Genomic DNA, 57671 nt, shown 5'->3' with positions numbered 1-57671 from the left:
AGCCCTTCCTTTTCTAGCTATGGCTATGGCTTCTGGCTGGGTAGTAAAGCGCTTTGCAAAACTCAAACCTTATATGGGAACGCTTAAGAAAATCGGCGGAGCACTCATCATTCTCATGGGAATTTTGCTAATGCTTGGAAATCTAAACGTTTTAGCATCATTATTTGGATAAAAATTATATAATTAAAGGAGACACATCATGAAAAAAATCACTACACTTACAATCGCTGCACTTAGTATCTTTGTCCTAGCTGCCTGCTCTAATCAAAAATCAGATTCTGATATGAAGAAGACGGATGACAGCAGTATGATGAAGAAAGACGATATGAAAAAAGACGACATGAAGAAGGAGGATATGAAAGACTCCAGCATGTCTGATGATAAAATGAAAAAGGATGATATGAAGGATTCTTCTATGATGTCTGACAATAAGTCTGATATGAAAGATGATATGAAATCAAGCGATTCAAGCATGAAGGATGACATGAAAGATTCATCCGAAATGTCATCTGACAAATAAGAATTCCACCATAGGAAAGAAAGTCGTCAGTTTTGTCGGCTTTCTCCTTATTTTGAAAGGAAAGAAAACGATGAAGAAGTTATCAATATTGACTATCAGTCTGCTTTGTGTCGGCTTTTTGGGAGCCTGTTCAAATCAGAAGATGAACTCGGAACTTTCTAAAAGTGATAAAAGCAATATGCAAACAAAAGCTGATTCTGGGAAATCTACCAAGATGGCTAAGGACTTTAGTCTGCAAGGAGTGGACGGCAAGACCTACAAGCTGTCTGATTTCAAAGGCAAGAAAGTATACCTAAAGTTTTGGGCTTCTTGGTGCTCTATATGTCTATCCACTCTTGGTGATACTAATGATTTGGCTAAGGAGCAGTCAGGAAAAGATTATGTTGTCCTGTCGGTGGTGTCTCCGACTTTTAATGGAGAAAAGTCTGCTGATGATTTCAAGGAATGGTACAAGTCTTTGGATTACAAAGACTTCCCAGTTCTCATGGACACCAAGGGAGAATTGCTGAAAGAATATGGTATTCGATCCTATCCATCTGCTCTTTTCGTAGGCAGTGATGGTTCTCTTGCCAAGACGCATATTGGCTACATGAGCAAGGAAGATATTGAGAAAACATTGAAAGAAATCAAGTAAAAAGGAGCAATAAACATGGAAGGAAAATGGAAGATTCTTCTGGTTCTGCTTGGCTTGCTTGTCTGCTTTGGACTGGTCTATGTGATTGTGGGTAATGGTAAGCAATCTTCTCCTGAGCAGATCAAGAAAGCCTCTATGAGCAAGACAGAAGCTGTATCCCAACAAAAGCAAGAAGATGTCAAGGAAGAAGATAAGCGGGAGATTTATCTGGCAGGCGGCTGTTTCTGGGGAGTAGAAGAGTACTTTTCTCGCGTGCCGGGTGTCATTGATGCTGAGTCCGGCTATGCAAATGGTAAGGGCGACACGACCAAGTATGAATTGGTCTCTCAAACTGGTCACGCTGAGACTGTTCACATTACTTACAATGCCAAAAAAATCTCTCTCAAAGAAATTCTGCTGCATTATTTCCGCATCATTGATCCAACTTCTAAAAACAAGCAGGGAAATGATCAGGGTACTCAGTACCGGACAGGTGTTTATTATAAGGATGAAGCTGATCTTGAGACTATTAACCAGGTCTTTGATGAGGTTGCTAAGAAATATGATAAGCCTTTGGCCGTCGAAAAAGAAGCTCTAAAAAACTTTATCAAGGCAGAAGATTATCATCAGGATTACCTAAAAAAGAATCCTAATGGATATTGCCATATCGATGTCAATCAAGCTGCCTACCCTGTTATTGAAGCTAGTCGCTATCCTAAGCCTAGCGATGAAGAGATTAAGGCTAAGCTCTCTCCTGAAGAATACGCAGTCACACAAAAGAATGACACAGAGCGGGCCTTTTCTAACCGCTACTGGGATAAGTTCGATGCTGGTATCTATGTGGATGTGGTGACAGGAGAGCCACTCTTTTCATCAAAGGATAAGTTTGACTCAGGCTGCGGTTGGCCGAGTTTCACACGTCCTATCAGTCCAGATGTTGCGACTTACAAAGAAGATAAGAGCTTCAATATGACTCGAACAGAAGTTCGCAGTCGGGTTGGAAATTCACATCTGGGCCATGTTTTCACAGACGGTCCTAAGGACAAGGGCGGCTTACGCTATTGTATTAATAGTTTGTCAATCAAGTTCATTCCCAAAGCTGAAATGGAGGAGAAGGGCTACGGTTATCTTTTGGATTATGTTTAAGAGCATTTTGATTGAAAATTTGCTATAATAAATCCAGTAAAAATAAGGAGTTGAATCTGGTGTATTCAATTATGATTGTAGAGGATGAGTATCTGGTAAGACAGGGGATTGCGTCCTTGGTAGACTATGAACAGTTTGGCATGCAAGTCATTGCCCAGGCTGAAAATGGAAGAGAAGCTTGGCAGAAATTTCAGGAAAATCCTGCTGATATCCTGCTGACCGACATCAACATGCCACAGATGAACGGCCTCGAACTGGCCAAGCTAGTCAGGGACCAGGCTCCTAAGTGCCATATCGTTTTTCTGACGGGCTATGATGATTTTGACTATGCTCGGACCGCCATTAAACTAGGCGCAGATGACTATCTTCTCAAGCCATTTTCCAAAGATAATGTTGAGGAAATGTTGGCCAAGGTGCAGACCAAGCTTGATAAAGAACGCAAAAAAGCCCAGATTCAAAACTTGGTCGATCAGGGGCAGCGCTCTGAGTTGGAAGAGGCGATTCATGCGCGTCTAGCTGATTCAGAATTAAGCCTGAAAAGTTTGGCTTTCCAATTAGGGTTTAGTCCGTCCTACCTAAGTGTTCTTATCAAAAAAGAACTAGGCTTGCCCTTTCAAGATTATCTGATCCAAGAGCGGATGAAAAAAGCAAAACTCTTACTCCTGACTACAGATTTGAAGATTTATGAAATAGCAGAGCAGGTAGGTTTTGAAGATATGAACTATTTTTCTCAGCGCTTCAAGCAGGTGGTTGGGCTGACACCTCGGCAGTTTAAAAAAGGAGAGGGGAAATGAAACGATATCCGCTTCTTATCCAGTTGATTGTCTATATTTTTCTGCTGGTTCTTTTACTCTTGGGATTTGTTGGGAGTCTTTACTATCAGACTAGCTCGGGGACTATTCGGCAGCTGACAGAGCGGACGACGCGCAATAGTATGGAGCAAAGCGGGCAGTTCATTGCTTCTTATTTGCAAAAATTAAAACAAACCACCTCCACACTGAGCAAGGAAGAAACGATTCGGAAGTTTGCTCAGAATCAAGAAAGCAGCGAAACGTCAGTACAGGCTTTGATGAAAACCATTATTGAGACAGATCCGGATTTGGTGTCGGCAGTATTGGTTACCAAGGACGGGCGCGTGGTCTCGACAGATTCTCAAATCAGTATGCAGACTTCCTCTGATATGATGAATGAAAAATGGTATCAGGAAGCTGTTCATACCAAAGCCATGCCTGTCTTGACCCCTGCTCGCAAGGAATCTCTATCATCAGAGAAGGAGAAGTGGGTTATTTCAGTCACTCAGGAAGTAGTGGATGAAGCAGGGCAGAATCTCGGTGTTTTACGTTTGGATATTGGCTACAATAGTCTCAAAGCCTATTTGGATCGGCTTCAGCTAGGAAAGAAGGGCTTTAGTTTTATTGTCAATAGCCAGCATGAATTTGTCTATCATCCTAAGAAAAGTGTTTACTCCTCCAGTCAGGAAATGAAAGCTATGCAGTCCTATATCTCGGTCAAGGATGGTTACGCAGACCAGAAGCAGGCATTTGTCTATCAGATTGACATTCCAGATAGTGATTGGACTTTAATTGGCGTCGCCTCATTAGAGCAATTACAGATGCTTCAGTCACAGATGCTTTATTCTTTTGTGGGAATGGGTGTTTTAGCACTTCTGCTGTGCTTGACTGGTATTTGGTTTGTTCTGCGTTTGTGGATTAAGCCTCTTCAGAATCTGCAGGCTGTCATTCTGAAGATTGGGGCAGGTGACTCAAATCTGCGAGCAGAAGCTAAAGGTTCTCCAGAGTTGGTTGACTTGGCTCAGCAGTTCAATAAAATGCTGGATCAAATCGAACAGCTAATGGAAGCTGTTAAGACTGAAGAACAAAATGTCCGCCGCTATGAGCTCCGAGCTCTCTCAGCTCAAATCAACCCCCATTTCCTTTATAATACCTTGGATACGATTGTCTGGATGGCTGAGTTTAATGACAGCAAACGTGTTGTTGAGGTAACAAAATCACTCGCTCAATATTTCCGCTTGGCACTCAATCAAGGGCATGAACAGATTTCTCTCAAAGATGAGATTGACCACGTTCGTCAGTATCTTTTTATCCAGAAGCAGCGCTATGGTGACAAGCTCCAATATGAGATTGAAGAGGATGAATCTCTAGCTGATTATAAACTACCCAAGCTGGTACTTCAGCCTTTGGTTGAAAATGCCATCTACCATGGAATCAAGGAAATTAACAGACAGGGCATGATTCGTGTTACTGCGGCAGCAAAAGAGGAGCAGCTGATATTGTCTATCCATGATAACGGCCGTGGTTTTGAACTCCGCGACTCTACGGATATGACTCTCCCTCGCTTAGGTGGTGTCGGTCTGAAAAATGTTGATCAACGCTTAAGATTGCAGTTCGGAGACGACTACCATATGGAAATCGATTCTGAACCAGATAAATTCACTCGGATTAGTCTTTATTTACCGCTAGTTACAGATGATTAGGTCTATTAAGTTTTAAAATATTCAAGCCGGTAGAATTTTCTCCAGCTTTTTACTGTTTGAAAAAAATGCACTAGTTTTGCTGTTCATCAAGCGAATTTTTCTATTTTCCTAGTCACATTATGTTTACCAGAAAATTACCGTAGCGGATTTGTGAAAAATCCATAAGATTCATTTATAATGATAAATGAATGAATATCCTAGGTAAGGAGTTAGAGGAGAGTAAATGGAGTCACCTTTATTTTTTGTTTCAGTTTTTTTAGCGGGTATTTTGTCCTTCTTTTCCCCTTGTATTTTTCCCTTATTGCCGGTTTATATTGGCATTTTATTGGATGACAAGGAGGTCAAGACCCTGAAAGTATTCGGCCGAGAGCTTGCTTGGCAGGGAATGGTTAGAACACTCTTTTTCATTGCGGGTATCTCAACAGTCTTTTTTTTGCTAGGTTTTGGGGCTGGATTTTTAGGAACTATTATTTACAGTTCGACCTTTCGTTATGTGATGGGCGGCCTCATCATTTTGCTGGGTCTGCATCAAATGGAGCTTATTAACATTCGCCAATTACAGATTCAAAAGAGTTTGACTTTCAAAAAGAACGGTCAGAAGCATCATTTTTGGTCTGCTTTCTTACTAGGGATTACCTTTAGTTTTGGTTGGACTCCTTGCATCGGTCCGATTCTCAGCTCAGTTTTAGCCTTAGCAGCTTCGGGTGGGAATGGTGCATTTCAGGGAGCAATTTTGACCTTGATTTACACCTTAGGAATGGCCCTACCTTTCCTAATCTTAGCTTTGGCGTCTAGCTTTGTTATGCAGTATTTTAATAAAATCAAGCCTTATATGGGCCTGATGAAGAAAATCGGTGGAGCCCTGATTATTCTGATGGGAATTCTGCTGATGCTAGGACAGCTCAACGCCCTGTCTGGACTTTTTGGATAAAAGGAGAAAGAAATATGAAAAAATTCGTTACGTTATTAGCAACTGTGTCAGCTGTAGCCTTTTTGGCGGCCTGCTCGGAGCAGGAGGATAAGCCTATGACTATGCCCACAACCAGCAGCTCGTCTAGTGAGGCTGTTCAGACAAGTACAGTCACCCAAGCAGCTGTCGGTCAAAAGGCTCCCGACTTTACTTTGCAGTCTATGGATGGAAAAACTGTCAAACTTTCTGACTATAAAGGCAAGAAGGTTTATCTAAAATTCTGGGCTTCTTGGTGCGGACCTTGTAAGAAGAGTATGCCAGAATTGGTCGAGTTAGCTGGTAAAACGGACCGTGATTTCGAAATCTTGACAGTTGTAGCACCAGGTCTCCAAGGAGAGAAATCTGCCGAGGAATTCCCAAAATGGTTTCAAGAACAAGGTTATAAAGATGTACCAGTTCTATTTGACACTTCGGGAGAAATTTTCCAAGCCTATCAGATTCGTAGCATCCCAACTGAAATCCTCATTGACAGTCAAGGGAAAATCGGTAAAATCCAGTTTGGCGCTATCAGTAATGCTGATGCAGAAGCAGCTTTCAAAGAAATGAAATAAAGCAAAAAAGAATGGACTTATCATCCATTCTTTTTAGTTTGAAAGGTAATTAAGCGCTAGCACCTGATGTCGCATCGGCTCCTCCGTCTCCATGACCTCCATCGCCTCCAGCATCAGAAGCACCAGAAGTAGCGTCTGCGTCTCCATGACCTCCGGCAGGAGCAAATTGTCCGCTGCCTCCAACCAAACGTTGACCAGTTTCTTTTAAGTACCAGTCAAGCCATGGTTGGAAATTAAAGACGATTTCATTGATTCCTGCGTATGATCCGTCAGGATAGTACATAGCTTGGTAGTTGTGGGTATTGATAACGCCTGCAGGTGAACCTGGGACGATTGTACGTACGTATTCTTGGTTTCCGTTGCGAAGTGTTCCGATAACCCACTCTACATTCTTCATCCGAGCTGGTGGAAGAGAGCCGTGAACAGTTGACATGCGGCTACCTGATTGAGGTGGCACACGTTTGGCAAACATGGTGTCTGGGTCTTGGTGGGCGTTGTTGTAGTAAAGGAATTGGTTGTTATCGTCAGCGTATGTCAATTCAAACGGCATAGCCTTCAAGAACATGTCAATCTGGTTAACTGTCAAGATACCATGGTCAAGTTTGACATAAGTATCGCCTGAAACAGCGCCAGTGATTTCAGCGACCTTTTCTACCCATTCTGGATCATCTGGATCAACTTCTGTAATTGTCGTAGCGATTGGTTTTCCGCAGTCTAAATCTTCAGGTTCAATTGGTTTTGGTTTTTTCAATTTTGAAACGACCTCTACATATTTGATAAAGTTATCTAAGCATGTTTCAAGGAAATTCACAGTTCCTTCGTTGGTGATATTGCCATCATTGTCAAAAGCTTCCTTGGCTTTGCCCAGCAAGAACTCGTTGCCTGGAAGGGTGTAAGCATTGACACCAGGAGCGTCTAGGATTTTACGCAGGTGAACTTGAGCACGAGAAGTTCCTTGATCGTAGTATGATGCACCGACAATCATGACAGGCTTGTTTTCGAAAGGATGAACCTCATAAGAGAGCCATTCTAAGACACTCTTCAAAGGAGCACTGATAGTATGATTGTGCTCAGGGGTTGCGATAATGACACCGTCTGCACGTGTGATTTTGTTATACAAATAACGCAATTGGAAGCTTTCATCCCATTTTTCATCTTGGTTAAACATTGGGACTTCATCGATTTCTAAGACTTCCAATTCAAATTTAATTTTGAATTGACGGCGGATGAATTCCAATAATTTTCGGTTGTATGACTGTTCGTAGTTTGATCCTACAATTCCAACAAATTTCATTCTTTCGGTCTCCTATCTTACAATTTTTCCCAGTTAAATTCTTCAGCATCTTTGCGAAGCAATTCTTGTGCGTTGCGCAATTTTTCAGTGATTTTGACAAAGATACGGAAGTCATCAAAGATAGCATCTAACTTTTTGACAACGTCAAGATCTACCAAGTCTCCGCTTTGGTCAAAAGCTTGAAGAGAATGCGAAAGCAAGAACTCATCTGGAAGAACAGTTGCCTTGATTTCTGGAGCGTTCAAAATTTGACGGAGCTGCAACTGGGCACGAGAGGAGCCAAGTGTACCATAAGAAGCACCAGTGATCATGACTGGCTTGTTCAGCAGTGGATAAATACCATAAGAAAGCCAAGCTAGGGCGTTCATGAGCACAGCCGGGATTGAGTGGTCGTACTCAGGTGTTCCAATGAGTACTCCGTCTGCTGCATCGATTTTTTGGGCAATTTCTGATACCAACTCAGGCACGTTTCTGTCAGCAGGTTTATTAAACATTGGGATATCTTTAATCTCTACCAGCTCGATTTCAGCCTTATCAGCAAAGTGCTTAGACATATATTGAAGAAGTTGCCGGTTTGTAGAACGTTTAGAATTTGTTCCAACAATTGCAATAAGTTTTAACATAAAATTTCCTTTCTGAAATTAAGATACAGAGCCCTCATGTGTACATTTATTTTTCTTGAGGCAGGTAAAAACCAGAAGAAAGAGAGGGCGTTTTTAAATGGGCATTAGTTATAAAAGCTAGAGCGACAGAGTTACCGCATAGTGAGGTAGCAAATAATTAAGAAGCAGGAATTATCTGCTCTAAAAGTCCTGAGCTACAGAAGATCTGATCGTCTTGGGTGATAATCAATGCTTCGATCCCTGTCTGCTGTTCAATCTGGGACAGAATTGATGTCGGACTTTCACCAAATAGGCGAGTTGTCCAAATTTCGCCATCTACCGACTTGTCTGAAACAATGGTCAGACTAGCCAATTGATTTTCGATAGGATAACCTGTTTTGCGATCCAGAATGTGATGGTAGTTCTGCCCTTCAACTGTAAGGGTTCGCTCGTAGATTCCTGATGTGACCACTGACTGATTGGTGACCGCTAGTATAGCTGAGTGATTGCCGCGAGGCTGCTTGGGATTTTGGATACCAATTCGCCAGGCACGCTGGCTGACTGCATTATGCCCAATTGTCAGGACATTGCCACCAAGATTGATAAGAGCAGAGGTCACTCCCTGACTCAGCAAATAGTCTTTAATCTTATCAGCGATATAGCCTTTAGCCAAGGCACCTAAATCCAGCTTCATGCCTTTCTTAGTCAAAAAGACACTACAATCTTCTGGATTCAACTCAAGCAAGTTTGGGTCGGTCAGACTTAGAGCTTGCTGAATCTCCTCCCTACTTGGGAGACGGGCGTCTGAAAATCCTATCCGCCAGGTCTGGACGAGAGGGCCAATCGTGATATTTAAGTGGCTGCCTTCTGCTTGGCTGTGATATTTCCCCAGCTCAATCAGCTCAAAAAGCTCTGGATGAACTGAGATGCTTTCAATTCCTGCCAGATGATTGATACTCATAAGTTCAGAGTCTTCATCATTGGCACTGAAGCGATTTTTATAGACATGAAGCAGTTGGACAGCCTCATCTAAGAGTATTTCCGCTCGCTCATGATAGAGAGAGAGACAAATTGTACTTCCCATCAAATGAAGCGAGCGAGAAGCAAAGTCCACATTATCACAACCTTTCTAAAATTAACCTCTCTGACCTTATTATATCAAAAAGATACCGGTTTCACAATCTTAAAATTGTTATATTTTCAGAAAATTAACTTTCACACAAAGCTGTATTTTCGAAGCGATGAGACAGCGGTAGTATAGCTTTTTAGGCAGGATAAGAATTTTTGAAAATATCGAGCAAATTTCTTGTAAACGCTCACAGGAGATGATATACTGGTCTAGTAAATTATAAATTAAGGTAGGACTATTCTTATGAGTAAAATCGTTGTAGTTGGTGCAAACCACGCAGGTACAGCGTGTATTAATACAATGTTGGACAATTATGGTGCAGAAAACGAAGTAGTTATTTTTGACCAAAACTCAAACATTTCATTCTTGGCATGCGGAATGGCCCTTTGGATTGGACAGCAAATCAGCAAGCCAGATGGACTTTTTTATGCAGATAAAGAAACTTTTGAAGCAAAAGGCGCAAAAGTTTATATGAATTCACCAGTTGAGTCAATTGATTATGATGCGAAAAAAGTTACAGCTATTGTTGATGGCAAAGAGCATGTAGAGTCTTATGACAAATTAATTTTAGCAACAGGTTCTCAGCCAATTCTGCCTCCGATTAAAGGTGCTGAGCTGGATCCTAACAGCCGCGAATTTAAGTCAACCTTGGAAAATCTGCAGTTCGTAAAATTGTATCAAAATGCTGCAGATGTTATCGAGAAATTGCAAGACAAGAGCAAACATATCGAACGTGTGGCAGTAGTAGGTGCTGGTTACATTGGGGTTGAGTTGGCAGAAGCCTTCAAACGCCTTGGTAAAGAAGTGATTCTGATTGACGTTGTGGATACTTGCTTGGCTGGTTATTATGACCACGACTTGTCTGATATGATGCGTCAAAACCTTGAAGATAATGGTGTTCAATTAGCCTTCGGTCAAACTGTTCAGGCTATTGAGGGTGAAAGCAAGGTAGAACGCATTGTAACAGATAAGGCTAGCTATGATGTAGATATGGTTGTCTTAGCAGTTGGCTTCCGTCCAAACACTGGTCTTGGTGCCGGCAAGCTGGAAACATTCCGCAATGGTGCTTTCTTGGTAGATAAGAAGCAAGAAACTAGCATCAAAGATGTTTATGCAATTGGTGATTGTGCGACTGTTTACGATAACTCTATCAATGATATAAATTACATTGCTTTGGCTTCTAACGCCCTGCGCTCTGGTATCGTAGCAGCTCATAATGCTTGCGGTCATGAATTGGAGTCTAACGGTGTTCAAGGTTCTAACGGTATCGAAATCTTTGGTCTGAAGATGGTTTCAACTGGTCTGACAGAAGAAAAAGCTAAACGCTTTGGTTACAGCCCAGCTGTAGTTGAGTTTAAAGATACTCAAAAACCAACCTTCCTTGAAAAGGTTGAGCATCATGATGTAACAATTAAGATTGTCTATGATAAGGATACACGTGTAGTTCTTGGAGCTCAGATGGTTTCTAGAGAAGATATGTCTATGGGTATTCACATGTTCTCATTGGCCATTCAGGAAAAGGTTACAATTGATAAATTAGCCTTGCTGGATCTCTTCTTCCTGCCACACTTCAACAAACCGTACAACTACATCACTCAAGCAGCTTTGCGCGCTAAATAAGAAAATAAGTAAGTCTGGGACAATTCCTAGACTTTTTTGTATAGAGCCTTAAAAAAGAAAACTGAAAGAAGAAATTTATTTTTCGTCTGTTTATCAGGTCTGCTTTGTGCTAGAATAGTGGTAAAGTAAATATTTAGAGGAGATTGGGAATGGCAAAAGAAGCTAGCTCACATGAGGACGACATCAAGAGAGAATTTAATTTCGCAACTCATTCGATTATTTCCCAGGTTTTACGAGGTGTTTTAGTTGGGATTTTTGCTGGACTGGTAGTGGGCGTTTTTCGCTTTCTGATTGAAAAAATCTTTCACTTAGTGCAGGATGTCTACCATAGGAGTCAGCAGTCTATGCTTTGGTTACTGGCCGTGGTGTTAATTTATGCTTTCATCGTCTTGCTCAATGACCGCTTGGTAAAGTTGGAGAAGAATATCAAGGGGTCAGGTATTCCGCAGGTTGAAGCAGAACTGAAAGGCCTGATGTCGCTTTCTTGGTGGAGTGTTCTCTGGAAGAAGTTTGTTTTAGGGATTTTAGCCATTGCCAGCGGTCTGATGTTGGGGCGAGAAGGGCCAAGTATTCAGCTAGGCGCCATGAGTGGCAAAGGCGTCTCTAAATTTCTGAATTTGAGTTCTGCTGAGGAGAGAGCGCTCATTGCTAGTGGTGCGGCGGCAGGCTTAGCAGCAGCTTTTAATGCACCAATCGCAGGTTTGCTATTCGTAGTAGAAGAAGTTTACCGTCATTTTTCACGCTTTTTCTGGGTCTCTACGCTGGCGGCCAGTCTAGTTGCTAACTTTGTCTCACTCTCCATGTTTGGACTGACACCAGTGCTGGACATGCCGGATAATATCCAGGTCATGAGGCTGGAGCAGTATTGGATCTACCTAGTCATGGGCTTGCTGCTGGGCTTGTCAGGCTTTATTTATGAGAAAGTTATTTTGAATATTCAGCTAGTCTATCAGTTTTTGGGTCGGTTGTTTAGGATTTCAGAAGCTTACTATCCTATTCTGGCCTTTGTCTTGATTCTTCCAATTGGTTATTTCTTGCCTCACTTGCTGGGCGGGGGCAATCAGTTGATTTTATCTTTGACCGCTAGTCATTATACTGTGGGAACCTTGCTCTTGTTTTTTGCTCTGCGTTTTGTCTGGAGTATGATGAGTTATGGCAGTGGCTTACCAGGTGGTATTTTCCTGCCTATCCTAGCTCTGGGTTCACTCCTTGGTGGAGCAATGGGGGCGGTCTGTCTGCAGCTTGGTTTGATTTCTCAGGAACAATTTCCGATTTTCATTATTCTGGGCATGAGTGGTTATTTTGGCGCCATTTCCAAGGCACCACTGACAGCCATGATTCTGGTCACAGAGATGGTCGGGGATATTAGCAATCTCATGCCACTGGGACTGGTCACTCTGACAGCTTACATCATCATGGATCTGCTAAAAGGAGCGCCGGTCTATGAAGCCATGCTGGAAAAAATGTTGCCAGACAGTATCGAGGACAAAGGAGATACGACTTTAATTGAAATCCCTGTTTCTGAAAAGATTGCTGGTCGGCAGGTACATGAGCTAAACTTGCCTGATGGGGTCCTGATTACCATGAATGTCCACAAGGGGAAGACTCAAACGGTCAATGGCAGCACGTGCCTCTATCTGGGGGATACGATTTACTTGGTGCTGAAAAAGACGGAGATTGGGAAAGTCAAAGAAGAGCTGCTTTAATAGTTAAAATATATAGTTTTTGATTAAATTGTCAGACAATTTCTTGAAATATGAGAAAAAAACTGGTATAATTTACAGGAAATAATCTCTATCTAGGAGAGAAAACAAAGGAGTCACCATGAAAAAACTTGGCATCGTCCTATTTTCAACGGCAATTTTACTGACTGGCTGTGCAGCCAACAACTCTTCAAACAAGACTGGCTCAAGCAGTCAAGCATCCAGCAGCCAAACAGCTGTCAATCAGAAAGAATTGGACAAGGCGACAGCGGATTATAAAAAGTTTGTCCAAGGACAAATCGATCAGCTCCTGACAGATACGGAGAAGTTTCGTGATACCCTTAAAGAAGGCAAGCTTGATGAGGCTAAAAAGCAATATCCGCTTATCCGTATGGCCTACGAGCGCTCGGAGCCGATTGCTGAGAGCTTTGGTGAATCAGATGTTAAAATTGACTTCCGCTTGGTCGACTATGTGGACGAAAACAAGACCGAAGAAGGTTGGTCTGGTTTCCACCGTATTGAAAAAATCATATGGGAGCAAAACACAACCAAGGGAACTGAAAGCTATGCTGATCAGCTGGTCAATGATATAAAGGAGCTAAAAGCTAAAATCGCAACGGTTGAAGTGACACCGGATATGATGCTGACAGGTGCTGTTGACTTGCTCAATGAAGTAGCGACCAGCAAGATTACAGGTGAAGAAGAAGTATTCTCCCATACAGATCTCTATGATTTCCGTGCGAATATTGAAGGAGCAGAAAAGATTTTTGAGCTCTTTAAGCCATTGATTAAGGATAAGGACGAGAAACTTGTCAAGACCCTGGAACTTGAGTTTAAAAACGTCAATGGTCTTTTAGACAAGCACATGACTGACTCGGAAAACTACAAGCTCTATACAGAATTGACAAAGGAAGACACCAAAGAGTTGGCAGAAGCAGTGACCAAACTGGGTGAGCCTCTTTCACAAATGGGAGTCATTCTAAACGGGGAGTAATCATATGACAAACGACGAAAAATGGTTTAATAAAAAGATGGATCGTCGTGAATTTCTTAAAAAAGCAGGGATTGGAGGCGCTGGTCTTGCACTGGGTGTCTCTGGTGCATCTGCTTTTTTCGCTAATCAGGCCAAGGAAGATAAGAAATTCGCTGACGGTGAGGAAGAAATCAGCTTTTACGGGGAGCATCAGGCGGGGATCACAACTCCAATGCAGAAGAATATCTACTTTGTTGTGTTGGATTTGCATACGACAGATAGGGAAGCCATTATCCAGCTCTTTAAGGACTGGACAGCCTATAGCGAGAAGTTGGTAGATGGAGAATTGGTCAAAAAAGATAATTCCAATGCTCTTTTGCCGCCAACGGATACTGGAGAAACTGTCGGTCTCAACCCTTATCGACTGACCTTGACCTTCGGTGTCTCAGCCTCTTTTCTGAAAAAAATGAGCTTGTCAGACAAACGACCTAAGGCTTTTCGGGATTTGCCGCCATTTCCAAAGGAGCAGCTCAAAGAAAAATATACTGGTGGCGATATTGTCATTCAAGCCTGTGCAGATGATGAGCAGGTGGCCTTTCATGCGGTCCGCAATCTGGTCCGCAAGGGCAGAAATGCCATCACTATGAAGTGGAGTCAATCAGGCTTTGCAGCTATCGGAGACCGGATGTCAACGCCTCGTAATCTCTTTGGATTTAAGGACGGCACGGCCAATGTGACCAAGGAAAAAGATTTTGACAAGGTCATTTGGTGCGACAGCAAGGACTGGATGCAGGGCGGCTCTTACATGGCTGTCCGCCGAATACAGATGTTCCTTGAGACCTGGGACCGGACCAATCTGCAGGAGCAGGAAAACACTTTTGGCCGCTATAAGGAAAGCGGAGCGCCTTTTGGCAAGAAAGACGAGTTTGACGAGGTTGACTTAGACTTGCTGCCAGAGGATTCACATGTCCGTTTGGCCAAGGAGGTTGATAAGCCTATATATCGCCGGTCTTATTCTTATTCAGATGGGATTGATGAAAGTACTGGTCAATTTGACACAGGCTTACTCTTTCTTTCCTTCCAGAAAGATCCAGACAGCTTTGTCAAAGTTCTAACTAATCTAGGCGCTCAAGATAAGATGAATGAATACGTCACGCATATCGGTAGTGGTTTGTTTGCTTGCTTTGGTGGAGTGAAAAAAGGAGAGTACCTTGGTCAAAAATTATTTGAATAAAAGTCTGTTGATATTGGGTCTCTTGCTAGTTGTTTTAGCTAAGCCGGTTTTAGCGGACGAGAGCTACAGCAGTTTATTCGTCAAAATCACTGATGCCAGCACTGCGGTCAAGCAGAAGGACCAGGAAAAAGCCAAGCAGTTAGTCAGAGAAATCAAGACTGAGTTTGATAGGGTGGCTAATCACGACTCTGCAGCGGGACAAGAGGTAAGCAAGGTACTAGACTTATCGGGTCAGGTGACGGAGGAGAAGCTGACACAGATCTCTTCGGCCCTCTTGAAATTTGAGAAAGAGCAGAATCCAGTCGACTTAGAGGCCGAGAAAAAGAAGCTTCTCAGTAAGCTAGAGCCAAAATTTGAAAATCTACAAAAGGCCATTAGCGCTAAGGATTTAGAAGAGACACGAGAAGCATACAAGAAGATGAATAGCACCTGGACTACCAATGAAAGCGTGGTGCGAGACAACAGCACAGCCCATTACGGCAAGGTGGAAACAGCCATTTCATTCCTGCGCAGCGCCATCGAGACGGAGCCTACTGACTTTGATATGATTCAGTCTTCTTTTGATGATTTGAAAACCGCCATTGATCATTTTGTCAAAGGCGAGAAAGTCCAAGAAGCTGCTGGCAATCTGACGCTGAAAGATGGGATTAAGCTGCTAGAGGAGGCTTTGAGTCTCTTCCAAAGCGGAGATGATAAAAAGGCCGCTGCTAAGATGAAAGAGTTCATCACCATTTGGCCAACGATAGAAGGAGATGTCAGTGTCAATAATCCTTCGCTTTATACCAAGGTAGAGAGTCAGACGCCTGTTATTATGGTCAAGGGTAGCGAAGAGAAGTATCAAAAGCAGCTAGAATCCTTGATTAGTGAGCTGTCACAGATTGACACAACAGCTTCTTATCATTTTTTTGATGCTATGCTGATTTTGCTACGTGAGGGTGTAGAAGCGCTCTTGATTGTCATGGCTTTGATAACGACTCTGAAAGCTTCAAAGATGAAAAAAGGACTCAAATGGGTTTATGCCGGCGCAGCAAGCGGAGTTCTAGCCAGTGCTGTGATTGCAGCTTTGCTGCAGTTTCTTTTCCCGGCAGTTGCTTCCGGATCCAATCGTGAAATTATCGAAGGTGCAGTGGGAATTTTCGCTGTCGCTATGATGATATTGGTTGGTATCTGGCTGCACAGCAAGGCATCTATCAAAAAATGGAATGACTTTATGGAAAACCAAATGAAGGCTGTAACAGCCACAGGCAGTTTTATTTCCATGTTTGCTCTTAGCTTTCTGGCTGTTTTCCGTGAAGGGGCTGAGACCATCCTCTTTTATGCGGGAATTCTACCGCGCATCACAATGACTGATTTCCTTTTGGGAATCGGCTTGGCTGTTCTAGTCTTGGTCTTGCTGGCCTTTATCATGAGCAAGGCGTCTGGTCTTCTCAAACCACACAGCATTTTCTTCTGGCTGACCTGGCTAATCTATGTCTTGGCCTTTAAAATGCTGGGCGTCAGCATCCATGCCCTTCAGCTGACTAATATCCTACCGACTCACTTAATCAATGGTTTTGTGACAGTAGACTGGATGGGGATTTATCCAAGCATAGAAGTGGTAGTTAGTCAGGCGCTCTTTATCCTGCTGGTGGTCTATGTTAGCTTTAAAAATCAGAGAAGTGAGCAGTAGCATGGATAAGAAAGAACAGACTATTATTGAGCATTTGACAGAGTTCAGACGGCGTTTTCTAGCGGTATTGGCTTGTTTTTTCGTGGTTTTTCTGGTTAGCTTGCTCTTTTCGGCTGATATTTATCGATGGCTGACTAGTAATTTTGAGAATAAGCTGCTGGTGCTGGGGCCGGATGATATCCTTTGGATTTATATCAGTCTGGCTAGTCTGGTCGCTTTTTCCCTGACCTTGCCATTTCTTGTTTATCAAGTCTGGGAGTTTGTCCGACCGGCTTTGCGAGCCAATGAAGCTCGGGCTGTTTTCGCTTATATCCCGGCTACCTTTCTCTGTTTTGTTCTGGGGCTGGCTTTCGGCTTTTACTTTGTGACTCCGGCTATTTTGCAGGTTTTGCTGTCGCTGGGTGAGGGCCTCTTTGAGACTCGATTGACAGCGCAGAATTATCTTAGTTTCGTCTTTCATACCACTATTCCGATTGCCTGTCTTTTTGAGTTGCCAGTTCTGGTGTCCTTTCTGACTTCTATCGGTTTGCTCAATCCAAAATTTTTGGTAAAATATAGACGATACGCTTACTTCATTTTGCTGGTTTTAGCTGTTGTCCTGACACCGGCCGACTTTATCAGCGACTTGTCTATGACAGTGCCTTTGATTTTGCTCTATGAAGCCAGCATCCTGCTTAGTCGCATCATTTATCAAAGAAAATCAACGAGGAGAAATTAATGGGACTTTTAAAAGACATCGGAGTACCTGGGGTAATCATTATTGTTCTGGGCGCCCTGCTTATTTTCGGACCAAAACGCCTGCCCGAACTGGGGCAATCTATCGGTAAAATGTTTTCAGAATTCAAAAAAGCAGTCAATCATGCTGGAGAAGAAGAAAAGACCGAGAATAAAAATGAAAAAGAGTAAAGGAAAAGCACGGATAGCCGTGTTTTTCTGCTAGAATCAAGATGGATTTTGGAAAGGAAGGAGGACGAATGAAAAAATTAGAAGAACGGATTCTTAGAGATGGACAAGTGTTAGGTGAAAATATCTTGAAAGTTGACTCTTTCCTGACTCATCAGGTTGATTTTTCATTGATGAAAGAGATTGGCCAGGTCTTTGCGGAGGCGGTAAAGGACGCAGGAATTACCAAGGTAGTGACCATTGAGGCCTCTGGCATTGCTCCGGCGGTCTTCGTAGCGGATGCACTGGGTCTACCAATGATTTTCGCTAAGAAGGCCAAAAACATCACGATGACAGAAGGAATTTTGACGGCTGAAGTTTATTCTTTTACCAAGCAAGTGACTTCGACTGTTTCGATTGCTGGGAAATTTCTCAACTCTGACGATAAGGTGCTGATTATTGACGATTTTTTAGCTAATGGTCAGGCCGCCAAGGGATTGATTACCATTATTGAGCAAGCAGGAGCCCAGGTTGAGGCAGTTGGTATTGTCATTGAAAAATCGTTTCAGGATGGCCGTCAACTTTTGGAAACTGCTGGCTATCGTGTCCTTTCTTTGGCGCGAATAGCAGGGTTTGAGAAGGGGCAAGTTGTATTTGCTGAAGCAGATATATGATTTCCTTTTCCTTTTGACTATCTGTCTGGCTTATAGTATAGTAAAGATAGTTGATATTTTAAAAATTTAAGCTCGTTGATTTTACTTGGGTAGAAAAAGTTTTTGAGGGATTTCTATGCACCAAACTCATAATTTACAGCAGCGGATGCGGCTCTTTATTTCTATTTTTTTGCCGATTTTGATCTACCAACTGGCCAATTTTTCAGCTTCATTTGTTGATACGACCATGACTGGTCAGTATGACACCTTGCATCTGGCTGGTGTTTCCATGGCAACTAGTCTTTGGATTCCATTTTTCGACCTGCTGATAGGGATTGTTTCGGCCTTAGTACCCATAATCGGGCATCATTTAGGACAGGGCAAAAAAGAAAAAATTGCTGCTGATTTCTATCAGTTTATTTATCTTTCTTTAGGGTTATCGCTAATTTTATTTGCCTTGGTATTTGTGGGTGCTCCTCTGGTTTTGTCTCACCTTGGACTAGAGCCTTTAGTAGAAGAAGTAGCTAAGAACTATCTTTGGTATCTGGCGCTTGGTATTATTCCTCTTTTGCTCTTTAGCACCATCCGTTCTCTGTTTGATGCTCTAGGGTTGACTAAGCTTTCCATGTATCTCATGCTCTTACTCTTGCCCTTGAATGGCTCTTTCAATTATGCCCTAATATACGGAGCATTTGGATTTCCAGAAATGGGTGGAGCCGGAGCTGGACTTGGGACTTCTTTGGCTTATTGGGTTTTGCTCCTCATATCCTTGTTAGTAGCAGTCAAACATCCAAAAGTCCAATCCTATGAGCTATTGAAGATTCGACCGTTAGAGAAAAAGGGCTTAATCGAAGGCATTCGACTTGGACTGCCTATCGGAGGAACGGTTTTTGCTGAAGTCGTGATTTTCTCGGTTGTTGGCCTGGTCATGGCTAAATTTTCATCTTTAATCATTGCCAGCCATCAGGCGGCCATGAATTTTTCAAACTTAATGTATGCCTTTCCTATGAGCATTTCAACCTCAATGTCCATCATTGTTTCTTATGAAATTGGAGCCAATCGTCCTGACGATGTTAAGAAATTCTGTAAACTTGGGCGGCTGACGGCTTTGGGAATTGCTGGATTTACCTTTCTCTTTCTCTATATCTTACGAGACCGAGTGGCTGCACTCTATGGTTCGGATACCGAGTTTATACGTATGACATCTGTTTTTCTGACCTACAGCCTCTTTTTCCAGTTGGCAGATACTTTTGCGGCTCCTTTGCAGGGCATTCTTCGGGGCTATAAGGATACTCAGGTGCCGTTTTACTTGGGTCTGATTGCTTATTGGGGAGTTTCGCTTCCCCTGGGACTCTTCTTAGATTACTATACTAGTTTAGGCCCTTATGGATATTGGATCGGCCTCATTGCCAGCTTGGTGATGAGCGGCATTCTTTTTCAGTGGCGGCTTAATCGTTTGGCTAAAAATATCATAACTTAAAGATCGCTGGCTTGTTCTTTTAGGATAAGTCAGTGTTATTTTTTTCACAAAGTTTTATTAAAATTAGATTAAAGCGGTAAAACGCTTACATATTTTCTAGTATATTGATTGTGAAAATGATATAATAGACATAAGATTATCGAGTTAAGTTTTTGTTTAAATAGGTTAAATTTTAAAATATTGTTTGCAGTTGTCTTTGGTTTTCAGTAGAAAAGCGAGGGAACTATATGACTGAACACTATACCCATCTTTTGCAAGAAGTACTAAATGCTGCAAAGGAATTAGCTATTCAAAAACACAATTATCAAGTGGACATTCCGCATGTTTGGACAGTGCTGACCCAGCCTCAAGCTTTTGCCTTGGAATTCTATACCGGTTTGGACCTTGATATTAATGAATTTATCAGCGTCATCAATCAGGAACTAGATAAAATTCCTGTGTTTTCGCATACGGACGCAAATCGCTTTGGCCGTCAGTATAGTCAGCGTCTCAAGAATCTTTTAGATGATGCGGAGGCTGAGAGGGCGGAACTGAGAGATGAGGTGGTAACAGTAGAACACCTGATTCTCAGTCTATTTCATCAGCAAAGGAATCCGATAACTGTTTTTTTAAAGCAGACTGGGATTGATAAGGAACTGGTTGCGAAAAAGTTGAATAAGGTTCGTCAAGGCAAACGAGCAGTCTCTTCCAGTCAGGAGAGTCGCTATCAAGCCCTGAGCAAATATGCAACTAACTTTAATCAGTGGTTGGCAGACCAGTCCGGTAGGAAGGTGATAGGCTGCCAAGAGGAAATCAATGATATTATCCGTGTCCTTTCCAGAAAAGACAAGAGCAATGCCATTCTCATAGGCTTTCCAGGTGTTGGAAAATCCAAAGTAATGGAGGGGTTTGTTGGTAGACTGCTTGCTGATGATGTTCCAGAATATTTACTGGGCAAGGAAGTTTTTAAGTTAAATCTAGGCGGACTGATTGCCGGGACTAAATATAGAGGAGAGTTTGAAGAGCGCTTCAAGGCTGTTTTGGATGAGGTGCTGGCTGCTAAGAGGAAGATTATTCTTTATATTGAGGATATCCACCAAATCGTGACAGCAGGTCGGACAGAGGGCTCTCTTGATGCAGGTAATCTTTTAAAGCCGCTCTTGGCTCAGGGACAGATTAATATCATCGGCACAACGACTTTTGCTGCCTATCGAGAAAGCTTCGAGCTAGATCAAGCTTTGGAGGGGCGCTTCCAGCGCATTCGCATTGAGGAGCCTGATCAAGATAAGGCATTGACAATTCTGCAAGGACTGCGAGAGAATTATCAGGACTTTCACGGAGTTAGGCTGACGGACGAAGCTCTGCAGGCAGCGATTAGTCTTTCAATTCGTTATCTGTCAGATCGTTATTTGCCTGATAAGGCACTGGACTTGATTGATGAGGCTTGTGCTGTCAAGAAAATCCAGCTAGCTCAATCGGGAACTAATCAGCCAGACGTCAGTCGTGAGGATATAGCCAGTATCGTAGAGCGCATAACGGGAATCAAAGTGCAGGGAATCATGGACAATGAGCGCGAACACCTGCTAAATCTAGACAAGCTCCTGCGCCAGAGAATTGTAGGACAAGACCAAGCTGTTCAAAAGGTTTCGGAGGCCATTTTACGCTCGAGAGCTGGAATTCAAAATCCAAAGCGTCCTATTGGTTCATTCATCTTTCTGGGGCCTACTGGAGTCGGGAAGACTGCTCTGGCAAAAGCCCTTGCTGAGCGACTGTTTGGCAATGAGTTGGAAATGGTCCGACTGGATATGTCTGAATACATGGAAAAACATGCCGTGGCTCGTTTAGTTGGTCCGCCACCAGGCTACGTAGGATTTGAAGAGGGAGGACAGCTGACAGAAGCTGTTCGTAGAAGGCTTTATTCGATTGTCTTGCTGGATGAGATTGAGAAAGCCCATCCGGATGTATTTAACACCCTGCTGCAAGTCTTGGACGAGGGACGCTTGACAGATTCGAAAGGGCGTACTATTGACTTTAAAAATACTATTTTGATTATGACAAGCAATATTGGCTCCCAGCAGATTTTGGAAAGTCTCAAAAATGAACAGGGACTGACTGCTGAAACGCAGGAAGAAGTTCTGTCCCTGTTGCAGCATAGTTTTCGACCAGAATTTTTAAATCGGATTGATGAGACAGTTATTTTCAATCCGCTGACGGCAGAAGATATGATCAATATCGTAAAAATTATGGTTCATCAACTTCAGGAAAGGTTGAAACATCAGAAGATTCAGCTTCATCTGAGCGAAGAAGTTTACGCTTTTTTAGCCCAGAATGGCTACCAGCCGGAGTTTGGTGCTCGTCCTATTCAAAGAAGCATTATGCGCTATCTAGAAACGCCTTTGGCTCGTTATTTGGTTGAAAATAAGGAAACAACTGAACTGACAGTTCAAGTCAGTTTGAAGGATAGGCAACTGGATTTTAATTATTTGGTATAAGTTCCCTCTAAAAAGTAAGCGCTTACTATGTGTAGACGAAGAAAATGAAGAAAGGAGGTTTATCTTTTTCAGAGCAGACTGTATCTTAAGATTTCGAGATGAGTCTTAGGTATATGAATAAATAATGAGATGTTTTTTGTATCTATAGCCGACAGCAATCATTTTGATTGTTGAAGCACCCTTTGCATTTTATGAAAGGAGGCCTGCTTTGTCTGTTTATGATGTTTTGATTATCGGTGCTGGACCGGGCGGTTATGTGGCTGCTGAAGAAGCAGCTCGTTTGGGTAAGAAGGTGGCCGTGGTAGAAAAGAAGTCTATCGGCGGAACCTGCCTGAATGTAGGATGTATACCGTCTAAGGCTTATCTCCAGCACGGTCATTGGTTGCTGACAATGGCGGAAGCTAGGCGTTATGGCATTGAGAGCAAGCTTGAAAGGATTGATTTTGAGAAATTGGTAGACCGAAAGAATCAGGTTATTGCCAGTTTGCAATCTGGAATTCATGCTAGCTTTAAGTCTTTAGGTATTGAATATATCCAAGGGCAGGCCAAGTTTGTCAAAGACCGAACTTTCTCCGTCAATGGTAAAGAAATCAGTGGCAAAGATGTGATTTTGGCTACTGGCAGTTATCCTTTTGTGCCTCCTATCAAGGGATTGGAACAGGTTGACTATCTAACGACGGATACGTTTTTTGACTTGAGGGAGCTTCCTGAGAAGTTGGTCATTATCGGAGGTGGCGTTATCGCAATTGAGCTAGCTTTCGCTATGTCTCCTCTAGGTGTTGAGGTCACTGTTATTGAGGTTGCGCCGGAAATTCTTTTGACCGAAGAAGCTGAAGCGCGACATGTGATTCAAAAGAAACTAAAGAAAATGGGGGTGATGATTTATCAGGGAGCGCAGATAAAGGAAGTAACTGCTAGTTCTGTCTTACTTGAGAACGAGCAGGTTGCTTTCGACCATCTTTTAGTCGCTACTGGCCGCAAACCAAACCTAGAGCTAGCCAAGGATATGGGTTTAGCCTTGACAGAACGGAATTTTGTCAAGGTAGATCAATACTACGAAACATCCAAAGAGCATGTTTATGCTATCGGTGATCTCTTGGAATCTTATATGTTGGCTCACGTAGCTAGTGCAGAAGGGATAAAGGCTGTAAAAGCTATCTGCCGGAGAGCTGAAGAAGCAGTTGATCCGCTGGGTGTTCCCCGTTCACTCTACACCAATCCTGAAGTGGCTTCTTTTGGTCTCAGCAAGGAAGAGGCTGAGAAGGCGGGCTATGATGTTCTGGTCGAGCAGCTGCCTTTCTCTTATAATGGGCGGGCTATCGCTATAGGTGAGACGGAGGGCTATGTCAAGCTAATCTCAGAAAAGCAATACCATCTTCTACTAGGTGCTGTCATCGTCGGTCCGAACGGTACAGATCTTCTGCAGAATTTGATTTTGCTGAGGCAGGCTGAAGCAACGCTGGATCAAGTTCTTGAAACGGTTTTTGCTCATCCGACCACATCAGAACTAATACAAGAAGTCGCAAAAAGACTCGTTCAGGACGATTAATGAGGAGGTAAAAATATGTCAAATTATAAAGATTTACCACAACGATTGACCAAAACAAGAAACCAAAGTGCTGTATCAGAGCTAGTCGATTTAAAAGTCCATGATGCTACCGAAGTTGAGGTGGAGCAGATTTCCAAAGAAAAAGCTAAGACCATGTATAAAACCATGTGGGATATCCGAAATTTTGAGGAAAATACACGGCGTTTCTTTGCTGCAGGACAGATTCCTGGCTTTGTTCACCTTTATGCTGGAGAGGAAGCGATTGCTACTGGTGTCTGTGCCAATCTGACAGACCAGGACTATATTACCAGTACTCACCGGGGACACGGTCACTGTGTTGCTAAGGGCGGTGATTTAAAGGGAATGATGGCAGAAATTTTTGGCAAGGAGACTGGGCTTGGAAAAGGAAAAGGCGGATCTATGCACATCGCTGACTTGGACAAGGGAATCCTCGGTGCCAATGGTATGGTTGGTGGAGGCTTTGGTCTAGCTACCGGTGCAGCAATGCGCAACAAGTACTTGAAAACCGACAGTGTAGCTGTCTGCTTCTTCGGTGATGGTGCGGCCAATGAAGGGAATTTCCACGAATGTCTCAATATGGCATCAATTTGGAAACTGCCAGTTATCTTTGTCAATGAAAACAACTTCTTTGCAGAATCGACACCGCAATGGTATTCTTCAGCGTCTGGCACCATTGCTGAGAGAGCGGCTGCTTATAATATGCCCGGCGTTCGGGTTAATGGTAAGGATTTATTCGCTGTCTACCAAGTAGCCAAGGAAGCTGTAGAGCGGGCTCGTAGAGGTGAAGGGCCTACCTTAATTGAAGCTGTAACATATCGCGATCATGGTCACTTTGAAGGGGATGAGCAGAAGTATAAGGCTTTGGAAGGTGAAGAAAAAGACTGGGCTGATGTGGATGCTCTGGACGTCTTCCGTGACTACGCTATCGAGCATGGCCTCTTGACTGAAGAGGAACTTGATGCCATATTAGAGGAGTCTCGAAAGGATGTGGAAGAAGCTATCAAATTTGCTCAAGACAGTCCGATTCCTCGTTCCGAGTCTCTGCTGGAAGATGTATTTGCTGATTGATAGAAGGAGGTTGAACAAATGGCTAGACAACTGTTATTTATGAAAGCAATCAATGAAGCGCTGGATCAGGCAATGGCAAAAGATGACACCGTAATCCTTCTGGGAGAAGATATTGCTGGCGGTGTAACAATCAAGCACTTGGAAGAAGAAAACGAAGATGCTTGGGGCGGTGTAATGGGTGTAACCAAAGGGCTTATGCCAAAATATGGCCGAGAGCGGGTGATTGATACTCCGATTTCTGAGCACGGATACGTGTCAGCATCTGTTGGAATGGCCCTAACTGGCTTGCGGCCAGTACCGGAGCTGATGTTCAATGACTTTATCGGTTTCTGCTTTGACGCCATTCTGGGGCAAGGCTCAAAAATGCGCTATATGTTTGGCGGTAAGGCCAAGGTTCCGATGACAATGCGGACCATGCATGGGGCAGGAGCTTCGGCTGCAGCTCAACACTCGGGTTCATATTACGGTCTCTTTGGATCTATTCCTGGTATAAAGGTAGTTGTTCCAGCAACTCCGTATGATGCTAAAGGGTTACTGCTGGCTTCCATTGAAGACGACAATATCGTGATTTATTCAGAAGATAAGACTCTCTATGGTATCAAGGGAGAGGTACCAGAAGAATATTATACAGTTCCAATTGGGAAGGCTGCTGTCCGCCGTGAAGGAACAGACCTCACTATCGTTACTATCGGTAAGATGCTTTATGTAGCTTATGAAGTAGCGGATCGCTTGGAAAAAGATGGTATTTCGGTTGAAGTCATTGACTTGAGAACGGTAGCTCCTTGGGATGAGGAGACTGTCTTTGAATCAGTTAAGAAAACTGGACGGTTGATTATCGTTGATGAATCCAACCCTCACAATAACACCGCGACGGATATTGCAGCAGCTGTGACAGACAAATGCTTTGACTATCTAGACGGCCCAGTGAAATGCGTCTGCGCGCCAAATGTGCCGGTACCATTTGCGGTGAATTTGGAACAGCTCTATATCCCTAATGCTGATAAGGTTCTGACTGTTGCTGCAGAATTGATTGACGATCTGAAGAGATAGAAGGGAGGCAAGTATGGCTACAGAAATTGTAATGCCTAAGCTAGGCTTAACAATGACCGAAGGTCTGATAAATAACTGGCTGGTCAAGGAAGGCGACACCGTAGCTGCTGGTCAGCCTGTCTTGGAAATCAGTTCTGAAAAATTGACCAGCGATGTAGAGGCGCCAAGCGCAGGAGTGATTTTAAAAATTATCAGTCAGGCGGGCGATACTGTCCCGTGCAAGAAAGTAATTGCATGGATTGGTGAAGCGGGAGAATCTATTCCAGGTATGGAGACGGAAGAAGTCTCTGCGAATAAATCAGAAAGTGAAAAGGGGGTAGTTGATGCAAGGGTTGGACTAGCAGAAAAAACTGCCGCAGCAAGTTCCAACTCAGCCGGAAACAGTGAACAGGGACGTATTTTCATCACTCCTCTTGCCCGCAAGATTGCTAAGGAAAAAGGATATGATATTTCCATGATTTCAGGAACGGGAGGCAAGGGCCGCATTACCCGACGGGATGTAGAGAATCATAAACCAGAGGCGCTTCCAAGCCAAACACCTGAAAATAGCTCTGCAGTCCTTCAGCCGACTAGTCAGGCTGACTATGGCGCAGGATTGACAGGCATACGCAAGACTATTGCAGAGCGGATGATGACCAGTCTCCAGACATCGGCTCAGGTGACCTTGCACCGTAAGGTGGATATCAGCAAGCTGATGACCTTTAGACAGGATATGAAAGATAAGGTGGCTTCTCCTCTAGAAAATGGCGAAATCAGCATCACGACTCTGCTGACAAAGGCAGTTGCCAAGGCGTTGAAAGATCACCCTCAGCTCAACGCTTGGTATTTCAATGGTCAGTATCAGGAAGTAGAAGATATTCATATCGGTATTGCGACTGCGCTTAGTGATGGTCTGGTGGTGCCAGTCATTCGTCATGTGGATAAGCTAACGCTGGCTGACTTGGGCTTAGCTATCAAAACAGAGGCCACCCAAGCTCGTAAAGGCACTTTAGATCCAGCTCTTTACTCAGGTTCAACCTTCAGTATTACCAATCTCGGGGCAGCAGGGGTTGAATATTTCACACCTATCCTAAATACTCCAGAAGTGGCGATTTTAGGAGTTGGTGCCCTGCAAACGGCGCTGGCTCTTGACAGCCAAGGACAGGTCTACGAGCAGAAATTCCTGCCGCTCAGCTTGACTTTTGACCATCAAGTCGTAGATGGTCAGCCCGCAGCGGAATTCTTAGCCAGTCTAGCGGACAAGTTGGAGTCTCCTTACGACTTGGTTTTCTGATAAATGAATGAATAATGAATTTCATTCCTGGATGATAAAGAAAAAGGCCGGCAGTGTATATGCCTATAAACTGCTGGCTTTTCTTTTTTATTTTTCCCGCATTTGACCTTGTGGGAAGTAGGTTCCTTCTGGCATGTCGTTAATGATGACATGGACAGCAGACTGAGGTGCGCCAGTATTTCTGACAACGGCTTCAGTTACTTCCTTGGCAAGAGCTTTTTTCTGCTCTAGAGTGCGTCCTTCAAATAAATCAATTCTAACAAATGGCATATTTTCTGCCTCCTTTATTTCTTTATCATTATTTTATCATAAATGAGGTTTTAAAGAGTAGTGAATTATGGTAAAATAATGTGAAGTAAAAATGGAGATAGTGAATTAGCAAAGATTTAAATTATGGCTCAGTTATACTACAAATATGGCACGATGAATTCGGGCAAGACCATTGAGATTTTAAAAGTCGCCCACAATTACGAAGAACAAGGCAAGAGCGTAGTTATCATGACCTCGGCTGTTGATACCCGCGATGGTTTCGGCGTTGTTTCTAGTCGTATCGGCATGAAGCGGAATGCTCTGGCTATTGAAGACCAGACGGATATTTTTGGCTATATCCAGCAACTGCCTGAAAAACCTTATTGCGTTTTGATTGATGAGGCTCAGTTCTTGAAACGCCATCATGTCTATGATTTGGCTAGAGTGGTGGATGAGCTGGATGTTCCGGTTATGGCTTTTGGTCTGAAGAACGATTTTCGCAATGAACTTTTTGAAGGCTCCAAGCACCTCTTGCTCTTGGCTGACAAGATTGAGGAGATTAAAACGATTTGTCAATATTGCTCTCGTAAGGCTACCATGGTTTTACGGACTGATAACGGAAAGCCGGTTTATGACGGAGAGCAGATTAAAATTGGCGGCCACGAGACCTATATCTCAGTCTGCCGAAAGCACTATTTTAACCCCGATATTAAGTAATCCAACGATAGAAAAAAGGAGATGATGAAAAATCTATGAACATCTATGAACAGTTACAAGCGGTTGAAGATCGCTACGAAGAGCTTGGTGAACTCCTAAGCGACCCAGATGTGGTCAGCGATACCAAGCGTTTTATGGATCTTTCTAAGGAAGAAGCCAGCACCCGAGATACAGTGACGGCATACCGCGAGTATAAAAAAGTCCTGCAAAACATCACAGACGCTGAAGAAATGATAAAAGACGCCTCTGGTGATGCTGACTTGGAAGAAATGGCTAAGCAAGAGCTTAAAGATGCCAAGGCTGAAAAAGAGGAATACGAGGAAAAACTAAAAATCCTCCTTTTACCGAAGGATCCAAACGATGATAAGAATATTATCCTTGAAATCCGCGGGGCTGCAGGAGGAGACGAGGCGCAGTTGTTTGCAGGAGACCTCTTGCAGATGTATCAAAAATATGCTGAAAGCCAAGGCTGGCGCTTCGAAGTCATGGAGGCCTCTTATAATGGTGTAGGCGGGATCAAGGAAGTGGTCGCTATGGTCTCAGGTCAGTCGGTCTACTCAAAGCTTAAGTATGAATCTGGCGCTCACCGCGTACAGCGGGTTCCTGTAACCGAAAGCCAAGGTCGCGTTCACACCTCAACAGCAACTGTCTTGGTGATGCCAGAAATCGAAGAAGTAGAATACGACATTGATCCTAAAGATCTTCGTATTGACATCTACCATGCATCTGGTGCTGGCGGACAGAACGTCAATAAGGTTGCAACTGCTGTTCGTATCGTCCATCTGCCTACCAATATCAAGGTTGAAATGCAGGAAGAGCGTACTCAGCAGAAGAACCGGGATAAGGCTATGAAAATCATCCGAGCTCGTGTAGCAGACCACTTTGCTCAAATAGCTCAAGATGAGCAGGATGCAGAGCGCAAGTCCACAATTGGTACAGGTGATCGCTCAGAGCGGATTCGCACCTATAATTTTCCGCAAAATCGAGTGACAGATCACCGTATCGGCTTGACCTTGCAAAAGCTGGACACGATTTTAGCTGGCAAACTGGATGAAGTCGTTGACGCTCTGGTTCTCTATGACCAAACGCAAAAACTAGAAGAGCTGAATAAATAATGACATTGGCTCAATATTTGGCGGAGCTAGAGCAGGAGTTAGTAGCAGCGGGAGAAGAAGCAGAAAGCCTGTCTTTCGTTTATCGAGCTCTCAATAAGCTCTCCTTTACCGACTTTGTTCTCAAACTTCGGACAGAAGTCAGCCAGGAAGACCGTAAACAGCTAAAAGCAATTCAAGAGCAGCTGCTTGCCCATAAGCCGGCTCAGTATATCATTGGCAGCAGTGACTTTCTAGGTTTGAGTCTCAAGGTTGATGAGCGTGTGTTGATTCCAAGGCCTGAGACGGAGGAGCTGGTGGAGCTGATTTTGTCAGAAAATCCCGAAAGTTCTCAGTCTGTCTTGGATATCGGAACGGGTAGCGGAGCCATTGCTCTGGCACTGGCAAACAGCCGTTCAGACTGGCAGATTACTGCATCTGATCTCTCTGGCGATGCTCTTGCCTTGGCAGCAGAAAACGCTCAGTCCTGCGGACTTAACCTTACTTTTGTCCAATCTAATTGCTTGGATGCTATTAGTGGAAAATTTGACATTATCGTCTCTAACCCGCCCTATATTTCTGAAGCGGATAAGGATGAGGTTGGACTTAATGTTTTGACCTCAGAACCTCACATGGCCCTCTTTGCTGAGGAAGATGGCTATGCCGTCTATCGGAAAATAGCTGAGCAAGCAGGGGACTATCTGACAGATAAAGGAAAAATCTATCTGGAAATTGGATACAAGCAAGGAGACGGTGTCAGGGAGTTATTGAAAAAATCTTTTCCTCAAAAACGAATCCGAGTCTTGAAAGATCAATTTGGCAAAGATAGAATGGTGGCGGTTGACAATGGATAAGATAGAAAAGACTCTGGCAGCAGGCGGAGCAGTTGTCCTGCCCACGGAAACAGTGTATGGCCTCTTTGCCCAGGCTTTGAATGAAGAGGCAGTTGAGCGAGTCTACGAATTAAAACGAAGACCTCGTGACAAGGCTCTTAATCTCAATGTTGCTAGCTTGGAAGAAATATATGCTTTTTCCAAGAACCAGCCCAGTTATCTGGATAAACTCTATCAAACATTTCTGCCTGGGCCGCTGACTATTATCCTCCAGGCCAATGACCGAGTGCCAGCTTGGATAAACTCAGCTATGGAAACCGTGGGTTTTCGGATTCCTAATCATCCAGTTACCCTGGACTTGATTCGGAAGTACGGTCCCTTGATTGGTCCATCCGCCAATCTTTCTGGAAAAGCTAGTGGAACTTCTTTCCAGCAGATTATGATGGATTTTCAAGAAGAGATCTCAGGTGTAGAAGATGATGCATCTTTGACAGGTCAGGATTCAACTATTCTAGACTTGTCTGGAGAAAAGGCTCTTATTTTACGCCAAGGGGCAATCACTCGCGAGGATATTCTCGCCCAAGTAAATGATATAAAATTTTAACTTTTAGGACCTAAGGTCCTATTTTCGCAAAAGAAGGGAGACACCTTATGATTTTTGACCAAGAAGACTACAAAGCATTTGACCCAGAGATTTGGGAAGCAGTTGCTAAAGAAGAAGAACGTCAGCAACATAACATTGAGCTGATTGCTTCAGAAAACGTCGTTTCAAAAGCTGTCATGGCTGCTCAAGGTTCTATTTTGACAAATAAGTACGCTGAGGGCTACCCAGGTCGCCGTTACTATGGTGGGACAGATGTAGTGGATGTGATTGAGAGTCTGGCAATTGAACGCGCCAAGGAAATCTTTGGTGCCAAGTTTGCCAATGTACAACCTCACTCAGGCAGTCAGGCAAATTGTGCAGCTTATATGGCTTTGATTGAGCCAGGTGATACAGTTATGGGTATGGATTTGTCTGCAGGTGGTCATTTGACACACGGTGCATCAGTCAGCTTCTCTGGGCAAACCTATAATTTTGTATCTTATAGCGTAGATCCCGAAACAGAATTACTGGACTTTGATGCTATCCTCCAGCAAGCCAAAGAAGTTCAGCCTAAGCTGATTGTGGCAGGGGCTTCAGCCTATTCTCACATCATCGACTTTTCAAAATTCCGTGAAATCGCTGATGCAGTGGGTGCCAAGCTTATGGTAGATATGGCTCACATCGCTGGTTTGGTTGCTGCTGGCCTCCATCCTAGCCCTGTGCCTTATGCGGATATCACAACCACGACGACCCACAAGACCTTGCGTGGCCCTCGCGGCGGCTTGATCTTGACAAATGATGAAGAATTGGCTAAGAAGATCAACTCAGCTATCTTCCCAGGAATTCAAGGCGGACCATTGGAGCATGTCATTGCAGCCAAAGCAGTTGCATTTAAAGAAGTGCTTGACCCAGCTTTCAAGGTTTATGCCCAGCAGATTTTGGATAATGCCCAAGCTATGGCCCAAGTCTTCCGTCAGCATGATAAGTTCCGTGTGATTTCTGACGGTACTGAAAATCATCTTTTCTTGGTTGATGTCACTAAAGTTGTAGAAAATGGGAAAGTAGCGCAAAATCTCTTGGATGAGGTTAATATCACGCTTAATAAAAACTCCATCCCTTACGAGACTTTGTCACCATTTAAGACTAGCGGGATTCGTATCGGTACAGCAGCCATTGCAGCTCGAGGCTTTGGTGTAACAGAAAGTATCAAGGTAGCCGAGCTTATTATCAAGGCTCTGGAAAACGCTGAAAACGAAGCAGTGCTGAATCAAGTGCGGGCGGAAGTTCGCGAACTAACGGACGCTTTTCCGCTCTATGAGGGCTTGAACTAAGATGGATATTTACGTAAAAAAAGCAATTATTCATCAATTCAGCCCAGCTGATACCGAACTGCTGCTGGCAGATAAGTTTCTCAACATTACTCCTAAGATTGAAGAATACCTGCGCAAGAAGATTGAGAGGGTTTATTCTGACGATGCTAAAACAGGTGTTTTCGATCCTGAAAACGTCTTTTTAGCCCAGCTTTCAGACGACCTATTGGAAACATCAGTGACAGTGGCCAAGCTCTGGCAGGAGGAGTTTTCTGTCAGTGAAAACCAGAAAACCAACGATCTGATTTTTGTCCAGTTTGACAAAGAAGGTGTGGAGCACTTTGCTTTTCTGCGGATTGCTCTGCGGGAAACACTTACTCACTCAGGTGGTGAGGTTGACAATCCCATCAAACTGACGCAGAACAATCTGCCTGGCTTTGGTACGGGGGCAGACGAGGCTTTGGTCATCAATCTCAAATCTCGCAAGTACCATCTGATTGAAAAGCGCATCAAGTATAACGGTGCCTTTCTCAATTATATGTCAGACAATCTCTTGCAGGTCAATCCGACAATCTCAGCCAAGAAATCAATCAAAGCACTTGAAAAGACTGCTCAAAAAGTTGCTGAAAGTTTTAACAAAGACGATTTTCAGTTCCAATCCAAGGTCAAATCCAGTATTTTCAAAAATCTGGAAGAAAATGACGAACTGTCGCCTGAGAAACTGGCCGATGATCTTTTTGATAGCAATCTGACTGCCCGACTTACCTTTATTGACCAAGTCAAGGAATCTATTCCTGAGCCAGTCAAGTTTGATGAGATTGACAGCAGCCGCCAGAAGAAGAAGTTCGAAAATCAGAAACTCTCCCTTTCAAATGGAATTGAGCTCATCGTTCCTAATAATGTCTATCAGGACGCAGAGTCTGTAGAATTTATACAGAACGACAACGGGACCTATTCTATTTTGATTAAGAACATCGAGGATATCCAAAATAAATAATGTTTAAATTTCTAAGAAGACTGATTTTAGTCCTTTTCGTGCTCTTTGCCTGCTACAAGATTTATCAGGTTCATCATGATGTCAAGCAGGTCATGAAGTATCAGAGCTTAGTCAGAGAAGTGCTGGACGAGCAGGATACAGCGGCCAATGAAGAATTGGTACTGGCCATGATTTATACAGAGACCAAGGGAAAAGACACTGATGTCATGCAGTCCAGTGAAAGCGCGACTGGTCAGACCAATGCCATCACGGACAACAAAGAAAGTATTCGCCAGGGCGTCCAGACCCTGTCTGATAACCTAGAGTTAGCCAGCGAGAAAAAGGTAGATGTTTGGACAGCAGTACAAGCCTATAATTTCGGTCAGGCCTATATCGACTACGTCGCTAAAAACGGTGGCGAAAATACGCTGGAGCTGGCTAAGAAATATTCAAAAGATGTAGTAGCGCCAAGCTTAGGAAATGTAACTGGCAAGACCTACGGCTACTATAACTTTATTTCTATTTTCCACGGCCCAGAGCTCTATATCAACGGCGGTAATTATTATTATTCCCGTCAGGTCAAGATGAATATGCACATCATGCGTCTCTTAAAATGGTTTTAGAAAGAAGTGGTTAAGCTTCTTTCTTTTTTGATGGTGAAGTAATAATCCAGATATTTGTAACCACGATGGATACATGATATAATTTTGTACATCTATCATAAAAAGGAATGAAAAATGAACAAGAAACTTGGTTTTAAGCTCCTCATTCTGGTTTTGGTGACAATTGCCGGTCTAACAGCTTTTTACAACCATAAAGAAGCTACTAGTCTCAATACAAAACAATATGTGCAGTCAACAACGCCGACCTTGTTTTTCCACGGTTTTGGATCCAGCTCTAATGCTGAAAACCATATGACAGAGGCAGCCAAAAAAGCTGGAGTCACTCAGACAATTATCACGGCAAATGTCAGTAAAAATGAGCAAGTAAGCTTATTAGGAGAGATACCGAAAGGTGCTATCAATCCCATTATTAAGGTAAACTATGAAGATAACCGCAATGCCGATTATGCTCAAGACGGCAAATATGCAGCAGCTGTGATTCGCAAGCTACAAGAAACTTATGGCTTTGATAAGATGAATCTGGTAGGTCATTCGATGGGAAATATGTCCATCCTCTTTTATATGCTGGAGAACGGCCAGGATGAAAAGCTGCCCGAGCTGCAAAAGCAGGTCAATATTGCCAACCATGTTAATGGTCTAGAAGGAAGAGACTTGCCTGAAGATTTGAGTATCCTAGACGACCAAACTGGCCAGCCTAGTACTATGAGCCAGACTTATCAAAAACTACTGGGATTACGAGAAGTATATCCACAAGAGCAGGTTGATGTTCTTAATATCTACGGCGATTTCAAAAATGAATCCGATGGCTCCGTACTCAATACCTCTTCCCGCAGCCTCAAATATCTCCTAGTTGAGAATGCTAAATCTTACCAGGAAAAGAAAATTACAGGCCAGTTGGCTCAGCACAGCCAATTGCATGAGAATCCAGAAGTAGACGAATTACTGATTGACTTCCTTTGGAAAAAGTAGAAAAGAGCAGTTACTGGCAAGCAAATCCAGTGACTGTTTTTTCTTTGAACTTCTTTGAGAAATGTTGTAAAATGTATCTATTATCTCAAGCCCTCAATGGATGAGATAATAATAACTCCATCATTGCAGCAACTTAACTGAAGCACTCTAAACATCAAAAGGAGCGAAAATCACAAGCTCAAGAAACAGAAATTAGAGGCAGTCAGATAGAAAGTTTACTGTATAAAACAGCTATAGAATTTGGGAAACTATAGCGAGGGGAAAAGAGGAAAAAATATGAAATTCAAAAAAACTTTAATGACAGCAGGAGCCTTGCTGGCTACTCTGTTTACTGTATCGACCGCAGCTGCCAATTCAAATGTTCAGAAAGTCATTGATGAGACTTACGTGCAGCCAGAGTATGTGCTGGGTTATTCCTTGGATGAAAGCCAAAAACAGCAGACCTTGCAAATGCTAGGCTACAATTCATCTAGTGACAGCAAGCCACTTAAGACCATGACACCGGAAGTCTACTCTAAAATCATGGATGTTGCCAACGACCCTAGTCTGCAGCTTTATTCTTCTGTAAAAATCCAGAAGTTAGGCGGCAACAAGCCATTAGAGGTCAAAATTGTCACTCCGCAAAACATCACTAAGGTTACAGAAGATATGTATCGCAATGCAGCTGTTACTCTGGGTGTTCAGCACGCGCAGATTACCGTTGCAGCACCAATTCCGGTAACAGGTGAGAGCGCCTTGGCAGGGATTTACTACTCTCTAGAGGATAATGGCGCGACCATTCCTCAGGAAAATAAAAATCTAGCACAGGAAGAACTGGCTGCCCTTTCTGGCATCAATGCTGAAAATACAGGTAAGGAAGGCTATGACGCAGACAAGCTCAACGTAGCCTTGGCTGATATCAAAGCGGCTATTGCCAATGCTAAGAAGAACAACAGCAATCTGACAGCAGATGATGTTCGTAAGATTGTTGAAGAAACCTTGAAAAACTACGGTCTAACTCAGTCAGTGACCAGTGACCAAATCAACCTCATCGTGAATTTCGCTATCAATCTTTCAAACAGTGGAGTCATTACAGATTCTGACTTTACAAAGACACTTAGTGACTTGAAAGACAGCATTGTTTCAAAGGCAGGGGATACTTTTAACAATATTAACCTCAACTTTGATGCAAACGGCCTCCTTCAAGAAGGCGGTAATTTCTTTTCTAATATCTGGAATGCCATTGTCAACTTCTTTAAAGGATTATTTGGCGGTTAATTTCAAGACTATATAAAACAAGGCTGGGACTAAAATGTCCCAGCCTTGTTTGTTTTTTTATGCGTTAAATCCTCCATCAGAAGTCTTCCGGTGGAGGATTTTTTAAATATGATTTACTTGTTACTCCCACTCAACAGTTGCAGGTGGTTTGCTAGTGATATCGTAGACGATGCGGTTGACGTGATCCACCTCGTTGACGATACGAACAGAGATTTTTTGCAGAACATCCCAAGGAATCTTGGCAAAGTCAGCTGTCATGCCATCAATAGAAGTGATAGCGCGAATCGCAATTGTGTAGTCGTAAGTCCGGCCGTCACCCATGACACCAACAGAACGGACTCCAGTATTAACAGTAAAGTATTGCCAGATGTCGCGGTCAAGACCAGCTTTGGCGATTTCTTCGCGGAGAATAGCATCAGATTCGCGGACAGTTTCCAATTTTTCCTCAGTGATTTCTCCCATAACGCGAATAGCAAGTCCTGGTCCTGGGAATGGCTGGCGCCAGACAATTTCATCAGGCATACCAAGCTCGGTACCCAAAGCACGCACTTCATCCTTATAGAGCGTGTTCAGTGGCTCAATCAGCTCAAACTGCATGTCTTCTGGCAGACCACCAACGTTATGGTGAGACTTGATAGTCTGAGCAGTGTCGGTACCAGATTCGATAACGTCTGTATAGAGAGTTCCTTGAGCCAAGAATTTTACATCTTTTAGTTTGCTGGCTTCGTCGTCAAAGACATAGACAAACTCGTTTCCAATGATTTTACGTTTTTGCTCTGGATCTGAGACACCGGCTAGTTTATCAAGGAATCGTTTAGCAGCATCTGCCTTAATGATATTCAAACCAAATTTGCCGCCCAGCATATCCATGACCTGATCAGCTTCGCCTTTACGTAAAAGACCATGATCCACAAAGATACAGATTAGTTGATCACCGATTGCTTTCTGTAAGAGAACACCGACGACAGAAGAGTCTACACCACCAGAAAGTCCCAACAGCACCTTCTTGTCACCAACGGTTTGGCGGATTTTTTGAATTTCCATGTCAATGAAGTTATCCATAGACCAGTCGCCTTTAGCTCCACAAATATTAAGAGCAAAGTTACGAAGAATATCATAACCGAACTCTGAGTGACGAACCTCAGGGTGGAACTGAATGCCGTAGATTTTCTTAGCAGGATTTTCAATTGCTGCAAAAGGACAGTCAGCAGAAGTACCAGTACGGACAAAGTCAGCAGGAATTTCTGTTACTGCATCTCCATGGCTCATAAGAACTAGCTGGCTTTCAGGTGTTCCGTTGAAAAGGCTGGAGTTAGCAGTATGTGACAGAGTCGACTGACCATATTCACGATTTCCAGCATGACCAGCAGGGACAACCTTGCCGCCCAGCTTGTGAGTCAACAGCTGCATACCATAGCAGATTCCCAAAATCGGGATTCCCAACTCAAAAATTTCCGGATCAATATCAAAGGAGCCGTCTTCATATACAGAATTCGGACCACCGGAAAGGATAATCCCGACAGGCTGGATAGCACGGACCTCGTCTGCAGTAATCTTGTGGCTCTTGAGCTCAGAAAAAACACCGATTTCACGAATGCGGCGTGAAATCAGCTGGTTGTACTGGCTGCCGTAATCAAGCACGATGATCTTTTCGACATCTTGCAATTCAGTTCTAGTTGTCATCTGTTCCCTTTCTTAAAAGAAGTAATCTTTTCCCCTCATTTTATCACAAAAAAGGAATTTTTCCAAGGTAATAAGGAGCAAGAGTGATGAAAAAGCGAATATGAGTCTTTATTTGGCTAAACAGCTAGAATCGTGAGAAAAGCAAGCATTTGAGAGCTAATACTTATCATTTAGTTTGACATTTGAAGTATTTGGTACTAAAATAAAGGAAGGTACCAAATAAGAAAGAAGAGTCAACATGTTGCCCGCATATATCAAAATTCATGATCAGATTAAGAAAGATATTGACGATGCCGTTTGGGAGATTGGGGAGCGCCTGCCCAGCGAGCGAGATCTAGCCGAAACCTTTAAGGTCAGCCGTATGACCCTGCGTCAGGCTATTACACTCTTGGTTGAGGAGGGAGTGCTGGAGCGTCGGGTCGGTAGTGGAACCTTTGTAGCCAGCACACGCGTTCAGGAGAAAATGCGCGGCACCACCAGCTTCACGGAAATCATGAAAGCTCAAGGCAAAACGCCATCCAGTCAGCTCATTTCTTATCGGCGTACCCTGCCGAGTGAGCAGGAAGTGGAAAAGCTAGGCATCCATAAGACAGAAAATGTCATTCGGATGGAGCGGGTTCGCTACGCTGACGATTTGCCGGTGGTCTACGAGGTGGCTTCAATTCCAGAGAAGTTCATTAAGAATTTCAAAAAAGAAGAGGTGACCAGTCATTTCTTCCAGACCTTGCAGGAACATGGCTATAAGATTGGCAAGTCTCAGCAGACGATTTATGCTCGGCTGGCTAAGGAAAAAATCGCCAATTACCTCGATATTCCCCGTGGCCATGCTATCTTAGGACTGACTCAGATTTCTTACTTTGATGACGGTACAGCTTTTGAATATGTAAAAAGCCAGTATGTCGGCGATCGTTTTGAATTTTATTTAGAAAACAATTAATTATTGCAAAACTCTTGGTTATCACCAAGGGTTTTTAACTTGTCTTTTACTCGGAAGAAAAAGCTGATTGTAGTTTTGCAATCTCATATTTCGAGTGTTTATTTCCCTTGTCAGACTAGAGTTTATCATGCTTTTCTGGTATAATGTTTCTTATGGAAATTGAAAAAACAAACCGAATGAATGCTCTCTTTGAGTTTTATGCGGCGCTTTTGACTGACAAGCAGATGAACTATATCGAGCTCTACTATGCAGATGATTACAGTCTGGCGGAGATTGCCGAGGAGTTTGGTGTTAGCCGTCAGGCCGTTTATGATAATATCAAGCGGACGGAGAAGATTCTGGAAGACTATGAGAAAAAGCTGCACATGTACTCGGACTACATTGTCAGAAGTCAGATATTTGACCAGATTACAGAGAAATACCCTGACGACAGCTATCTGCAGGAGCAGATCGGGATTCTGTCTGGTATTGACAACCGAGAGTGACTATGGCTAAACAAGTTATCTACAAGGGAATGTCCTGCTGGTTGTTGGAGTTGGAAGAATCTTTTCCTGCCAGGGTACAACTCATCTCCCCTGACGATCTTTCTAAGGCAATGCAAGAAGGTTTCAGTTGCTGGGGGTACCCAAATGAGATTATGAAAGAAGTCTCTGCTGAGGAATATGCTTGTTTAACACGTTTTGGAAAATTTCCACCGAATTGATTGAAATAGAAACATAGAAACTAGGAGAAATAAAATATGGCATTTGAAAGTTTAACGGAACGTTTGCAGAACGTCTTTAAAAATCTGCGCAGAAAAGGAAAAATCTCAGAGAGCGATGTTCAGGAAGCAACCAAAGAGATTCGTCTGGCCCTTTTAGAAGCCGATGTTGCCCTGCCGGTTGTCAAAGACTTTATCAAGAAAGTCCGTGAGCGGGCTGTCGGCCATGAGGTTATCGATACCCTCAATCCAGCGCAACAAATCATCAAGATTGTTGACGAAGAGCTGACAACTATCCTGGGCTCTGATACTGCTGAGATTATCAAGTCACCAAAAATTCCGACTATTATCATGATGGTTGGTCTGCAAGGGGCTGGTAAGACTACCTTTGCCGGTAAGCTTGCTAATAAGCTCAAGAAAGAAGAAAATGCTCGTCCGCTCATGATTGCGGCGGATATTTACCGTCCGGCGGCTATCGATCAGCTGAAAACACTTGGACAGCAAATTGATGTTCCTGTCTTTGCTTTAGGCACTGAAGTTCCAGCTGTTGAGATTGTCCGTCAAGGTTTAGATCAGGCAAAAGCCAACCACAATGACTATGTCCTGATTGATACGGCTGGGCGTCTCCAGATTGACGAAAAGCTCATGCAGGAGCTGTCTGATGTCAAAGCGCTGGCTAATCCGAATGAAATCCTCTTGGTTGTCGATGCCATGATTGGTCAGGAAGCAGCTAATGTCGCTCGTGAATTTAACAGCCAACTGGAAGTGACCGGGGTTATCCTGACTAAGATTGATGGTGATACCCGTGGCGGTGCAGCCCTGTCTGTCCGTCAGATTACTGGTAAGCCTATTAAATTTACTGGTACCGGTGAAAAGATCACTGATATCGAAACCTTCCACCCAGACCGCATGTCCAGCCGGATTTTGGGCATGGGGGACATGCTGACTCTGATCGAAAAAGCCTCTCAGGAATACGATGAGAAAAAATCGCTTGAAATGGCTGAAAAGATGCGGGAAAACACCTTTGATTTCAATGATTTTATTGATCAGCTGGATCAAGTCCAAGGCATGGGACCTATGGAGGATTTGCTCAAGCTGATTCCAGGCATGGCCAATAATCCTGCCCTCAAGAATATCAAAGTTGATGAGAAAGAAATTGCTCGCAAGCGTGCCATTGTATCCTCTATGACACCGGCTGAGCGGGAAAATCCTGACTTGCTGAGTCCTAGCCGTCGCCGTCGGATTGCCAATGGTTCAGGTAACAGTTTCGTCGATGTTAATAAATTTATCAAAGACTTCAATCAAGCTAAGCAGATGATGCAGGGTGTTCTGTCAGGCGATATGAGCAAGATGATGAAGCAAATGGGTCTTAATCCAAACAATATGCCTAAGAACATGCCTGGTGGCGGAGGAATCCCCGACATGTCAGCTCTGGAAGGCATGATGGGCCAAGGCGGTATGCCAGATATGTCAGGCTTAGGAGGAGCCGGCATGCCGGATATGAGCCAAATGTTTGGCGGCGGCCTCAAGGGCAAGGCCGGGGAGTTTCTGATGCGCCGCAGCATGAACAAAATGGCCAAGCAAATGAAGAAAAACAAGAAGAAGCGGAAGTAGTGAGGCTTGACTATTCTCTTACTAGTTTTAATTGTGTTTATTTGTAAAGGTATATTTGGTTTATTATATGCTTATTTTTAGCTTTATATTCTACTTACTCTTATATTTTTTATTGAGATTTTTTCAAAGATGTGCTGATAAACTGTTGATAAAATTTTCTATAATCAATCGAACTGTACCAAAAAGCTTGTATTTAGTATTTTTGAATATTCTACTATATATTTTTCTAGTACATTTTTTAAGTTTCATTAACATAATAGGATGCATTAGTGAATACTGGATATATTTTATGTTTATAGTTTTTTCTACAACATTTGATTTCCATTATATAAGAAACACTTCTGATTTTAGATATTCTAAAAATACAAAAAATTACTTTAATGTTGAAGCAGCAGAAGTGTTTTATAATATTTTTTTAACAGTTGTTGTAGCTTGGTGTGCTCTAGCTATATTTAGTGGTAAAAATATTGCCACTCACGGAGACACAGTTATTTACTATGTTTTCCCTCATTATTGTGCAATTAAACTTTTAAAACAGAATCAGGAGTAAGATGAGTGAATCTAATAAAAGATTATTTTTATTATACTTGGTATTCCATTATATTCAATACACAACAGTATGATGGTCACAATAGCTATTTATCTTACTTCTTTATTGTGAACTGTATATTTATTTTTCTTATTTTTAGATTGAATAGAAAGAAATGTTTTGATAATACTTTTCTTAGAATTCTTAGTATGCTTTTTATTTCTTTCTTTTTATTAGGATGTTTAGGATTCCTCACAAGAGATTATAGTTTTGCTTATGATAAAAATATGAGTTTAGAATCTCAGACAAAATGGGGAGGACTTGTTTGGGAGAATATAATTGGCATTTCAGTTTTATACTCATTAATATCTTTGGTTCTATATAGAAAATTTATAACAAGTTTTTTATATTTAAAACCAGAGTTGCATGATGATTTCTTTCAAAAAACAGCTTTTAATTGGATTGAATATAAAAAGTTTTTAGGACTTGGTATAGAAATTGCAATATTTTTAGCTAGTATGATTGTTGCCAACAAGCAAAATACGGAAAGAGCTTTAACCTACAATGATGCGTGGATGTACACTATAATTCTTATTCTTCTATCCTTTCGATTGTCATTTTCTTTAGAATATATAAAGTATAAAAATAAATTTCCTTTTACACGACAAGACTATGAGGCGCTTGAGTTTTATAGTAAGGACAATAGACTTAATTTAGCTAGTATTGATAAACGCTCCAAACGCAAATGGATAATTTATGGAGTAGATTTTGATTATAAAACAAAGTTAGTCTTATATTTCAGAAAAAAATTATTAATAAAGAAAAAAATATCTAACAGCAATTTACCTGTTAAAATGAAAGTCAATCAAAGAAAAATTAGGAGAATTATAAAGAGGAATCTTGATCTTCCTAAAATTATTGACCTAATTGGTTTTCCAAATAGCGAAATTGTAAAGGTAAAGTCTAAAATAAACTACAAATATGCTCAATGGAATAATAATTTTTTTAATTATTTTATAAGGTTTAATAATAATGAGGTCATCAAAATCCAAAAAGTTTTTAAATATAGACGAAACAGAATATACAAAGACTTATTAATAAGATGAATTACTTTACAGCTTTATTTCTAAAAATTAATACTCTGATTAATAATTTAGTTGCGCGATCAATCAAACAGCTGCCTGCCAGCAAACAATCAATTGATCCTATTATCATGATTCCAGGTAGTTCGGCAACAGAAAATAGATTTAATCGAATGGTTAAAAAGCTCAATCGGAATCAGCATCCGCGTCATAGTCTGGTCCGTATTAAAGTCTGGAATGACGGACACATGACCTACAGAGGGCATTTGAAGCGCAAGGACAGAAATCCTATTTTTGTGGTTGGCTTTCAAAATAATCGCGATGGTTATGAAAACATCAAGCAGCAGGCGGCCATGTTTGATGCTGCCTTGACTGTCTTGCTAGATAAGTATTCTTTTAACAGTTTTAAGGCGCTGGGGCACTCTAACGGTGGTCTAATTTATACAGTATTCCTGCAGCAATACCTTGCAAACCATTCTGGGGTGGAGATGGAAAAGCTCCTGACTATTGGCAGTCCTTATAATCTGAACAAGAAAAATCTCAATCATCGAGTTGAGATGTTAGATGACTTTGTAGCCAATCAGGAAAAACTTCCTAAAAAGCTTCAGCATTTATCAATTTTGGGAATCTTTTTCCGAGATGGAGACGGAATTGTCCATAAAAGCAGTGTAGAAGCTGGGAGTTTGATTTATAAAGGAAAGATTGCTTCACACAGAGAGGTCGTCATCGTAGGCAAGGACGCCCATCATTCTTTACTGCCGCAAAATGAGCAAGTAGTTGATTTGATTAGGGAGTTTTTATTCTAATAATTATTTTACATAATTTAATTTTAATAAAAATTAGAAAGGCAATAAAACAATGAAAATGACAGACATTCTCCATAGGTATTATGGTGACTTTGATCTGGTAAATGAAAAATGGAACGAAGACGAAGACTATGAAAGCATTTTAATTAAGCCAAAGGATAATCAAGAATATAAAAGATGCCGTTTGGCAAAGAAAACACCCAAAAAAGAAGGATACTTTACAGTCTTTTGGAAAAAAGACCAAGACAACAAGAATATTCCTTATACTGATAGAGACTTGGGTGATGAACTGGTTATTGTCGTTATCGACGACTGTCATTGCGGTTTATTTATAACTCCCAAAGAGGTGGCTATTAGTAAAAAAATTCTTTCTACAAAGGATTGTAAAGGAAAGATGGCTATGCGGTTTTATCCGTCCTGGTGCACACATTTAAATAAAACAGCTCAGGCAACACAAAAATGGCAACTGGATTATTTTCAAAAAATCGAATTAGAAGAATAAGTTTTAGGAAAAACAAGACAGAGTTTAGCTCATCAATTCTGTCTTGTTTTTATTATCTATTTTGTAGTAAAGTGAGATTGCTTACTTCCCTCTATCATCTTTCCGAAAAACTATAATTTTCTTGAAAAATATATCTAGATATGCTATACTACCATTATAGAAAAAACGGAGAAATGTGATGAGACGTGAACTGTTATTAGAAAGAATTGATAGACTCAAAGCCACTATGCCCTGGTACATTCTGGAATATTACCAGTCTAAGCTGGCGGTGCCTTATAGTTTTACAACCTTATACGAATATCTCAAAGAATATGATCGCTTTTTTAACTGGATGCTAGAATCTGGTATCACGGATGCTTCGCATATTGCTGAGATTCCTCTCTCAATCTTGGAAAATATGACCAAAAAAGACATGGAAGCCTTCATTCTTTATCTGCGCGAGCGGCCGCTTCTCAATGCCAATACAACTCAAAATGGTGTTTCCCAGACAACCATTAACCGGACTCTTTCGGCTTTATCTAGCCTCTACAAATATTTGACTGAGGAAGTCGAAAACGAACAGGGCGAGCCTTACTTCTATCGAAATGTGATGAAAAAAGTTGCTACTAAGAAGAAAAAGGAAACTCTGGCAGCCCGTGCAGAGAATATTAAGCAGAAGCTCTTTTTAGGGGATGAGACAGAAGAATTTCTCCAGTATATTGATACGGAGTACCCCAAGAAACTCTCTAATCGAGCTCTGTCCTCCTTCAACAAGAACAAGGAACGTGATCTAGCCATTATTGCCTTGCTACTAGCCTCTGGCGTTCGTCTGTCTGAAGCTGTTAATCTGGATCTGAAAGACATCAATCTCAAAATGATGGTCATTGAAGTGACAAGAAAAGGCGGAAAAAGGGACTCTGTCAATGTTGCTGCTTTTGCCAAGTCCTATTTAGAGGAGTACCTGAGTATTCGAAGCAAACGATACAAGGCCGAAAAGACGGATACAGCATTCTTTTTGACTGAATACCGAGGCACTCCGAATCGAATCGATGCTTCCAGTGTTGAAAAAATGGTGGCCAAGTATTCTGAGAGCTTCAAGGTGCGAGTGACGCCTCACAAACTCCGCCACACACTTGCTACACGTTTATACGATGCAACCAAATCTCAAGTTCTCGTCAGTCATCAGCTAGGGCATGCTAGCACTCAGGTAACGGACCTCTACACCCACATTGTCAATGATGAACAAAAGAACGCTTTGGACAAACTATAAATTACATAATTTAAAATATGTAAATAAAACAATAATAACAAAAGAGCGAAAATCTAGTTTAGATGCTTCGCTCTTTTTCTTATAAAAACTCAATCCAATAATTACGATGAGGTTCAACAATCAGCGGTTTGCCCCAGAAGTGCTTGAGATGTTCTAGATTTGCTGCTGTGACAGGTCGATTTTTAGAGTTGTACTTTTCAGCGCTTTCTCTAGTTAGGAAGCATTTGACCGCTTCGTAGGAGCCTTCTGCTGTCTCTCTATTCAGCCCTTCAAAGCTAATTTCATCACCCGGCTGAGGATTATCCGTAAAGAGTTTTCCTATAAAGTAAACTGTCTTACTCTTCATCAAATCGTAAGCCTTGATATTCTCTATCCGGTTATTAGCTGCTGCAAACATGATGCAAAAGCTGTCGACAAGGTCCTTCAAGGGCATCAGATCTTCCTTGGGAACGAAGACATCTACCATGTAGAGCCCGCCAATGACTAGGTTTTGGAAAGAAGGTTGCTGAATAACATTATCTAACGCCATGCCAAGCGGTAATTTCACGGCTTGATAGCCTGATTTTTCAAATTCTTCTTTCTTTTTCTCATAATCTTCTGGAGATATGCTAACATAAAAGTTGTCTGGATTAGGAGATGGTTTTTTCTTCAGAAAAGCTACAACTGTGCGATCCAACTGCTCAAACAGATCAAGGCTTTCTACTGGGACTTTTTGCATCAAGGCACCCCTTTCTCTGGTTCCCTATCATTTTATCATATCTGGTAGATAAAACCTAGAGAAAACTAGCTGGTTAAGGAAACGTAAGAATGTTGTTGATTTGAAATATACTGTTTACATAAAAAACTAAACTCTTCGAGAGCTTGGTTTTCTTTATGTCATATTTTAACCGACGATAGCTTCGGCAATCTCTTCTCTGCTGATTCCAGCAAAGTAGCGGCTAATATCAATCGTTTCAAGAGCTTTAAGGACATCTTCGCGCTCGTATTTAACGCCGCGCAGCACATCTTCTACTGCTGCTACATCCTCAATACCAAAGAAGTCTCCATAGATTTTAATATCCTGAATCTTGGATTCAACAACATTGGCAAAGATTTCTACCTTACCGCTGGTAAACTTGGTGCCACGGCGCACATTGTATTCAGGTGATTTACCGTAGTTCCAGTCCCAAGTTCCAAACTTGCTATCTCTGATTTGCTTGATTTCTTCCAGTTCTTTCTCAGAGAAGACATACTCTGTCATTTCTGGATATTCTTTCTTCATATAGTCCAGAAGCAGGTCTCGGAATTCTTCGACGGTAATCTTTTCTGGCAATTCATTGACAATATTGGTTACACGGGCACGGACGGATTTAACTCCTTTTGATTCGAACTTGTCTTTAGAAACCTTAAGCGCATTGGCCAAGACGGACAGATTAACATCAAAGAGCAGGCAACCATGGTGCATGATACGGCCGTTAATATAGGCCTGAGCATTGCCACAGAACTTTTTGCCATCAATCTCTAGGTCATTGCGGCCAGTGAATTCAGCCTTTACCCCAAGCTCTGCCAAGGTATTGATAACTGGCGTAGAAAAACTCTTGAAGTCAAAAGCACGATCTTCGCTTTCCTTAGAGATAATGGTGTAGTTGAGGTTGTTTAGATCATGATAAACGGCACCTCCGCCACTGATACGACGCACTACTTCAATACCATGCTCACGGACATAATCACGGTTGATTTCTTCGATGGTATTTTGGTGACGCCCCACTATGATAGAGGGTTTGTTAATCCAGAGCAGGAAAATTTCATCCTCATCTAAGAGGTGTTTGAAAGCATATTCTTCCAAAGCGATATTAAAAGCTGTATCATTTGAGTAGTTAACAATGTATTTCATAAGCTACCTCTTTATACGATAGAGACTGGAACAATGTTTTATGCCCAGTCTAATCTATCTTTTAAATTATTTTTTCTTAGGTGAGTGAACTGCCAATCCCAGTACATCAGCAAATGCTTCGTACATAACTTCTGAGAAGGTTGGGTGACCGTGAATGGTCTTAAGCATTTCTTCTACGGTGATTTCCATTTCGATGATGGTTGATGCTTCGTTGATCAATTCTGCAGCCGCAGGACCAATGATATGAACACCGAGGACTTCACCATACTTCTTGTCAGCGATGACTTTAACGAAGCCTTGAGCTGCGTCTGAAGCGATAGCACGGCCGTTAGCAGCGAAGTTGAACTTACCAATTGCTACATCGTATTTCTCACGAGCTTGCTCTTCTGTCAAACCAACTGCTGCTACTTCTGGCAGGGTGTAGATGGCTGCAGGTGTCAGATTGAGTTTGGCAACATGGTGGTTACCCTTCAGAGCATTTTCAGCAGCAACTTCACCCATGCGGAAGGCTGCATGAGCCAGCATCTTAGTACCATTGATATCACCTGGTGCGTAAATACCTGGAACAGAAGTTTCCATGTACTCATTGACCTTGATACGGCCGCGATCCAGTTCGAACTCGACCTCACCAATACCTTCTAAGTCTGGCACACGTCCGATAGACAGCAGAGCCTTATCTGCTAGAATATCTTCTTTTCCTTCAACCTTGATACGAAGTTTACCATTTTCTTCGATGATTTCTTCCAACTTAGTTTCAGTCAGAATTTTCATCCCCTTGCGCTCTAAGATGAGGCGAAGGTTTTTAGAAACTTCCGCATCCATAGCTGGTACGATGCGGTCCATCATTTCGATAACAGTGACTTTTGAGCCAAATGTCATGAAGGCTTGTCCAAGCTCAATACCGACAACACCACCGCCGATAATTACCAGATTTTCTGGTACTTCGTTCATTTCCAGAATATCATCGCTGGTCATAACAAGAGATGATTCCATACCAGGAACATTGATCTTGCTGACTTTTGAACCACCAGCCAAGATAATCTTCTTTGTTTCTACCAGCTCGCTACCGTTTACAAGAACATTCTTGTCTTTAGTAATAGTACCAATTCCCTTATGAACATCTACGCCATAGCTGCGAAGAAGGCCAGCAACACCGCCAACAAGCGTATTAACAACCTTATTTTTTGTTTCCAGAACCTTGTCCATGTCCACTGAGAAGCTTGGATTTTCAATGATGATACCGCGATTAGCAGCGTGACCAAGGCTTTCAATGATTTCAGCATTGTGCAGGTAAGTCTTTGTAGGGATACAACCACGATTCAAGCAGGTTCCGCCTAGCTCAGACTTCTCAACCAAGGCAATCTTGCCACCCAGCTGGGCTGCTTTGATAGCCGCTACATAACCAGCAGGTCCACCACCGATAACAACGATATCGTAAGCATCATCGCTCTTATCATCATCTGTGTTTGCTGCCGCTGTTGCAGGAGTTGGTGCTTCCGCAGGTGCAGATCCGCCAGCAGTTGGAATGTTTTCTCCTTCTTCTCCCAAGTAACCGATGACTTCCGTTACTGGCACGGTTTCACCGTCTCCTTTGAGAATGGCAATCAGATAGCCATCTTCTTCAGCTTCCAATTCCATGCTGACCTTGTCAGTCATGATTTCCAGAAGGATTTCCCCTTCTTTGACAAATTCGCCGACTTTCTTATTCCATTGGACAATTTGCCCTTCGGTCATATCCACACCGGCTTTTGGCATAATTACTTCTAAAGCCATTTTTCTTTCCTTTTCTAATTTAATTTTTCATTTGCTGAGTGCTTCTTCGCTTTTTAGAATAGCAAAGAAAATAAAATCTTATACCAACATTGAAATTGGATCTTCAATCAAAGCCTTCAAATCCTTCATAAACTTAGCTCCAGCCATTCCATCAACTACACGGTGGTCGATGGTCAAGCCCAGACTCATAATTGGACGAATAACAATTTCGCCATTAACAACAACAGGTTTCTCTACTGTCGAGCTCACACCCAAGATAGCAGAGTTTGGCTGGTTGATGATTGGACCAAAGGACTGAACGCCAAACATACCCAAGTTACTGATTGTGAAGGTTGAGTTTTGCAGCTCGCTTGGAGCCAACTTGCCTTCCAAAGTACGTCCGATCACATCTTTAAAGGCTACCACAAGCTCTGATAGGCTCATTTTTTCTGCATTGTAGACAACTGGTGTCATCAGGCCGTTATCCATACCGACTGCCATTGAAAGGTTGACATAGTTGTGTGTGATAATGGTCTTGCCATCCTCTGTCAAAGTTGAGTTGAGATAAGGATGCTTCATCAGTGTTTTCACAACAGCCAGCGAAAGCAGGTCTGTAACAGTTACTTTCTTGCCAGTTGCTTCCATGATTGGCTCCAGCACTTTTTTACGCAAGGCCAGCATTTCTGTCATATCAACATCATAGTTAAGTGTGAATGTTGGCGCCGTCAGGTAAGATTCTACCATCCGCTGAGCGATAACCTTCCGCATTGGCGTCATTGGAATACGCTCAATTTCACCGTAAGGAGTGACATTATCAGGCACTTCTTCAACTTTTTCAATTTGAGCAGGAGATTTGATTGTATCGCTCTCAACATTCTCAGGCAAGAAAGCAAGAACATCTTTCTTCATAATCTTGCCACGATGGCCAGTTCCTTGAATCTCTTGCCAAGCAATATTGTGTTCTTGGGCAATTCGTTTTGCCAGTGGTGAAATGCGCACCACATTTGTATCTTTATAAGTTTCCACGTCTTCTTTGTGGACACGACCATTTGCACCTGAGCCAGAAACATCATAGAGGTTGATTCCCAAATCATCCGCTAACTTTCTAGCTGCAGGAGTCGCTCTTAGCTTGTCATCAGCCATGACCTCTCCAATTCTAATTATGATACTAAGGGCGTAAAAAGCGACTGAAAAATAGGAAATCTACGCAAGCTTCGATGAAGCCAAGGAGATTTATCTTTTTTCCGAGCTTTTAGCCCATGTTCAACTCTACAAGTAACTTGGATACGAAACGTATCTCAAGTTGCTACAGCTGCCGCTATCGGCGTTCAACCTTACAGACTTACTAAGTCGCTCATCGGATATAATCACTCCGAATAACGATTGTCTGTAATTTGTAAAATTTTAGCTACTTCGACCTCTACACAAGATTAGATTACATAAAATAATTTATGTAATCTAATTCATAAGAAAGCCTTTTCTTTATTATACCTTATTCTTTATGATATGTCTTCCGAATAGCATCTTTGATGCTTTCAACGGTCGGAATCATCGCGTTTTCCAAGTTCTGTGCATAAGGCATTGGCACATCTTCACCTGCACAACGGCGAATTGGAGCATCTAGATAGTCAAATGCTTCAGACTCAGAAATAATCGCTGAAATTTCACCAATGAAACCGCTAGTTTTGTGGGCATCATTAACCAAAACGACCTTTCCGGTCTTCTTAACAGAATTGATGATAATATCCTTATCAAGCGGCACCAATGTACGTGGGTCAACCACTTCTACAGAGATACCTTCTTCTGCTAATTCTTCAGCTGCCTGCATGACACGGCGAAGCATTTTTCCGTAGGTAACAACTGTTACATCGGTACCTTCTTTTTTGATTTCACCTACACCGAGTGGGATTACATACTCAGGATCTAGTGGCACCTCGCCTTTTTGGTTAAATTCAGACTTGTATTCCAAGATAATAACCGGGTTGTTATCTCGGATAGAAGCCTTGAGAAGTCCCTTCATATCAGCCGGAGTTCCTGGAGCGACTACCTTAAGTCCTGGAATGTGGGTAAACCAAGATTCCAAAGACTGAGAGTGCTGAGCCGCTGAGCCAACTCCATTACCTGCCGCACAACGGACAGTCATTGGCACTTGTCCTTTTCCGCCAAACATATAGCGCGTTTTAGCGGCTTGATTAACAATAGCATCCATGGCGATTACAGAGAAGTCCATAAATGTCATATCTACGATTGGACGCAGCCCTGTCATAGCTGCTCCAGCTGCTGCTCCAGAAATAGCTGCTTCTGAAATCGGACAGTCACGTACACGCTCTGGACCGAACTCTTCCAGCATACCAACAGATGTTCCGAAATCTCCACCAAAGACTCCGACATCTTCTCCCATTAAGAGTACATTTTCATCGCGACGCATTTCCTCAGACATAGCGAGGATAATGGTGTCACGAAAAGACATAGTTTTAGTTTCCATTTTCTTTTTCTCCTCTCTTTAGTCTGCGTAAATATCTTCAAAGGCAGATTCAAGTGGCGGAAACGGACTTTCTTCTGCGAATTTTACAGACGCTTCTACCGTTTCTTTGACTCCAGCTTGGATAACTTCCAACTCTTCCTCGCTTGCAATCTTGTTTTCCAGCAAGTATTTACGAAGATTTTCGATTGGATCCTTCTTCTTCCATTCTTCCACTTCTTCACGAGTACGGTATTTACCTGGGTCAGAAGACGAGTGTCCCAACCAACGATAGGTCACGCTCTCAATTAAGACAGGTCCTTTACCACTGCGAACATGCTCCACAGCCTTTTGGAAACCTTCATAGACATCCAGAACATTATTGCCATCTTCGATGAACATACCTGGAATACCATAAGCTGCACTGCGCTCGTGGATGTGCTCTACATTGGTCATTTTCTTGATGTCAGCAGAAATACCATAGCCATTATTGATACAATAGAAAATAACGGGCAGATTCCAGATAGAAGCCATGTTGACTGCTTCGTGGAAGACACCTTCGTTGGTAGCACCGTCACCGAAGAAGCAGACAACAATCTTGCCAGTCTTCTGCATTTGCTGGGTCAGAGCTGCTCCAACAGCAATTCCCATGCCGCCACCTACGATACCATTAGCACCAAGGTTTCCGGCATCTAGGTCAGCAATGTGCATAGAGCCGCCTTTTCCTTTACAGGTACCGGTGTATTTCCCTAGGATTTCCGCCATCATTTCGTTGAGGTTGATTCCTTTTGCGATAGCTTGACCGTGTCCCCGGTGATTAGAAGTCAACAAATCATCCTTGTTCAAAGCCAGCATAGCACCAACATTGGCTGCTTCCTCACCTACTGAGAAGTGAGTCATTCCAGGAACCTTTCCTTTTTTTACAAGTTGAGCAATTTTTAAGTCCATTCGACGGATTTCTTCCATCTTACGGAACATCTCTAACAAAAGATTTTTATCTAAAGTTGCCATTTTTTTGCCTTTCTAAGCATAATTCTTCTATTTAATTCTATCTAAAGCTGTAAGCACTGTCAAAACTTTTGCTCACTTATATTTCACAAAGAAAAACCAGTCAATCCATTGGATAAACTGGTTGTAGGCACCAAAACAGGAATTTCACAAACTTTTTTTGTGCTAGAGTAGTTTTTACTATTTTGAAACTGTTATACGAAAATAATAGCAGAGCATGCTTTTGATTAGTCCGCCTGTTTAGCAAAATCTGCAATCATCTGCTCCATCTGCTCACGGCTTGGTGTTGTTAGCATATAGAGGTAGTCACCTTGCAGCTCTGCAAAAGCGGCTGGCATGTCTTTCTTAACTTTGAAATTATCTCTGTATTTCTCCAGCAAGTCAGCCTCAGGGTAAGCATAGTTTGTCGATGCACGGCGCGAGGTTGCCAAACAATACAGTGGCTCCATGTGAGCAGCTGGGAAAGGCTCTCCTGCTACAATCGCTGCATAGCCTCTGTAAAGATCGATTGAGTGGGCGAAATTATAGACATCAATGGTAAAGCCGCCAGCTGGACGGTTATTGTACTCAATGGCTACATAATCATCACCTTCGCGGAAGAACTCAATATGGAAAAAGCGTTCTTTCATGCCGAAGGTTTTGACAATCGCTTCTCCATAAGCACGCAGTTTTGGATCCATATCCTTAAGAACGTAGTAGGAATTGTCCATCTTATAGATCATCAAATCCAGCGGTGTATGGGCATAGTCAAAGGTGGTTGCAAAGACGATCTGACCATCCTTATCTACCAAACCGTCAAAAGTACAGATTTCGCCAGACTGGACAAACTTTTCAAAGAAATAAGCAGTCTGATGATCCCATTCTTGCTTGAATCGTTCGACATCTTCTGCTGTTTCTAATTTAAAGGTTGCAACTGCTCCTACTCCATTATCAGGCTTAGCAATCAAAGGCAGACCAAGTTTCTTGACAGCCAAATCAGCGCCTGCTTCTGTATTGACAATCTGACCAGGTACCACTGGAACGCCTGCTTTTTTAAAGAGTTTCTTCATTTCTGATTTGAACTTGGTCTTTTTCAAGTCTTTTGGCTTTGCTCCAAAGACATTGAATTGCTCACGCAACTCTGCGTCAAGTTCCAGCCAGTATTCATTATGTGACTCAATCCGGTCGATAGGTCCATGCTTGTAGAAAAGAAAGGCCACCGCTCTTTTTACTTCATCAAGGTTTTCAAGATTTTCTACTCTGAAATATTCGGTCAATGAATCCTTCAAAGGCTGGTCTAGCTGGTCATAAGGCTCCTGACCGATTCCCAGAACAGTGATTCCTTTGTTAGCCAGCTCCACTGTAAACTGCTGAAAATTTTGTGGATAATAGGGAGAAATAACGATATAATTCATAGGAAACCTCCTTTAAAGATTGAGTTCATTGAGGAAATAAGGCATTTGCTTACGCCACCAAATCCAGTCATGGGAAACATCATGACCCCATTCGGCAAACCAAGCTGGAATATTCTTATGCTCAAAAGCTTCTTTCAGCGTGTAGAAGGAAGGCAGGCCATCCTGCTCCCAGTCACCCAAGCCAGTACAAACGATAATATCGGCCTGTCGATAGCGGTCAATAAACCAGCCATCATTTTGGTTCCAGATATAGTCTGCTGGAGAGTTTTGATAAATGACTTCGTCATTCAAATTGTCACCAACAAAGAAACGTGCATCATAGACACCACTGAGGGCAATCACTTTATTGAAAACATCTGGATGCTGCAGGAAGAAATTAACAGCATGATAAGCTCCCATGGAGCAGCCTGTCGTCATCATAGGGTCAAACCAGCCTGTCTTATGCTTGACGAAAGGAATAGCTTCCTCGATGACATAACGCTCATAGGCACGATGCATTTCTGCTCGATCGTGTGGGTGCTTCCAGTCCGCCAACCAGCTCTCGCTATCAATGCTGCTGAGAGTGAAAAATTGGACCTTACCAGCCTCAATAAAACCTGCACAGGCCTCAATCATACCAAAGTCAGCATATTCATTATGGCTGCCGCCTGATGATGCAAAGACTATAATCGGGAGCCCAGCATGGCCATAGCGATTGATATACATTTCTCGGCCTAGATTGCCGCTCCAATGACTTAAAAATTCTACATGCATAGTTTTTACCTCTTTCTCACTGTTTGACTAGATTACCATTTCTCGCTGATAAAACGGAAACAGTCTGGCAAGTGCTCTGCCCAAGCGATTTCATTATGAATAGCTCCAGACTGGATCTTAATCTGAATATTGGACAAATCTACCCCAGACACGAGCAACTGTCGGAAATAGCTGAGCGATGAATCAATATAGGCCTGCTTGATGTTGCCAGCCATTAATGTCTTATCTGTATCATCAGCCTCTTCTGTCCCAACATAAATGAAAACTCGCTGGTCAGCCTGAAGTTTTTTTCTCTCAATATAACGGTCAAAGGCTTCCTGATGCAGCCAATTTGCTGATGAAAAGATTCCCAGACAGCCAATCTGATCTTGGTATTCAACACCGATAAACTGGCTGATATTTCCCCCAAGAGAAGAGCCAATCATAGCCGTATGCAGCCGATCCGACTTAGTCCGATAATGCTGGTCAATAAAAGGCTTGACGACTTCCATGACAAACTCCGCATACTCTGTTCCCTTGCCGCCAAACTGAATACCGGGAATATTGGACTCTTGGAACTTCCAAGCTGAATACTCATTCATCCGCCCTTGGCCATCGTTGTCAATAGCCACGACAATCATTTTTTCAATATCTGGATTACGCTTAATTGTTGGAATCACCTTCCACGAATGGCCGCTGAAAGACTCTTTGCTATAAAGAACATTTTGTCCGTCGTGAAAATAAACGACCGGATACGTCTTATTTGTGTCCTGACTATAGTTCTTTGGAAGCAAGACGCGGACACGGCGTTTTTGCTTAGTATAAGGAACGACCAACTCATGTGTCTTCATTTCAAGGTAAAAATAGGATTTATTCATTTTCAGAAAACTTTCTATTTTCAAAATTTTTATTTATTATATCACAAATTAAGCAAAAAAGTTAGGAAATTCCTAACTTTTTAATGATTTTTATTAGATAATGATAGAAAATAGATTATTTATCCAAATAAGGCTGTAAATCCTGCAAGGCTCGCTCAGCAATTTTCTCATAGCGCTCTTTCTTGTCACGAATCCGACGGCCGTCCAACTCTTTGATAATGCCAAAATTGACATTCATGGGTTGGAAATGCTTGCTGTCAGCGTGGGTAACATAGTGTGGCAGGCTACCGATAGCTGTTGTTTCTGGAAAAACAAGTGCTTCTTCTCCTTTGAAGAGTCGAGCGGCATTGATACCAGCAACCAGACCAGAAGCTGCAGACTCAACATAGCCTTCGACGCCAGTCATTTGACCTGCAAAGAAAAGATTAGTCTGTTTCTTAGAGCGGAAAGTCTGTTCTAGCAGATTTGGAGAGTCCATATAGGAGTTTCGATGCATAACACCATAGCGGACAAATTCTGCATTCTCAAGGCCAGGAATCATCTGAAAGACACGCTTTTGCTCTCCCCACTTGAGATGAGTTTGGAAGCCGACGATGTTGTAAAGACTGCCTGCTGCATTGTCCTGACGAAGCTGCACCACAGCGTATGGCGTCTTATATTCACCATCTCGAGGTCCTTGGTAGTCATCTGGATATTCTAAACCAACCGGCTTCATCGGTCCATAAAGCATGGTTTTAATACCTCGCTTGGCCATAACTTCAATAGGCATGCAGCCTTCAAAGTATTTTTCCTTCTCAAAGGAATTGAGTGGTGCTTCCTCGGCATTGACCAAAGCATCATGGAAATCCATAAATTCTTGCTTGGTCATTGGCGCGTTGAGATAGGCCGCTTCCCCCTTATCATAACGAGATTTGAGATAGACCTTAGTCATATCGATGGTATTGACATCAATGATCGGCGCCGCCGCGTCGTAGAAATAAAAACCGTCGCCTCCATTAAGCGCATGGATTTTCTCGGCCAGAGCATCACTAGTCAAGGGCCCTGTCGCGATGACTGTGATAGCATCCTCTGGAATTTCAGTGATTTCTTCACGAATGACCTCAATCAATGGATGGTTGGTCACTAGCTCTGTTACCATCTGAGAAAAACCTTCTCTATCAACTGCTAGAGCACCTCCTGCTGGCACTCGAGTCGCTTCTGCTGACTTTAAGATGACTGAATCCAACCGTCTCATTTCTTCTTTTAGTAGGCCAACTGCATTGGTCAGCGCATCTCCTCGCAAAGAGTTAGAGCAGACCAGTTCTGCAAAGTCTGCAGTCTTGTGTTGAGGCGTTGACTTAACACCCCGCATTTCATAGAGTTTGACTGGGATGCCGCGCTTGGCAATCTGGTAAGCTGCTTCACTGCCAGCCAGACCAGCACCGATAACATTGATATAGGATGATGACATGATACTCTCCCTTGGATATTTCTAGATTTTCACTCTGACCATTATAACAAAAAGATAGTAAAAAAGACAGACAGGAGGATTCCTGAATGTCTTTCCAAAATTATTGTTTAACAAAACTGAATGTCTTATAAGCATACAGATGACTATTGTCTTCGTAACTTATGCCAAAGCCCACTTCTGTATTCCTAGGTAGTTTATCGATTTGAAGTATTTGAACAAGTAAGTATTCAAAATCAGAGTCTGTCCAATTGTCAATATCTTCATTAGCTAATTGTAGGTTTTGTTTTCGTACTTGTTCTATATCAATGCTTATATGAATACTAAAAGTCGAACGATTGTCAGCAACTCTTTTTAAGAGTATATCGCGATTAAGAGCAAGCAAATCTTCATCTAGTTTATTTGCTCTACTTAGGTCTAAGTCCTTGATTAACGGAGCTAGTTCTTTGACATCTGTTTTCAAAATTGCTTCTCTTTTTTCTTGTTCTTCAAGATGAGTTTCTGGGTTGCCACTATATTCTTCTTGTGGCACCAAAGAATAACTTGAGTCAAAGGAGTCCAATTCAATTGAGTTTTTAATATAAAGCTGTCTAATCATATCTTTGCTCAAAAATGTAGAAGTCAAGCTATCACTTTGAAGCAATCTATTGTATGCTTCTTCAAGTCTATCATAATTGTCATCGCCAGAAACATACTCCATTTCTAAACGATAGACTGTTTTCTTGGCCAAACCAAAGAAAATTTTCTTCTCAACTTCTTTAAGTCTCGGGTTGTATCTGAGGACTGGAGTTTTCTGAACATAATCTTTTTCAAAATCCACATAGACATCAACAAATTTTTTGTTTCCTTCAACGTAAAACGGAAATCCCTGATAGCCAAAAGTATCAGCAGTCGAGTATCCTTCTGCTTTTAGTCCTGCAGCTTCTATTACGGAACTAATATTTGATATAGCCGTACTACTTAAATCATGATCTACACTGTTGTTGCATGCTGACAAAATAAATAATGCGAGAATAGAAAACAGTACACTAATTATTTTCTTAATCACTTTGCTTTTAACATCTCCTCCAAGTAAGCAATCTTAGCAAAATCTTTATGATTGTTATTTTCATTTCGGTAAGAATCTTGGGAAGAAGCACGGTAGATAGCTAAGAATTGCTCTGCATTCGGCAGTAGAAACTCAACATCTTCAACTTCTTTTCGAGTCAACTCCTCTAGCGGCACACCAGCGAATGCCCCCAAGGTTTCCATGGCTCCAAATTCAATAGACAGATCTTCTTTTTGAAATTCATGCTCGTGCAGATCGACTAAGCGATAGCCCAAGCGCTCCATCATAGGCTCAATCTTGTCCATATCGTAAATACGTTCTTCGTCTGGTGCTTCCCAGCCACGCTCATCACCATGAACATGAATATCAATATCACGCGCCTGCCAGTCTTGTCCAGTAACTT

57 protein-coding genes (2 of these 57 running past the window's edge) are annotated in these 57671 nt (G+C 42.4%); 40 read left to right on the top strand and 17 right to left on the bottom strand.

From position 1 onward, the window contains the following. The 8 genes from ccdA2 (DQM55_RS06265) to sdbB all read left to right on the top strand — a co-directional run. Positions 1 to 172 carry the 3' end of a thiol-disulfide oxidoreductase-associated membrane protein CcdA2 gene (gene ccdA2 / locus DQM55_RS06265; protein WP_111675850.1) on the top strand. The gene continues 539 nt to the left of window position 1, outside the view, so only the last 172 of its 711 coding nucleotides appear in the window; the start codon falls outside the window, past its left edge; it ends in the stop codon at positions 170 to 172. A 27-nt stretch (positions 173 to 199) separates the two neighbouring features. Next, complete coding sequence (locus DQM55_RS06260; RefSeq protein ID WP_111675849.1) at positions 200 to 520, top strand: hypothetical protein; 321 nt, start codon at positions 200 to 202, stop codon at positions 518 to 520. Positions 521 to 590: 70 nt separating this feature from the next. Next, positions 591 to 1154, top strand: coding sequence for a redoxin family protein (locus tag DQM55_RS06255; RefSeq protein ID WP_111675848.1), 564 nt, complete (start codon positions 591 to 593; stop codon positions 1152 to 1154). A gap of 15 nt (positions 1155 to 1169) precedes the next feature. Beyond that, positions 1170 to 2279: a peptide-methionine (R)-S-oxide reductase MsrB gene (gene msrB, locus DQM55_RS06250; protein WP_002921249.1), complete on the top strand. Its 1110-nt coding sequence runs from the start codon at positions 1170 to 1172 to the stop codon at positions 2277 to 2279. A gap of 59 nt (positions 2280 to 2338) precedes the next feature. Then, complete coding sequence (locus DQM55_RS06245; protein WP_111675847.1) at positions 2339 to 3073, top strand: response regulator transcription factor; 735 nt, start codon at positions 2339 to 2341, stop codon at positions 3071 to 3073. Next, a complete protein-coding gene (locus DQM55_RS06240) occupies positions 3070 to 4773 on the top strand; it encodes a cache domain-containing sensor histidine kinase (RefSeq protein WP_111675846.1) in 1704 nt (567 codons plus the stop codon). Before DQM55_RS06245 ends, DQM55_RS06240 begins: the two co-directional genes overlap by 4 nt. Before the next feature lie 223 nt (positions 4774 to 4996). Further along, entirely contained in the window at positions 4997 to 5704 is a 708-nt protein-coding gene (gene ccdA2, locus DQM55_RS06235) for a thiol-disulfide oxidoreductase-associated membrane protein CcdA2 (protein ID WP_002913575.1), read from the top strand. A gap of 14 nt (positions 5705 to 5718) precedes the next feature. Then, positions 5719 to 6294, top strand: coding sequence for a thiol-disulfide oxidoreductase-associated lipoprotein SdbB (gene sdbB / locus DQM55_RS06230; protein ID WP_111675845.1), 576 nt, complete (start codon positions 5719 to 5721; stop codon positions 6292 to 6294). Positions 6295 to 6343: 49 nt separating this feature from the next. On the opposite strand, the gene DQM55_RS06225 is transcribed toward sdbB, so the two are convergent. From DQM55_RS06225 to DQM55_RS06215, 3 genes are all read right to left on the bottom strand, one after another. Then, positions 6344 to 7588, bottom strand: a complete 1245-nt coding sequence (locus DQM55_RS06225; RefSeq protein ID WP_111675844.1) for an NAD(P)H-dependent oxidoreductase — start codon at positions 7586 to 7588, stop codon at positions 6344 to 6346. 17 nt (positions 7589 to 7605) lie between these two features. Beyond that, a complete protein-coding gene (locus tag DQM55_RS06220; RefSeq protein WP_111675843.1) occupies positions 7606 to 8211 on the bottom strand; it encodes an NADPH-dependent FMN reductase in 606 nt (201 codons plus the stop codon). Between the two features lie 157 nt (positions 8212 to 8368). Continuing rightward, positions 8369 to 9304 (bottom strand): FAD:protein FMN transferase, encoded by a 936-nt coding sequence (locus tag DQM55_RS06215; RefSeq protein ID WP_111675842.1) that lies wholly within the window; start codon positions 9302 to 9304, stop codon positions 8369 to 8371. A 258-nt stretch (positions 9305 to 9562) separates the two neighbouring features. Here DQM55_RS06215 and nox point away from each other — a divergent pair, with 258 nt between their 5' ends. From nox to DQM55_RS06145, 14 genes are all read left to right on the top strand, one after another. Next, positions 9563 to 10939: a H2O-forming NADH oxidase gene (nox, locus tag DQM55_RS06210; protein WP_111675841.1), complete on the top strand. Its 1377-nt coding sequence runs from the start codon at positions 9563 to 9565 to the stop codon at positions 10937 to 10939. Between the two features lie 149 nt (positions 10940 to 11088). Next, positions 11089 to 12645 carry a ClC family H(+)/Cl(-) exchange transporter gene (locus DQM55_RS06205; protein WP_111675840.1) on the top strand — a complete coding sequence of 519 codons (1557 nt, stop codon included), beginning with the start codon at positions 11089 to 11091 and terminating at the stop codon, positions 12643 to 12645. 118 nt (positions 12646 to 12763) lie between these two features. Beyond that, positions 12764 to 13636, top strand: a complete 873-nt coding sequence (efeO, locus tag DQM55_RS06200) for an iron uptake system protein EfeO (protein WP_111675839.1) — start codon at positions 12764 to 12766, stop codon at positions 13634 to 13636. A gap of 4 nt (positions 13637 to 13640) precedes the next feature. Further along, complete coding sequence (efeB, locus tag DQM55_RS06195; protein ID WP_111675838.1) at positions 13641 to 14849, top strand: iron uptake transporter deferrochelatase/peroxidase subunit; 1209 nt, start codon at positions 13641 to 13643, stop codon at positions 14847 to 14849. Further along, the gene (locus tag DQM55_RS06190) at positions 14827 to 16518 is read left to right on the top strand and encodes an FTR1 family iron permease (protein ID WP_111675837.1); all 1692 of its coding nucleotides are present in this window, start codon (positions 14827 to 14829) and stop codon (positions 16516 to 16518) included. The genes efeB and DQM55_RS06190 overlap by 23 nt, the downstream gene beginning before the upstream one ends. A 1-nt stretch (position 16519) precedes the next feature. Continuing rightward, complete coding sequence (gene tatC / locus DQM55_RS06185) at positions 16520 to 17236, top strand: twin-arginine translocase subunit TatC (RefSeq protein WP_172454735.1); 717 nt, start codon at positions 16520 to 16522, stop codon at positions 17234 to 17236. After that, a complete protein-coding gene (locus tag DQM55_RS06180; RefSeq protein ID WP_002906601.1) occupies positions 17236 to 17424 on the top strand; it encodes a twin-arginine translocase TatA/TatE family subunit in 189 nt (62 codons plus the stop codon). Before tatC ends, DQM55_RS06180 begins: the two co-directional genes overlap by 1 nt. A gap of 68 nt (positions 17425 to 17492) precedes the next feature. Next, positions 17493 to 18074: a xanthine phosphoribosyltransferase gene (locus DQM55_RS06175; RefSeq protein ID WP_172454734.1), complete on the top strand. Its 582-nt coding sequence runs from the start codon at positions 17493 to 17495 to the stop codon at positions 18072 to 18074. Positions 18075 to 18189: 115 nt separating this feature from the next. Next, on the top strand, positions 18190 to 19533 hold the full coding sequence (locus DQM55_RS06170; RefSeq protein WP_111675834.1) for an MATE family efflux transporter: 1344 nt from the start codon (positions 18190 to 18192) through the stop codon (positions 19531 to 19533). A 227-nt stretch (positions 19534 to 19760) separates the two neighbouring features. After that, the gene (locus tag DQM55_RS06165; protein WP_111675833.1) at positions 19761 to 22004 is read left to right on the top strand and encodes an ATP-dependent Clp protease ATP-binding subunit; all 2244 of its coding nucleotides are present in this window, start codon (positions 19761 to 19763) and stop codon (positions 22002 to 22004) included. A 208-nt stretch (positions 22005 to 22212) separates the two neighbouring features. Next, positions 22213 to 23553 carry a dihydrolipoyl dehydrogenase gene (gene lpdA / locus DQM55_RS06160; RefSeq protein WP_111675832.1) on the top strand — a complete coding sequence of 447 codons (1341 nt, stop codon included), beginning with the start codon at positions 22213 to 22215 and terminating at the stop codon, positions 23551 to 23553. 15 nt (positions 23554 to 23568) lie between these two features. Then, the gene (locus DQM55_RS06155; RefSeq protein ID WP_111675831.1) at positions 23569 to 24642 is read left to right on the top strand and encodes a thiamine pyrophosphate-dependent dehydrogenase E1 component subunit alpha; all 1074 of its coding nucleotides are present in this window, start codon (positions 23569 to 23571) and stop codon (positions 24640 to 24642) included. A gap of 18 nt (positions 24643 to 24660) precedes the next feature. Beyond that, on the top strand, positions 24661 to 25692 hold the full coding sequence (locus tag DQM55_RS06150) for an alpha-ketoacid dehydrogenase subunit beta (RefSeq protein WP_111675830.1): 1032 nt from the start codon (positions 24661 to 24663) through the stop codon (positions 25690 to 25692). Positions 25693 to 25705: 13 nt separating this feature from the next. Further along, a complete protein-coding gene (locus DQM55_RS06145) occupies positions 25706 to 26965 on the top strand; it encodes a dihydrolipoamide acetyltransferase family protein (RefSeq protein ID WP_111675829.1) in 1260 nt (419 codons plus the stop codon). A gap of 87 nt (positions 26966 to 27052) precedes the next feature. Here the strand turns inward: DQM55_RS06145 and DQM55_RS06140 are convergent, their stop codons facing one another. After that, a complete protein-coding gene (locus tag DQM55_RS06140) occupies positions 27053 to 27253 on the bottom strand; it encodes a 4-oxalocrotonate tautomerase (RefSeq protein ID WP_223310287.1) in 201 nt (66 codons plus the stop codon). A gap of 105 nt (positions 27254 to 27358) precedes the next feature. Here DQM55_RS06140 and DQM55_RS06135 point away from each other — a divergent pair, with 105 nt between their 5' ends. From DQM55_RS06135 to DQM55_RS06095, 9 genes are all read left to right on the top strand, one after another. After that, a complete protein-coding gene (locus DQM55_RS06135) occupies positions 27359 to 27931 on the top strand; it encodes a thymidine kinase (RefSeq protein ID WP_111675828.1) in 573 nt (190 codons plus the stop codon). A gap of 35 nt (positions 27932 to 27966) precedes the next feature. After that, positions 27967 to 29046, top strand: coding sequence for a peptide chain release factor 1 (gene prfA / locus DQM55_RS06130; RefSeq protein ID WP_004186927.1), 1080 nt, complete (start codon positions 27967 to 27969; stop codon positions 29044 to 29046). After that, entirely contained in the window at positions 29046 to 29876 is an 831-nt protein-coding gene (prmC, locus tag DQM55_RS06125) for a peptide chain release factor N(5)-glutamine methyltransferase (RefSeq protein ID WP_111675827.1), read from the top strand. Before prfA ends, prmC begins: the two co-directional genes overlap by 1 nt. Beyond that, positions 29869 to 30459, top strand: a complete 591-nt coding sequence (locus tag DQM55_RS06120; protein WP_111675826.1) for an L-threonylcarbamoyladenylate synthase — start codon at positions 29869 to 29871, stop codon at positions 30457 to 30459. Before prmC ends, DQM55_RS06120 begins: the two co-directional genes overlap by 8 nt. Positions 30460 to 30506: 47 nt before the next feature. Then, complete coding sequence (gene glyA / locus DQM55_RS06115; protein ID WP_002895517.1) at positions 30507 to 31769, top strand: serine hydroxymethyltransferase; 1263 nt, start codon at positions 30507 to 30509, stop codon at positions 31767 to 31769. Position 31770: 1 nt separating this feature from the next. After that, the gene (locus tag DQM55_RS06110; protein WP_111675825.1) at positions 31771 to 32745 is read left to right on the top strand and encodes a nucleoid-associated protein; all 975 of its coding nucleotides are present in this window, start codon (positions 31771 to 31773) and stop codon (positions 32743 to 32745) included. Then, complete coding sequence (locus tag DQM55_RS06105; protein WP_111675824.1) at positions 32745 to 33347, top strand: lysozyme family protein; 603 nt, start codon at positions 32745 to 32747, stop codon at positions 33345 to 33347. Before DQM55_RS06110 ends, DQM55_RS06105 begins: the two co-directional genes overlap by 1 nt. A gap of 114 nt (positions 33348 to 33461) precedes the next feature. After that, positions 33462 to 34316 carry an alpha/beta hydrolase gene (locus tag DQM55_RS06100; RefSeq protein ID WP_002900377.1) on the top strand — a complete coding sequence of 285 codons (855 nt, stop codon included), beginning with the start codon at positions 33462 to 33464 and terminating at the stop codon, positions 34314 to 34316. Between the two features lie 276 nt (positions 34317 to 34592). After that, positions 34593 to 35573, top strand: a complete 981-nt coding sequence (locus DQM55_RS06095; RefSeq protein ID WP_002904478.1) for a DUF1002 domain-containing protein — start codon at positions 34593 to 34595, stop codon at positions 35571 to 35573. Between the two features lie 120 nt (positions 35574 to 35693). On the opposite strand, the gene guaA is transcribed toward DQM55_RS06095, so the two are convergent. Beyond that, positions 35694 to 37256, bottom strand: coding sequence for a glutamine-hydrolyzing GMP synthase (guaA, locus tag DQM55_RS06090; protein ID WP_048773442.1), 1563 nt, complete (start codon positions 37254 to 37256; stop codon positions 35694 to 35696). Positions 37257 to 37494: 238 nt separating this feature from the next. Here guaA and DQM55_RS06085 point away from each other — a divergent pair, with 238 nt between their 5' ends. From DQM55_RS06085 to xerS, 9 genes are all read left to right on the top strand, one after another. Beyond that, positions 37495 to 38193, top strand: coding sequence for a GntR family transcriptional regulator (locus DQM55_RS06085; protein ID WP_002909746.1), 699 nt, complete (start codon positions 37495 to 37497; stop codon positions 38191 to 38193). 152 nt (positions 38194 to 38345) lie between these two features. Next, positions 38346 to 38678 (top strand): putative DNA-binding protein, encoded by a 333-nt coding sequence (locus DQM55_RS06080; RefSeq protein ID WP_032907526.1) that lies wholly within the window; start codon positions 38346 to 38348, stop codon positions 38676 to 38678. Positions 38679 to 38680: 2 nt separating this feature from the next. Next, entirely contained in the window at positions 38681 to 38896 is a 216-nt protein-coding gene (locus DQM55_RS06075) for a 2-oxoglutarate:acceptor oxidoreductase (protein WP_111675823.1), read from the top strand. A gap of 36 nt (positions 38897 to 38932) precedes the next feature. Continuing rightward, positions 38933 to 40507: a signal recognition particle protein gene (gene ffh, locus DQM55_RS06070; RefSeq protein WP_111675822.1), complete on the top strand. Its 1575-nt coding sequence runs from the start codon at positions 38933 to 38935 to the stop codon at positions 40505 to 40507. A gap of 289 nt (positions 40508 to 40796) precedes the next feature. Continuing rightward, positions 40797 to 41057, top strand: a complete 261-nt coding sequence (locus tag DQM55_RS06065) for a hypothetical protein (protein WP_111675821.1) — start codon at positions 40797 to 40799, stop codon at positions 41055 to 41057. 188 nt (positions 41058 to 41245) lie between these two features. Continuing rightward, positions 41246 to 42142, top strand: coding sequence for a hypothetical protein (locus DQM55_RS06060; RefSeq protein ID WP_145980189.1), 897 nt, complete (start codon positions 41246 to 41248; stop codon positions 42140 to 42142). Then, on the top strand, positions 42139 to 42924 hold the full coding sequence (locus DQM55_RS06055; RefSeq protein WP_111675819.1) for an alpha/beta hydrolase: 786 nt from the start codon (positions 42139 to 42141) through the stop codon (positions 42922 to 42924). The genes DQM55_RS06060 and DQM55_RS06055 overlap by 4 nt, the downstream gene beginning before the upstream one ends. A 52-nt stretch (positions 42925 to 42976) precedes the next feature. Next, positions 42977 to 43426, top strand: a complete 450-nt coding sequence (locus DQM55_RS06050; RefSeq protein WP_111675818.1) for a MepB family protein — start codon at positions 42977 to 42979, stop codon at positions 43424 to 43426. A 178-nt stretch (positions 43427 to 43604) separates the two neighbouring features. Continuing rightward, on the top strand, positions 43605 to 44675 hold the full coding sequence (gene xerS / locus DQM55_RS06045) for a tyrosine recombinase XerS (protein WP_002909738.1): 1071 nt from the start codon (positions 43605 to 43607) through the stop codon (positions 44673 to 44675). A gap of 79 nt (positions 44676 to 44754) precedes the next feature. Here xerS and DQM55_RS06040 read toward each other — a convergent pair whose 3' ends face one another. From DQM55_RS06040 to DQM55_RS05985, 12 genes are all read right to left on the bottom strand, one after another. Further along, entirely contained in the window at positions 44755 to 45393 is a 639-nt protein-coding gene (locus DQM55_RS06040; protein WP_002909737.1) for a hypothetical protein, read from the bottom strand. Positions 45394 to 45558: 165 nt separating this feature from the next. Continuing rightward, positions 45559 to 46548: a lipoate--protein ligase gene (locus tag DQM55_RS06035; RefSeq protein WP_111675817.1), complete on the bottom strand. Its 990-nt coding sequence runs from the start codon at positions 46546 to 46548 to the stop codon at positions 45559 to 45561. Positions 46549 to 46614: 66 nt separating this feature from the next. Further along, a complete protein-coding gene (gene lpdA / locus DQM55_RS06030; protein WP_111675816.1) occupies positions 46615 to 48321 on the bottom strand; it encodes a dihydrolipoyl dehydrogenase in 1707 nt (568 codons plus the stop codon). A 78-nt stretch (positions 48322 to 48399) separates the two neighbouring features. Then, positions 48400 to 49443, bottom strand: coding sequence for a dihydrolipoamide acetyltransferase (locus tag DQM55_RS06025; RefSeq protein WP_061591774.1), 1044 nt, complete (start codon positions 49441 to 49443; stop codon positions 48400 to 48402). Positions 49444 to 49792: 349 nt separating this feature from the next. Continuing rightward, a complete protein-coding gene (locus DQM55_RS06020) occupies positions 49793 to 50785 on the bottom strand; it encodes an alpha-ketoacid dehydrogenase subunit beta (RefSeq protein WP_002900354.1) in 993 nt (330 codons plus the stop codon). 18 nt (positions 50786 to 50803) lie between these two features. Next, positions 50804 to 51772, bottom strand: coding sequence for a thiamine pyrophosphate-dependent dehydrogenase E1 component subunit alpha (locus tag DQM55_RS06015; protein ID WP_111675815.1), 969 nt, complete (start codon positions 51770 to 51772; stop codon positions 50804 to 50806). Between the two features lie 224 nt (positions 51773 to 51996). Then, positions 51997 to 53163 carry an ATP-grasp domain-containing protein gene (locus DQM55_RS06010; protein WP_111675814.1) on the bottom strand — a complete coding sequence of 389 codons (1167 nt, stop codon included), beginning with the start codon at positions 53161 to 53163 and terminating at the stop codon, positions 51997 to 51999. 12 nt (positions 53164 to 53175) lie between these two features. Then, positions 53176 to 53916 (bottom strand): esterase family protein, encoded by a 741-nt coding sequence (locus DQM55_RS06005; RefSeq protein ID WP_111675813.1) that lies wholly within the window; start codon positions 53914 to 53916, stop codon positions 53176 to 53178. Between the two features lie 32 nt (positions 53917 to 53948). Beyond that, positions 53949 to 54773 (bottom strand): alpha/beta hydrolase, encoded by an 825-nt coding sequence (locus DQM55_RS06000; protein ID WP_111675812.1) that lies wholly within the window; start codon positions 54771 to 54773, stop codon positions 53949 to 53951. Positions 54774 to 54888: 115 nt separating this feature from the next. Next, on the bottom strand, positions 54889 to 56223 hold the full coding sequence (gene trmFO, locus DQM55_RS05995) for a methylenetetrahydrofolate--tRNA-(uracil(54)-C(5))-methyltransferase (FADH(2)-oxidizing) TrmFO (protein WP_111675811.1): 1335 nt from the start codon (positions 56221 to 56223) through the stop codon (positions 54889 to 54891). A gap of 100 nt (positions 56224 to 56323) precedes the next feature. Continuing rightward, positions 56324 to 57268 carry a hypothetical protein gene (locus DQM55_RS05990; protein WP_111675810.1) on the bottom strand — a complete coding sequence of 315 codons (945 nt, stop codon included), beginning with the start codon at positions 57266 to 57268 and terminating at the stop codon, positions 56324 to 56326. Continuing rightward, positions 57265 to 57671 carry the 3' portion of a phosphoribosylanthranilate isomerase gene (locus tag DQM55_RS05985; protein ID WP_111675809.1) on the bottom strand. It continues 94 nt past the right edge of the window, so only the last 407 of its 501 coding nucleotides appear in the window; its start codon lies off the right edge, out of view; the stop codon is at positions 57265 to 57267. Before DQM55_RS05985 ends, DQM55_RS05990 begins: the two co-directional genes overlap by 4 nt.

This window comes from Streptococcus sanguinis (genome assembly GCF_900475275.1).
Taxonomy (GTDB): domain Bacteria; phylum Bacillota; class Bacilli; order Lactobacillales; family Streptococcaceae; genus Streptococcus; species Streptococcus sanguinis_N.
The sequence above is the reverse complement of the archived record's forward strand: the minus strand, read 5'-3'. Positions and strand labels throughout refer to the sequence as shown.

Bases quoted from the DNA above. Each gene is read 5' to 3' on its own strand.
- DQM55_RS06065 (WP_111675821.1), top strand. From the start codon at position 40,797: ATGTTTATAGTTTTTTCTACAACATTTGATTTCCATTATATAAGAAAC.
- DQM55_RS06240 (WP_111675846.1), top strand. From the start codon at position 3,070: ATGAAACGATATCCGCTTCTTATCCAGTTGATTGTCTATATTTTTCTG.
- xerS (WP_002909738.1), top strand. From the start codon at position 43,605: ATGAGACGTGAACTGTTATTAGAAAGAATTGATAGACTCAAAGCCACT.
- DQM55_RS06145 (WP_111675829.1), top strand. From the start codon at position 25,706: ATGGCTACAGAAATTGTAATGCCTAAGCTAGGCTTAACAATGACCGAA.
- prfA (WP_004186927.1), top strand. From the start codon at position 27,967: ATGAACATCTATGAACAGTTACAAGCGGTTGAAGATCGCTACGAAGAG.
- DQM55_RS06020 (WP_002900354.1), bottom strand. From the start codon at position 50,785: ATGGAAACTAAAACTATGTCTTTTCGTGACACCATTATCCTCGCTATG.
- DQM55_RS06170 (WP_111675834.1), top strand. From the start codon at position 18,190: ATGCACCAAACTCATAATTTACAGCAGCGGATGCGGCTCTTTATTTCT.
- guaA (WP_048773442.1), bottom strand. From the start codon at position 37,256: ATGACAACTAGAACTGAATTGCAAGATGTCGAAAAGATCATCGTGCTT.
- DQM55_RS06085 (WP_002909746.1), top strand. From the start codon at position 37,495: ATGTTGCCCGCATATATCAAAATTCATGATCAGATTAAGAAAGATATT.
- DQM55_RS06220 (WP_111675843.1), bottom strand. From the start codon at position 8,211: ATGTTAAAACTTATTGCAATTGTTGGAACAAATTCTAAACGTTCTACA.
- DQM55_RS06135 (WP_111675828.1), top strand. From the start codon at position 27,359: ATGGCTCAGTTATACTACAAATATGGCACGATGAATTCGGGCAAGACC.
- DQM55_RS06105 (WP_111675824.1), top strand. From the start codon at position 32,745: ATGTTTAAATTTCTAAGAAGACTGATTTTAGTCCTTTTCGTGCTCTTT.
- msrB (WP_002921249.1), top strand. From the start codon at position 1,170: ATGGAAGGAAAATGGAAGATTCTTCTGGTTCTGCTTGGCTTGCTTGTC.
- DQM55_RS06150 (WP_111675830.1), top strand. From the start codon at position 24,661: ATGGCTAGACAACTGTTATTTATGAAAGCAATCAATGAAGCGCTGGAT.
- DQM55_RS06075 (WP_111675823.1), top strand. From the start codon at position 38,681: ATGGCTAAACAAGTTATCTACAAGGGAATGTCCTGCTGGTTGTTGGAG.
- DQM55_RS06165 (WP_111675833.1), top strand. From the start codon at position 19,761: ATGACTGAACACTATACCCATCTTTTGCAAGAAGTACTAAATGCTGCA.
- DQM55_RS06110 (WP_111675825.1), top strand. From the start codon at position 31,771: ATGGATATTTACGTAAAAAAAGCAATTATTCATCAATTCAGCCCAGCT.
- DQM55_RS06225 (WP_111675844.1), bottom strand. From the start codon at position 7,588: ATGAAATTTGTTGGAATTGTAGGATCAAACTACGAACAGTCATACAAC.
- DQM55_RS06005 (WP_111675813.1), bottom strand. From the start codon at position 53,916: ATGCATGTAGAATTTTTAAGTCATTGGAGCGGCAATCTAGGCCGAGAA.
- efeB (WP_111675838.1), top strand. From the start codon at position 13,641: ATGACAAACGACGAAAAATGGTTTAATAAAAAGATGGATCGTCGTGAA.
- efeO (WP_111675839.1), top strand. From the start codon at position 12,764: ATGAAAAAACTTGGCATCGTCCTATTTTCAACGGCAATTTTACTGACT.
- DQM55_RS06255 (WP_111675848.1), top strand. From the start codon at position 591: ATGAAGAAGTTATCAATATTGACTATCAGTCTGCTTTGTGTCGGCTTT.
- nox (WP_111675841.1), top strand. From the start codon at position 9,563: ATGAGTAAAATCGTTGTAGTTGGTGCAAACCACGCAGGTACAGCGTGT.
- DQM55_RS06080 (WP_032907526.1), top strand. From the start codon at position 38,346: ATGGAAATTGAAAAAACAAACCGAATGAATGCTCTCTTTGAGTTTTAT.
- ccdA2 (WP_002913575.1), top strand. From the start codon at position 4,997: ATGGAGTCACCTTTATTTTTTGTTTCAGTTTTTTTAGCGGGTATTTTG.
- DQM55_RS06055 (WP_111675819.1), top strand. From the start codon at position 42,139: ATGAATTACTTTACAGCTTTATTTCTAAAAATTAATACTCTGATTAAT.
- DQM55_RS06095 (WP_002904478.1), top strand. From the start codon at position 34,593: ATGAAATTCAAAAAAACTTTAATGACAGCAGGAGCCTTGCTGGCTACT.
- DQM55_RS06040 (WP_002909737.1), bottom strand. From the start codon at position 45,393: ATGCAAAAAGTCCCAGTAGAAAGCCTTGATCTGTTTGAGCAGTTGGAT.
- DQM55_RS06015 (WP_111675815.1), bottom strand. From the start codon at position 51,772: ATGGCAACTTTAGATAAAAATCTTTTGTTAGAGATGTTCCGTAAGATG.
- tatC (WP_172454735.1), top strand. From the start codon at position 16,520: ATGGATAAGAAAGAACAGACTATTATTGAGCATTTGACAGAGTTCAGA.
- prmC (WP_111675827.1), top strand. From the start codon at position 29,046: ATGACATTGGCTCAATATTTGGCGGAGCTAGAGCAGGAGTTAGTAGCA.
- DQM55_RS06050 (WP_111675818.1), top strand. From the start codon at position 42,977: ATGAAAATGACAGACATTCTCCATAGGTATTATGGTGACTTTGATCTG.
- DQM55_RS06035 (WP_111675817.1), bottom strand. From the start codon at position 46,548: ATGAAATACATTGTTAACTACTCAAATGATACAGCTTTTAATATCGCT.
- lpdA (WP_111675816.1), bottom strand. From the start codon at position 48,321: ATGGCTTTAGAAGTAATTATGCCAAAAGCCGGTGTGGATATGACCGAA.
- DQM55_RS06180 (WP_002906601.1), top strand. From the start codon at position 17,236: ATGGGACTTTTAAAAGACATCGGAGTACCTGGGGTAATCATTATTGTT.
- DQM55_RS06060 (WP_145980189.1), top strand. From the start codon at position 41,246: ATGCTTTTTATTTCTTTCTTTTTATTAGGATGTTTAGGATTCCTCACA.
- DQM55_RS06010 (WP_111675814.1), bottom strand. From the start codon at position 53,163: ATGAATTATATCGTTATTTCTCCCTATTATCCACAAAATTTTCAGCAG.
- DQM55_RS06260 (WP_111675849.1), top strand. From the start codon at position 200: ATGAAAAAAATCACTACACTTACAATCGCTGCACTTAGTATCTTTGTC.
- sdbB (WP_111675845.1), top strand. From the start codon at position 5,719: ATGAAAAAATTCGTTACGTTATTAGCAACTGTGTCAGCTGTAGCCTTT.
- ffh (WP_111675822.1), top strand. From the start codon at position 38,933: ATGGCATTTGAAAGTTTAACGGAACGTTTGCAGAACGTCTTTAAAAAT.
- trmFO (WP_111675811.1), bottom strand. From the start codon at position 56,223: ATGTCATCATCCTATATCAATGTTATCGGTGCTGGTCTGGCTGGCAGT.
- DQM55_RS06175 (WP_172454734.1), top strand. From the start codon at position 17,493: ATGAAAAAATTAGAAGAACGGATTCTTAGAGATGGACAAGTGTTAGGT.
- DQM55_RS06120 (WP_111675826.1), top strand. From the start codon at position 29,869: ATGGATAAGATAGAAAAGACTCTGGCAGCAGGCGGAGCAGTTGTCCTG.
- DQM55_RS06000 (WP_111675812.1), bottom strand. From the start codon at position 54,773: ATGAATAAATCCTATTTTTACCTTGAAATGAAGACACATGAGTTGGTC.
- DQM55_RS06025 (WP_061591774.1), bottom strand. From the start codon at position 49,443: ATGGCTGATGACAAGCTAAGAGCGACTCCTGCAGCTAGAAAGTTAGCG.
- DQM55_RS06205 (WP_111675840.1), top strand. From the start codon at position 11,089: ATGGCAAAAGAAGCTAGCTCACATGAGGACGACATCAAGAGAGAATTT.
- DQM55_RS06100 (WP_002900377.1), top strand. From the start codon at position 33,462: ATGAACAAGAAACTTGGTTTTAAGCTCCTCATTCTGGTTTTGGTGACA.
- DQM55_RS06155 (WP_111675831.1), top strand. From the start codon at position 23,569: ATGTCAAATTATAAAGATTTACCACAACGATTGACCAAAACAAGAAAC.
- glyA (WP_002895517.1), top strand. From the start codon at position 30,507: ATGATTTTTGACCAAGAAGACTACAAAGCATTTGACCCAGAGATTTGG.